This window comes from Lentzea sp. NPDC042327 (assembly GCF_040647275.1).
Taxonomy (GTDB): domain Bacteria; phylum Actinomycetota; class Actinomycetes; order Mycobacteriales; family Pseudonocardiaceae; genus Lentzea.
In genome coordinates, this window is record NZ_JBEZBX010000017.1 from 113,538 (window position 1) to 169,836 (window position 56,299).

Below are 56,299 nucleotides of genomic sequence, written 5' to 3' on the forward strand. Positions count from 1 at the left end.
GCGGCGTCTACTACTCCCTGGGCAACGGCCTGGCCGACGCCTGGAGCGGGCGGCTGGGCATCGCGCGGCCGCAGGTCGTGGTGACGAACGGGTCGAAGGACAACGTGCTGCGCCTGGTCAACAACCAGGCGCAGGTCGGGTTCTCGCAGGCAGACGCCATCGAGGACGTGCCGGGCGGGTCGAAGCTGCGGGCGCTGGCCCGGATGCACGACGACTACCTGCAGGTGATCGTGCGGGCCGACCTGCCGGTGACGCGGTTCGCCGACCTGGCCGGGCTGCGGGTGTCGATCGGCGCCAGGGAGTCGGGTGTCGAGATCATCGCGAACAGCCTGCTGAAGGCGACGAACGTGAAGCCGCAGCAGCAGCTGAACCTCGGCCTGGACGCCTCGGCGGACGCGATGCGGGAGGGCAGGCTCGACGCGTTCTTCTGGTCCGGCGGCCTGCCGACCGGGAGCATCACGCGGCTCACCAGGGACCTCCAGGTGCGGATGCTCGACCTGAAGGACGTGCTGTCGTCGTTCCGCGAGCAGTACCCCGCCTACGGCTCGGCGACGCTGCCCGCGTCCATCTACAACCTGCCGTCCGGCCCGGTCATCACGCTCGTGGTGCGCAACTTCCTGCTCGTCACCGAGTCCATGCCCGACGACGTGGCCGAGGCGCTGGTCCGGCAGTTGTTCGAGGCGCAGCCGGACCTGGTGAAGGCGCATTCGGCGGCGCGCACGATAGAGCAGCGGTCGGCGATCGAGACGTCGCCGGTGCAGCTGCACCCCGGTGCGGTCCGGTACTACCGCGACTTCAAGGTCTGAGCAGCAGCAACGCAGCTCCGCGATATCCAATATCCGATGTTCTAAATATTGGATATCGGATATCAGCTGCCCGTATATTGGATATCAGATGGCCGGTAGCTCGATCACGACCTTCAAGCCGCCGTCCTCTGGCGACTCCAGGCGGACGGTGCCGTTCACGCGTTCGACCACCAGCCGGACGATCGACAGCCCCAGACCGGAGCCGGGGACGTTCTGGTGGGCGGGGCTGCGCCAGAACCGGTCGGTCGCCCGGTCCAGCTCGTCGGGCTGCAACCCGGGGCCGTGGTCGGCCACCGACAGGCGGACGACGTCGCCTTCCTTGCGGACGTCGACGATGACGAGCGTGCCCTCCGGGGTGAACTTGAGGGCGTTGTCGAGCAGCGCGTCGAGCACCGTCTCGACACCGCGCGGCGGGGCGAGGGCCATGCCGACGGGCTGGCCGTCGAGCACGAGGTGGACCTCCTTCGCGGCCGCGGCGGCCTGCCACGCGGACAGCCGGGCGGCCACGGACCTGTCGACGTCGACCGGCACCGGGTCCACCGAGCTCGACTCGGTGCGGGCCATGGCGAGCAGCTCGTCGAGGATGCGGTTGAGCCGGTCGGTCTCGCTCAGCGCCTCGACCTGGTGCACCTCGGCCTCGGCGTCGACGTGTCCCTCCAGGTTGGACAGTCGCAGCTTCAGCGCGGTCAACGGGTTGCGCAGCTGGTGCGAGGCGTCGGCGACGAAGGCGCGTTGCGCGGCGAGCACATCGCTGACGTTCGCGGCCATCTGGTCGAACGACCGGCTGAGCTGGCGCAGCTCCGGCGGACCGCTCTCGGCCCCCACCGGCGGCACCGGGCGGCCGGCCACGACGGCGGCGAGGAGCTTGCCGGTGGCGTCGTCGAGTGCCTGCACCGGGCGCAGCGTCCAGCGGACCACGGGCAGTGCCAGCAGCACCGCGAGCGCCAGCACCAGCAGGCTCGCCGCGAGCAGCAACGCCCACCAGGCCAGGATCTCGAAGCGGGTCTTCGACGTCGGCGAGAACGTGATCACCGCCCCGCGCACCTCGCCGTCGACCAGCACCGGCTCGGCGAGCACCACCTGGGTGTCGCTCCACGGCATGAAGAACGGCGGCGCCACCGGCAACCGGCCCGCCAGCGCCTTGCCGATCAGCTCCTGCACCGCCGGGTCGCCCAGCGCGAGGTCGTTGCGCGAGGCCACCAACGGCACCGTCGGCGCGTCACGGGCGACGACCGCGACGCCGATGCCGTAGATGTCGTCGTAGCGCTGGAGCTCGGGCAGCATCAGGTGCGGCCGGTCGTCGATCAGCGGTCCCTGCGCGAGCGAGGCGAACCGGCTGGTGTCGGTCAGCCGGTCGAGGAACATCTCCTGCTGCTCCGCGGTCGCCACGCCACGGCCCAGCGGCACGCCGAGACCGACGAGCACCAGCACGATCAGGGCGAGCACCACGCCCAGCAGTCGAGACCTCACGGTGGGTCACCCAACCGCGAGGGGACGCACCCGCGAAAGACGCGGCGACCCAGATCACACCAACTCACGCGCTCACGACACCTGACCCAGCCGGTACCCGACGCCGCGCACGGTCTCGAGCAGCGCGGGCCGGCCCAGCTTGGTGCGCAACGTCGCGACGTGCACGTCCAGTGTCCTGTTCGCACCCGACCACGTCCGCCCCCACACCTCGGCGAGGATCCGCTCCCGCGTGCACACCGCCCCGCCGGCCGCCATGACGAGCGCGAGCACCTGGAACTCCTTGCGCGAAAGAGCCACGGATTCACCCGCCACGGTGACCTCGTGGCGGCCCAGGTCGACGCGGACGTCGCCGGTCTCGAACACCTCCGTCGACGACGAGCCGGGCGCGACCGGGTCGGCACCGCGGCGGCGCCGCACCGCGTGCACCCGCGCGACCAGCTCCCCCACGTCGTAGGGCTTGACCAGGTAGTCGTCGGCCCCCGCGTGCAGGCCGAGGATGCGGTCGTCGATCTCCCCGCGGGCGGACACCACGATGATCGCCACGTCCGAGGCCGCTCTGATGGCACGGCACAGCGTCACGCCGTCCATGTCGGGCAGGCCCAGGTCGAGCAGCACCACGTCGACGCCCGCGAGACGGTCGAGGGTGCCGCGGCCGGTGGCCTGCCGGTCCACGTGGAAACCCCGTCTGGTCAGGGCCGGTACCAGCGCCTCCGCGACCCGGTCGTCGTCTTCGACCAGCAGCACGCGCACTTTCGCTACCTCCCGGGCAACCGATGTCTGCCTGTGACAGAGTTGAGACCCTAAGTCTTGCTCAATGCCCTGGACTGCTGTGGTGGCGGACACCTAGGTTTCCGCCAACGCCGACGACCCCTCATGGAGGACTGGATGACTGCCGCCTCTACCCCGCCGATGATCCGTGTGGCGGGTGTGGACAAGTTCTTCGGCCCGCTGCACGTGCTCAAGAACGTGCAGCTGGAGGTGCCGAAGGGGCAGGTCGTGGTCGTGCTCGGGCCGTCGGGTTCCGGCAAGTCGACCCTGTGCAGGACCATCAACCGCCTCGAACCGATCGACTCCGGTGTCATCGAGGTGGACGGCCAGCCGCTTCCCGCGGAGGGCAAGGAACTGGCTCGCCTGCGTGCCGACGTGGGCATGGTGTTCCAGTCCTTCAACCTCTTCGCGCACAAGACCATCGTCGAGAACGTGATGCTCGCGCCGGTCAAGGTGCGCAAGACCCCGGCCGCGGAAGCCCGCAGGACCGCGATGGAACTGCTCGAGCGCGTCGGCATCGCGAACCAGGCCGACAAGTTCCCTGCTCAGCTCTCCGGTGGTCAGCAGCAGCGCGCGGCGATCGCCCGTGCGCTCGCGATGAAGCCGAAGGTGATGCTGTTCGACGAGCCGACCTCCGCTTTGGACCCCGAGATGGTCCAGGAGGTGCTCGACGTCATGACCGGCCTCGCGAAGGACGGCATGACGATGCTCGTGGTCACCCACGAGATGGGCTTCGCCCGCAAGGCCGCAGACCGGGTGATCTTCATGTCCGACGGTGAAGTCGTCGAGGATTCCACCCCGGAAGAGTTCTTCTCGGCCCCGAAGTCCAACCGCGCGAAGGACTTCCTTGGCAAGATCCTGACTCACTAGTAGTCAGCTCACTTTTCGAACGAATGGCAGGAGAAGGACGATGAGGGTTCGCGCCCTTACGGCGGTACTGCTGGCGGGTGGCCTCGCCCTGACCGCGTGTGGCAAGGAAGGCACCGGCACCGACACGGCGGCGGCACCCGCCGGCGTCTTCGAGGTGGCCAAGGACGTCAAGGTCGAGGGCTCGCCGACGTTCGACAAGATCAAGTCGCGTGGTTCGCTGGTGGTCGGCGTCAAGGAGGACCAGCCGGGCCTGGGCTTCAAGGACCCGACGACCAACAAGTACACCGGCTTCGACATCGACATGGCGAAGCTGATCGCGGCGCAGCTGGGCTTCGACCCCGCGTCGAAGGTCGAGTTCAAGACGATCCAGTCGGCCGCCCGCGAGCAGGCGATCATCAACGGGGACATCGACTACTACGTCGGCACGTACTCGATCACCGCCGCCCGCAAGGAGAAGGTGTCCTTCGCCGGCCCGTACTACATCGCGGGCCAGGACCTGCTGGTGAAGAAGGACAACTCCGCCATCACCGGTCCGGACACCATCAAGGACAAGAAGGTCTGCTCGGTCACGGGCGCGACGCCGGCCAAGAAGCTGCGCGAGGACAAGCTGGTCCAGCCCGACACCAACGTGGTCGAGCTGCAGAGCTACTCGCTGTGCGTCACGAAGCTGCTCGACGGTGAGATCGACGCGGTCAGCACCGACGACGCGATCCTCAAGGGCTACGCGGCCGCCGAGCCGGACAAGCTGAAGGTCGTCGGCAAGACGTTCTCCACGGAGAAGTACGGCATCGGCCTGCCGAAGGACGACAAGGCGCTGCGCGACAAGGTCAACGAGATCCTCGAGAAGTCGCTGTCCGACGGCAAGTGGGACGACATCTACAAGAACACGCTGGGCAAGTCGGGCTCTGAGGGCAAGCACCCGACCCTCGAGAAGTACTGACGTTCCTCTGTGGCCGGTGGACTCGCACGGCGGGTTCACCGGCCGTTCCATTGACGACGGACGACGGCAAGGAAATCGATGGGCGTCCTCACCCGCAATCTCGACCTCTTCGTGGCTCACTTCGGGGAAACGCTGCGGCTGTTCGCGTTCTCCGCGGTGATCTCACTGCTGGCCGGTGTCTTCCTGGCCATGCTGCGCGTCAGCCCCGTCCCGGTGTTCCGCGGGGTCGGCACGCTGTACGTCACGGTGGTGCGCAACACCCCGCTGACCCTGGTGTTCGTGTTCTTCGTGTTCGCGTACCCGTACCTGGAGATCATCAAGTTCGAGTTCTTCACCGCCGCTGTCGTGGCGCTGTCGATCTACACCTCGGCGTTCGTCTGCGAGGTGGTCCGGTCGGGCATCAACACGGTGCCGGTCGGCCAGGCTGAGGCGTCCAGGGCGCTGGGGCTCACGTTCACCCAGATGCTCGGCAGCATCGTGCTGCCGCAGGCCATGCGGTCGGTCGTCCCGCCGATGGTGAGCACGTTCATCGCCCTGTTGAAGAACACCACCGTCGCGGCGGGCTTCTCGGTCCGGGAGGCGGGTGCCATCCGCGACGCGCTGTCGGAGGCCGGTGAGAGCACGCTGGTCGGCATGCTGTGGGTCGCCGGCATCTTCGTCCTGCTGGTCCTGCCGCTGACGTTCCTGCAGCGGGTTCTCGAAAAGCGCTGGAGCGTGGCCCGATGACCACCGTCCTCTTCGACGTCCCCGGCCCGCGGGCCAGGGTCCGGCACCGGCTGCTCGCGGTCGTCGGCATCGCCGCGATCGTCGCGTTCCTCGGTTACGTGATCTGGCGCTTCATCGACACCGGCCAGTTCGAGGGCCGCAAGTGGAGCTGGATCGAGTACAAGCAGATCCAGATCTCGCTGGTCGAGGCACTCGGCCGCACGCTCAGCGCGTTCGCGGTCGGCGCGGCGCTCGCGCTCGTGTTCGGTGCGGTCTTCGCCGCGGCCCGGCTGTCGGACCACCGGTGGGTCAGCGCTCCCGCCGCCGTGGTCGTCGAGCTGTTCCGGGCGATCCCGCTCGTCATCATGATGTTCTTCTTCTACTACGGCCTGCCGGCGACGGGCGTGAAGCTCACCGCTTTCACGTCCGTGGTGCTAAGCCTCATGCTGTACAACGGCTCGGTGCTCGCCGAGGTGTTCCGCGCGGGCATCAACTCGCTGCCCAAGGGGCAGGCGGAGGCCGCGTACGCGCTGGGCATGCGCAAGACGCAGGTGATGGTGTTCGTGCTGCTGCCGCAGGCGTTGCGGGCGATGATGCCGACCATCATCAGCCAGCTCGTCGTGCTGCTGAAGGACACCGCGCTCGGCTTCCTCATCACGTTCGAGGAGCTGCTGTACTGGGGCCGCCAGATCGGTGGTCAGCTGCAGTTCGGCCGTCCGCTGATCCCGACGATGATCGTGGTCGCGGCCACCTACATCGGGCTGTGCCTGTTGCTGACGTGGTTCGCGAACTACCTGGAGAAGCGCAACCGCCGCAACAAGAAGGTCATCGCGCTGGAGAACGACAAGGCGGAGCTGGTGGTCATCGGGAACGACCACCAGGCTTGACGCCGGGCTGACCGGAACGGGGCGTGTCCACTTCGGACGCGCCCCGTTCGCGTCTCCGCGAGCCGGGGCTGGTCAGGCCGCGGCTCGTCGCTAGGACCGCCGGAACAGCTTGTTGCCGAGCCACACGACCGGGTCGTACTTGCGGTCGGCGACGCGTTCCTTCATCGGGATGAGCGCGTTGTCGGTGATGTGGATGTGCTCGGGGCACACCTCGCTGCAGCACTTGGTGATGTTGCAGTACCCGAGGCCGTGCTCGTCCTGCGCCTGGTCCACGCGGTCCGCGGTGTCGAGCGGGTGCATCTCCAGCTCGGCCACGCGCATCAGGAACCTCGGCCCGGAGAACGCCTCCTTGTTCTCCTCGTGGTCACGCACCACATGGCAGGTGTTCTGGCACAGGAAGCACTCGATGCACTTGCGGAACTCCTGCGAGCGCTCGACGTCCACCTGCTGCATCCGGTACTCGCCCGGTGCGAGGTCTTTCGGCGGCTGGAACGACGGGACCTCGCGGGCCTTGGTGTAGTTGAAGGACACGTCGGTCACGAGGTCGCGGATGATCGGGAACGTCCGCATCGGCGTGACCGTGATCGTCTCGGTCTCGGAGAACACCGACATGCGCGTCATGCACAGCAGCCGCGGCCTGCCGTTGATCTCCGCGGAGCACGACCCGCACTTGCCGGCCTTGCAGTTCCACCGCACCGCGAGGTCCGGTGCCTGGGTGGCCTGCAAGCGGTGGATGATGTCGAGGACGACCTCGCCCTCGTTGACCTCGACGGTGAAGTCCTCCAGCCCGCCGCCGGTGTCGTCCCCGCGCCACACCCGGAACTTCCCCTGGTAGCTCATGACAGCTCCTCGGCGGTGAGGTACTTCTCCAGCTCGGTGCGGTCGAACAGGTCGAGCAGGTCGGACCGGATCGGGATCTGCGGTTTCTCCGCGACCTCCGCCCCGTCACCGGACGCGGTGCACACCAGCAGCTTGCGCCGCCACTGCGCGTCCATCGACGGGTGGTCGTCGCGGGTGTGCCCGCCGCGGGACTCGGTCCGCAGCAGCGCGGCCTTCGCGACGCACTCCGACACCAGCAACATGTTCCTCAGGTCGAGCGCGAGGTGCCAGCCCGGGTTGAACTGCTGGTGGCCCTCGACGCTGAGCGAGCGGGCCCGTTCCTTGAGCTTCTCCAGCCGTTGCAGGGCTTCTTCCATCTCGCCCGCGCGCCGGATGATGCCGACGAGGTCGTTCATCGACTGCTGCAGCTCCATGTGCAGCGTGTACGGGTTCTCCCCGCCCTCCTGCTGGAAGGGCTTCAACGCGGTCGCACGCGCTTCGGTGACCGCCTCCTCGGCGACGGCAGGCCGTTCGCCCATCGAGCGCACGTACTCGGAGGCACCCGCACCTGCCCGCCGTCCGAAGACCAGCAGGTCCGACAACGAGTTGCCGCCCAGGCGGTTCGAGCCGTGCATGCCGCCGGAGACCTCACCGGCGGCGAAGAGCCCCGGCACGGCGGACGACCCGGTGTCCGGGTCGACCTCGACGCCGCCCATCACGTAGTGGCAGGTCGGGCCGACCTCCATGGGCTGCGCGGTGATGTCGACGTCGGCCAGCTCCTTGAACTGGTGGTGCATCGACGGCAGCCGGCGGCGGATCTCCTCGGCGGGCAACCGGGTCGACACGTCGAGGAAGACACCGCCGTGGGGTGACCCGCGCCCGGCCTTGACCTCGGAGTTGATCGCGCGCGCCACCTCGTCGCGCGGCAGCAGCTCCGGTGGGCGCCGGTTGTTCGCCTGGTCGGTGTACCAGCGGTCGGCTTCCTCCTCGTTGTCGGCGTACTTGTCCTTGAAGACGTCGGGGACGTAGTCGAACATGAACCGCTTGCCGTCGGAGTTGCGCAGCACACCGCCGTCACCGCGGACGGACTCGGTGACGAGGATGCCCTTGACCGACGGCGGCCAGACCATCCCGGTGGGGTGGAACTGGATGAACTCCATGTTGATCAGCGAGGCGCCCGCGCGCAGGGCCAGCGCGTGGCCGTCGCCGGTGTACTCCCAGGAGTTCGAGGTGACCTTGAACGACTTGCCGATGCCGCCGGTCGCGAGGATCACCGCCGGTGCCTCGAACAGCACGAACCGGCCGGACTCGCGCCAGTAGCCGAACACGCCGGCGATCCGGTCGCCGTCCTTCACGAGGTCGGTGACGGTGAACTCCTGGAAGACCCGCAGGCGTTCCTCGTAGTCGCCGGACTCCTTGAAGTCGTCCTGCTGCAACGACACGATCTTCTGCTGCAGCGTGCGGATCAGCTCCAGGCCGGTGCGGTCACCGACGTGCGCGAGGCGCGGGTACTCGTGGCCGCCGAAGTTGCGCTGCGAGATGCGGCCGTCCTTGGTGCGGTCGAACAGCGCGCCGTAGGTCTCCAGCTCCCAGACCCGTTGCGGCGCCTCCTGCGCGTGCAGCTCGGCCATGCGCCAGTTGTTGAGGAACTTGCCGCCGCGCATGGTGTCGCGGAAGTGCACCTGCCAGTTGTCGTTCTCGTTCGCGTTGCCCATGGCGGCGGCGATGCCGCCCTCGGCCATGACCGTGTGGGCCTTGCCGAACAACGACTTGCAGAGGACAGCGGTGCGCATGCCGTGCTCACGGGCCTCGATCGCGGCGCGCAGACCGGCACCACCCGCGCCGATCACGAGGACGTCGAACGAATGCCTTTCCAGCTCGGGCAAAACCACTCCTTAGTTGATGAAGCGGAGGTCGGAGATCGTTCCCGAGGCGACCAGCGCGACGTAGAGGTCGGTGAGGCAGACGAAGATCAGCGAGGCCCACGCGAGCTGCATGTGCCGGTTGTTGAGCTTCGAGATCTGCGTCCACATCCAGTACCGGACCGGGTGCTTGGAGAAGTGCTTGAGCCGGCCGCCGGCGATGTGGCGGCACGAGTGGCACGACAGCGTGTACGCGGCGAGCAGGCTGACGTTGACGAGCAGGATGATGTTGCCGAGGCCCAGGCCGGTGCCGAACGCGAGCACCGCGTCGTAGATGTTGATCAGCAGCAGGAGCGAGGCCGCGTAGAAGAAGTAGCGGTGCAGGTTCTGCGCGATCAGCGGGAACCGGGTCTCGCCGGTGTACTTCGAGTGCGGCTCGGCCACGGCGCAGGCGGGCGGTGACGCCCAGGCCGCGCGGTAGTAGGCCTTGCGGTAGTAGTAGCAGGTGATCCGGAAGCCCAGCAGGAACGGGATGATCAGCAGCGGCGGGGTCAGGAAGCCGGGCAGTGCGGGGAACCACTGGCCGAAGTGCGAGGCTGCCGGGATGCACTCCTCGGTGAGGCACGGGGAGTACATCGGTGTGAGGTAGTGGTACTGGTCGACCCAGTAGTAGTCCCCCTGGAACGTGCGGAACGCCGCGTAGATCGAGATGAGCAGCAGCCCGACGAATGTCGTCAGCGGCGGCAACCACCATCGGTCCGTGCGCAGAGTCCTGGCGGCGATCTCTGCCCTCGCCATTGCTCACCTTTCTGGGGGTCCACGCCGTTGTGGAGGAACGACAGCGGCCCCCGCGTCTAGCGGGGGCCGTGTGATCAGCTCGGATCAGGTCCGGTGCCGGTAGCCACCGAGTCCTTCGTCGTCCGCGTCCTTCCACAACGACTCGTCGTAGGGCGTGTCTGGCACGACCACGACCTCGCGTTCCACCAGAGGCGCTTCACGCTGCCTCGGGGTGCTCAGGTCGACGAGCTCGGTGGCGTCGATGTCCATGCGTTCAACGTCGTTGGCGAGCCGCTGCACGGCCGCCACATCGCCGTACCTGGCTCGCAGCGAGCTGACGCAGTGCCGCATCTGACCGATGACCCGGCGCAGTTCGACGATCTCCGTGGACGTCATGGGGACACCTCCGTTCCAAGGTCGTGCCCCGCACTCTGCCCAATCTCAAGCCATGTGACAAGCACCACACGCCAACATTCGACACTGGCCGCCTCCCACTTACTGAATCGTTTTTGTGTCGGCGACCAGCCATGACTTACTGTGTGTGGCGTCACGCCCGTCTGTGGGACGCCACCGTTGTCGTCTCGTAAGGGCCCCACCACGGCCCGTGATGACCCGGAGATCCCCATGAGCGCTGTGCATCCCGTACTGACCGAGGTGACACGCAGGATTGCCGCCCGCAGCGCGGACTCCCGCCGCGTCTACCTCGAACGAGTGACCGCGGCCGCGCAGGACGGCACGTCCCGGTCCGGCTTCGCGTGCAGCAACCTCGCGCACGGCTTCGCCGGGATCACCGGTGGCGACAAGGCCGCGCTGCGCGCGCTGCGCAAGTCGAACATCGCGATCGTGTCCTCCTACAACGACATGCTGTCGGCCCACCAGCCGTTCCAGGAGTACCCGTCCTGGATCAAGGACTCGGTCCGCGCCGCCGGCGGGGTGTCCCAGTTCGCGGGCGGTGTGCCCGCGATGTGCGACGGCATCACGCAGGGCCGTGAGGGCATGGAGCTGTCGCTGTTCAGCCGCGACGTCATCGCCATGTCCACCGGTGTCGCGCTGTCGCACGAGATGTTCGACGCCGCCGTGCTGCTCGGCGTGTGCGACAAGATCGTGCCGGGCCTGCTGATCGGCGCCCTGTCGTTCGGCCACCTGCCGTCGATCCTGGTGCCCGCGGGACCGATGGAGTCGGGCCTGTCGAACAAGGAGAAGGCCCGCGTCCGGCAGCTGTACGCGGAGGGCAAGGCGACCCGCGAGGAGCTGCTCGACGCCGAGGCCGCGTCGTACCACTCCCCCGGCACCTGCACGTTCTACGGCACCGCGAACTCGAACCAGATGGTCGTCGAGGTCATGGGCCTGCACCTGCCGGGCGCGTCGTTCGTGCCGCCGGGCACGCCGTTGCGCCGCGCGCTGACCGAGCACGCGGGCCGCCGTGCCGTCGAGATGGCCAAGGGCGAGTCGTACACGCCGATCGCGCACATCGTCGACGAGAAAGCCGTCGTCAACGGTGTGGTGGCGCTGCTGGCGACCGGTGGCTCGACGAACCACACGATGCACCTCGTGGCGGTCGCCGCGGCGGCGGGCATCGAGCTGAGCTGGGACGACTTCTCCGACCTGTCCTCGGTCGTGCCGCTGATCGCGCGGGTCTACCCGAACGGCAGCGCCGACATCAACCACTTCCAGGCCGCGGGCGGCGTGCAGTTCGTGGTGGGCACGCTGCTCGACGCGGGCCTGCTGCACGGTGACGTGAACACCGTGGCGGGCTTCGGGCTGGACCGCTACCGCCAGGAGCCGGCGCTGGTCGACGGCGAGCTGGTGTGGCTCGACGGCCCCGGTCACAGCCTCGACGAGAACGTCCTGCGCCCCGCCTCGGCCCCGTTCGCCGCCGACGGTGGCCTGCGGATGCTGTCGGGCAACCTCGGCCGTTCGGTCATCAAGGTGTCGGCGGTGGCGGAGGAGAACCACGTCGTCGAGGCCCCCGCCCGCGTGTTCACCACGCAGGAGGCGTTCCAGGAGGCGTTCAAGGCCGGCGAGCTCGACCGCGACGTGGTCGTCGTCGTCCGCCAGCAGGGCCCGCAGGCCAACGGCATGCCCGAGCTGCACAAGCTGACCCCGCCGCTGGGCGTGCTGATGGACCGCGGCTACCGGGTCGCGCTCGTGACCGACGGCCGCATGTCCGGCGCTTCGGGCAAGATCCCGGCCGCCATCCAGCTCACCCCGGAGGCCGCCATCGGTGGCCCGCTCGGCCGGGTGCGCGACGGTGACGTCGTCCGCCTCGACGCCACCGCCGGAACCCTCGAGGTCCAGGTCTCCGCCGACGAGCTCGCCGAACGCCCGCTCGTCGACTTCCCGCCGACCGGTCGCGAATGGGTCGGCACGGGCCGCGAGCTCTTCGCGGCACTGCGCCGGAGCGTCGGCCCGGCCGATCGCGGAGCCACCGTGTTCGGTCCCATCACCGCCGACCACTTCGCCCCGGTCACCCACCACTAGCCCATATATTGCCGCCTCCCCTACTCGCTGACCTGCGTCTTAGCAATGACTCGTTTGCGGTCGACGGCAAACGAGTCATTGCTAAGGCACGTCGAAGCTCGGGGCGGCGGCGTCGAGCTACCCGCTCACTAGCTCCGCCCGCTCACCGGCCGCCCAGCTCAACGAGCTTTGCAACCAGTCTTTTGCGGACGTCCGCAAACGTTTTTTGCATCCAGGGTCGGTGAACTCGGCACGACAGCGAGTTCGGCTTTGCATCCGCGAGACCGCTGCAGCAGGGTGGGCGGCACAGCACGCAGCACGCGATATATCGGTTTTCGATCAAGGAGAGCACCAGTGACCAGCGGTGACATTTCGAGGGCGACCACCGGGGCGGACCTGCTCGCGTTGTCGCCCGTCATCCCCGTCGTCGTGGTCGACGACGCCGACCACGCCGTGCCGCTCGCGCAGGCACTGCTGCGCGGGGGCGTCCGCGTCATCGAGCTCACGCTGCGCACGCCGGCCGCGCTCGCCGCGATCGAGAACGTCGCCCGCGAGGTGCCGGAGATCGTGATCGGCGCGGGCACCGTCACCGCGCCCGAGCACGCCGAGCAGGCGGCGAAGGCGGGGGCGGCGTTCCTCGTCACGCCCGGCACGACCGACCGGGTCCTCGACGCCGCCGACGCGACCGGGCTGCCGTACCTGCCCGGTGCCGCGACCGTGTCCGAGGTGATGCGGCTGGTGGAACGCGGGCTCGACGCACTGAAGTTCTTCCCGGCCGAGGCCGCGGGCGGCGTCGACTACCTGAAGTCGATCGGCGGCCCGATCCCGCACGTCCGGTTCTGCCCCACCGGCGGCATCACCCCGCAGACGGCGCCGAACTACCTGAAGCTGCCCAACGTGGGCTGCGTCGGCGGCTCCTGGCTCGCCCCCAAGGACGCCCTGCAGGCAGGCGACTGGGACCGCGTCGAGGCCCTCGCCCGCGAGGCGAGCCAGCTCGGTTAGCCCGGCGGCGCCACGAGCACGGCGTCGAAAGGCGCCGTGCTCATCGGTTCAGGACCACAGAGCGGCGACGAGCTCGGCCCGTCCCGTGATGCCGAGCTTGCGGTAGGCGCTCGACAGGTGCAGCTCGACCGTGCGGCGGGTGAGGTGCAGGGTCTCGGCGATCTGCCGGTTCGTCTGCCCCTGCGCCGCCATCCGCGCGACCCGGTTCTCCTGCCTGGTCAGGCACTGCACCTGGTCGCCGTCGTCGCGCACCTCGTCACCCGCGAGCTTGGCCAGCGGGTGCGCGCTGAGCCGGCGGGCCAGGTCGAACGCACGGCGCAGGTGCGGGCCGCGGCGTCGGTGCGGCCCTTGCGGCGCAGGTGGTGCCCAGCCAGTACAGCGACTGCGCGTGCAGCAGCCGGTGCGGTGTCCCGGCGAGCACCTGTTCGGCCTCGGCGAGGACGTCGGCGTCGTCGGTGCTGATGCCGACGCTCATCAACGCCGTCCCGACCACCCGCGGCGACCCCCACCGCTTGGCCAGGTCGAGCTCCTCGTGCGCGAGCCGTGCGGCGTCATCCCGGTTGCCCACCATCAGGTGCGCGCGCACGGCGTGGTGCCGCCACGCCATCAGCGCCGGGTTCGGCATCTCCCGCGCGGCCAGGCGGCGACCGGCTTCCAGCAGGTCCTCCAGCGCGCCCTCCGCGTGGCACGACGCGAGCTTGAGCCGGCCCCGCGCGTAGAGAACGTTGATGTGCTGCAACAGTTCCCCGTCCGCGGTGACCAACGGGGCGGCTTCGTCGAACTGTCCCATCTCGACACACACCTCGGCCAGCTTCGCGGAGGCGAGCAGGACCGCGGGGCAGTCGAGGTTGCCGGTCGAGACCGGCGGCGTCAGGAACGTGTAGGCGCGTGCGAGGTCACCGCCGTTGTGGAACGCGCAGCCGCGGGCGATCGTGCTGAGCATGCCGCGGCGCAGGTGCGGGTCGTTCGAGACCGGCGCGGTGCTGTGGGTGAGCCAGAGCTTGGCGATGTGCTCCGGGTCGTCGCCGAGCACCGGCACCAGGAACGTGAATAGGCAGGGCTCACCGAAGACGTCGACCCAGCCGCCCTCCAACGCCTCGAGCGCGTGCCCGACGGCCTCCGTGGACGAGTCACCACCGCGGGCGTTGCCGACCGCCAGCAACGCCGACCGCGCGCGCCGCAGGTCCGGGTCCTGCGGGACCTCGCCGACGAGGTCTTCGAAGTACTTGCCCGCGCAGTTCGCGATCTGCGCGTCGCGGTTCGCCGAGAGCAGGTACGTGGTGCAGACGAGGTTCCAGACCAGGTCGCGGTCCTCGGGCAGCAACCGCGCGATGACCATGATCGCGAGCGACACCGCGAAGTGGGCGTCCGAGCCCGTGCACATGCGCTGGATCAACGACAACGCGACGGTGGCAGCGAGCTGCGGGTCCTCGCACCGCATCAACGCGTCGCGCACCCGGTCGCGGCCGAGCCTGTTGTCCCCCAGGTGTTCGGCGTGCCCGAGCTCGACCTCGACCGACAGCCGGTCCTGTTCGGACAGGTGTTCTTCGAGCGCCCGTTCGAGGTGCTCGACCCCGCCAGCCTGGCCGACCCGTCCGCTTTCGAGTTGGTGACCGCCAAGGCGCAGGTGAACTCGGTGCGGGCGATCGGCCAGAACGTGGAACCACCGGACCGCGAGGTGCTGGTACTGCTCGCCCGGCATTCGCTGTGGCAGAAGCCGACCAGCCGGGAGGCCTCCGACCGGGGCAGGGACGCCCAGGTCCGCAAGGTGGCGGGTCAGCTCGCCGCCGAGCACACCCAGCTGTCCCGGGCAGTGACCGACGCCGCCGCGCAGCTCGGCGTGGCCCTGCCGGCGGAGCCGACAGCCGAGCAGAAGTCGTGGGCGAACGCCGTCTCGTCCAGCTCGGGCGATGAGCTCGACCGCATGTTCGCGAACCTGGCGCGCGCCGCGGACGGCTCGCTCATCGTCGAGGTCGCCCAAGCTCGCGCAACGACCAGGAGTGCCCCCGCCCGCACCGCCGCGCAGACCGGCCTGACGCTCCTGCTCAAGCACATGCTGCTGCTGGAGAGCACGGGCCTGGTGAAGGCGACGTCCCTGCAGATGACCGAGGCACCGGTCGCCCAGGCCAAGCAGAACATCCCGCCGCCACCCGACGATTCCTCCACGAGCATCGGCTTCCTCACCGGCATCGCCGTGTTCGTCGTCGCTGGCGCCGGAACCCTCTGGCTCGTCCGCGCCGTCGGCCACCACGGCGAGCACCGCCGCTGATATATCGGCTGAGCGCTCGCCAACCGATATATCAGCACTCCGCCCTTAGCTCTCGCTGTAGCTCTGCACCCACCGGAAGCAGCCTTTGCAATGACTCGTTTGCGGTCGTCGTCAAAAGACTGGTTGCTAGAGGCCAGGTCAGCGCGGTATGAGTTCGCCAGCTGTCGGATGACGAGGTCGTCAGCAGTGGGAGGTGTCGACGCGGTCGACGATGTGTGCCTCGGTGGGGTCGACGGCTTCCCACCTGTCGACGAGCCGGTCGATCACGGCGGCCGGCACGGGTTCCGGACGGGAGCGGTTGCGGGCGTGGATCACGTCCTTCGGTGCTTCCAGCCCGACGAGCGTGATTCGCGCGCGGTAGTCCGCCGCGAGCCTGATGCAACGGTCACGGAGCTGCCGCGAGATGTTGGTCGCGTTCCACACAAACCGCTCCCCCGCCCGCAGCAGCACCCGCGCTTCTTCGAACGCAGCCGCCGCCACGGCCCGTTGGTCGCCATCGGGAGCGATACCGAGCCGTGTGCGCACGGCGTCCAAGCTCACCACGGGCCAGCCCGGCCGATGGGTGGCAATCCAGTGGTCCTTCCCGACACCGGGCAGACCCGACAGCACGGTCACCTCGACGCGCGTGTCGTCGTAGGCGGCGTAACCGGGGTCGCGGCCGGGCGTTCGGAAGTACTGGAACCGGGCGTGGTCCGACGGGAACTCCCGCGGCCGGTCCAGGCACGCGCGTTCGCGGCAGTACTCCTCGAACAGCGCGATGTTCTCCAGCACCGACGCGGCGTCACCGCAGATCCGGCCGAGGATGTCGGCGCGGGCGAGCGTCGCCAGGTCGTCGTTGCGCGCGAGCAGGCTCACCCGGAACGCGATGTGGTCGAGATCCGGCCGTTCCAGCGCCCAGAACGGCACCTGGTGGTGGCGCACCAGGGCGGCGACGTGCTCACGCCACTCGATCGGCCGCCCCATCTCCCACAGCAGCCGGCGCGCCATCAGGTCCCCGGCCCGCGAGTGGCCGTGCGCGGTGATCCGGCCGTCCTCGACCTGCGTGCGGAACGGTTTCGCCACGTCGTGCAGCAGCACCGCCGCGAACAACCGCACCCGGTCCGCCTCCGGTCGCGCCCGCCACTCCGGCAGCTCGGCCAACGCCTCGCACGCCATTCGCGTGTGCGTCGCAACGTCTCCCTCGGCGTGATGCACCGAGTCCTGCGGAACACCTTCCAACGCGCGCACCCAGGCGAACTCGTCACGCACCGCATCCCAGTCCAGCGTCCACGATGGACCGGCTGGGCAGAGCTGCTCAAACACGGTCCACCACCCGGTTCGGCAGGACAGGCCGGTCCTGCCAATGGCTGCCCGAGTCCAGCACGGCGGTGAGGAACGTCGGGCGCACCCACTTGTACCGCTCGACCGTACGACCGTCCTCCTCCACCTTGACGTAGAGACCTTCCATGTCGTCGTCGGAATCCGTTTCCGCGACAACGACATCCGGGTCCTGTCCGGCCGAGCGCGCCGCCTCCACCAAGACGTCACGCCATCGCGCCGTGCGGCACGTCGACGGCCCGACCAACGCCTTCAGGTCCTTGAGCGCCCGCAACGGACCTTCGTGCAGCACGGGCACGGACACCACGGGCGTGCCCGCGAGCACGCGCCGGCGTTCCGGAGTGGACAGGAACTCGCCGGTCTCCCGGTCGAGCAGGTCGAACTCGCAGAAGTGGTGCGGCAGCGCGTCGTAGAACACGGTGTGCTTGGCGTACAACCATTCCCCGTACAGCACGAAACGCGAGCCGAGCCGTTCGTACAGCACCGCCTGGTGCGTCGCGGCCCACGCCTTGAGCGGCGCGAACTGCCGTTCGCGCGGCCCACCGGTCAGGTAGTGGCCGCGGGACTGGAGCCGCAGCACGCCGTCGGGCGTGAAGCTGATGCCCGCGTTGGCACCGTCGAGCTTCTCCTCGACGACGAGGTGCCGTCCCGCGATCGCACAGAACGGCACCTGGTCGAGGTCCTCGTCGCCCGGTTGCAGGCGCGAGCCCTGGAGGTGGGGCGTCCGCGGGTACTTGCGCAACATGCCCCGATTTGTAGCCCGCCGCGACAGGCGGGGGCGAACGGTTTACGCCTGGCCGACGAACGCCGCCTTGTCGGAGCCGAAGCTCGGTTCGAACACGAGCTGCATCTCGCCCGGCTGCGTGCCGGCGGTGTCGAACACCCGTTCCGCCTTCTGCCCGTTGAACTGCGCGTCGTTGCCGAGCACCAGTCCGACGAACGCGGCGATGGCGGTGACGTTGTTGAAGATGATGACCGGCGGGCCGACGACACCGGCTGTTCCGAGGAACATCGCGGTCCACGCGAGCGCACCGAACCGGGCCGGCTTCGGCGGGACGTGGACGGACTGCGTCGGGTAGGTCATCACGTGCTCTCTGGGCGGTTGCGAAGTGTGATCACCAAGTCGATTGGTCTGCTTCGCCCGTTACCCGCCACATTCCACGGCAGGCCGACCACGACACCGGCCGTGAACAGCACGAACAGCGCGAAGATCCACCTACGGACACCGCCCGATCGAGTTAACGCGGGCGCGGCACCCGACTTCCGAAGGTAGCGGCGCGGATACGATCCGTACACGCTGGCCCGGTTGGATGCCATTTCCCGAAAGGACCCTGCAATGGCACGACGACTCCTCGGAACCCTGCTCGCGGCGATCGCCGCGCTCGGCGTGACGACGGCACCCGCTCAGGCCGCTGTCGACTTCACCGGCATCGTGGCGCTCAACAACTGCTCCGGCTCACTGGTCCGGCTGCCGTCCTCGACGGCGGCGGACAAGGCGCTCGTGCTCACGAACGGGCACTGCGTCAAGCTGATGAAGGCCGGCGAGGTGATCGTCAACCAGACCGTGTCCCGCAGCTTCAGCCTGCTCGGCGGGTCCGGCTCGAAGATCGCGACCCTCACCGGCACCAAGCTCGTCTACGCGACGATGACGGGCACGGACGCCGCGCTCTACCAGCTCAACACGACCTACGGGCAGATCCAGCAGCAGTACGGCAGCCGTGCACTGGAACTGTCGGCCTCGCACCCCGTTGCCCAGACGGACATCCGTGTCGTCTCCGGCTACTGGAAGCGGATCTACTCCTGCCAGATCGACGGGTTCGTGCACCAGCTCAGGGAGGACGCCTGGACCTGGCGCGACTCCATCCGCTACACGTCCGCGTGCAACACGATCGGCGGAACCTCGGGCTCGCCGATCATCGACAACACCAGCGGCAAGGTCGTCGGCGTCAACAACACCGGCAACGAGAGCGGTGGCCGCTGCACGATGAACAACCCGTGCGAGGTGGACGTCGCCGGCCAGGTGACCGTCCGGCGCGGCATCAACTACGGCCAGCAGACGTTCGGCTTCGTCTCCTGCTTCGGTCCCGGAACGACGCTCGACCTGTCGTTGCCGGACTGCGCGGTCGCGAAGCCGTAGGCACGGCGGAAGCCGGGACGCCCCTTGCCGCGTCCCGGCTTCCTGGTCCGCGCACTACCGCGCCGCGCGGACGATCATGTCGGCGACGGCCTCCGGGTGCGACACCGCGACCGAGTGCGAGGCGTCGCGGACCTCGACGACGGCCTTGGCGTGGGCGCGCTCGGCCATCCACCGCTGCGCTGCGACCGGGATGTTCTTGTCCTTGCCCGCGTTCACGAAGTACGACGGGATCGCGTGCCACGCGGGCTCACCGGCGCCCTCCGACAGCGCGGAGTCGTTGACCGGCCGCTGCGTCGCCGCGGCCAGCGTCGCCTCACGGCGCGGGACGTCGGCGGCGAACTGCTGCCAGTACTCGTCCTGCTGGATCGCGAGGTCCTTGGTGCCGTCACCGAGGTCGATGACCTGCAACGTGTCGCCGAGCGTGCTGCCGGGGAACTTGTTCGACAGCTCCAGCGCGCTCTCGCCCTTCTCCGGCGCGAACGCGGCGACGTAGACCAGCGACTTCACGTTCTGGTTGCCCAGCGCGGCCTGCGACCCGACCATGCCGCCGTAGGAGTGGCCGGCCAGCACGACGGGACCCTCGATCGAGGCGAGGACCCTGCGAAGGTAGTTGGCGTCGTAAGTCAGGCCGCGCAGCGGGTTCGCCACCGCGATGACCGGGAATCCCTTGCGCTGCAGGCGTTCCACGACCCCGTTCCAGCTGGAGGCGTCCGCGAACGCGCCGTGCACCAGCACGATGGTCGGCTTCTTGGCGCCGGGCTTCTCGGTCTTCTCCGCGGCACCGGCACCCGACGGAATGGCGGCGGCCAGGGCCAACAGGGTCCCCAGAACGGCGAAAACCTTGCGAACTCGCATTGCTCTCTCACTCTCGTCCGGCACCGGGTGATGGTGCATCGTGCTCGATTAAGTCGTGCACGATGTAAGCTACCGGACGAGTTACCTCGTACGCGATGTAATTCAGCTCACTGGCGTTCGGCGCCGTGCTTAACCCGGTGCAGGGCCTTGCGCAGGACCTCGATCTCCTGGGCGTCCATGCCGAGCGCCTGGCTCAGCCGGGTGGTGATCTCCGCACCGATCCACCTGAGCTCACGGCCCTTGTCGGTGAGCTGGACCAGCACCGAACGCTCGTCATCGGGGTGCGTGACGCGCACCAGCAGCCCGCTCTTCTCCAGCCGTTTGATCAACGGCGACAGGGTGCTGTACTCCAGGTCGAGCTCCTGGACGAGCTCCCTGATCGGCCGCGAGTCCCGCTCCCACAGCAGCAGCATCACCAGGAACTGCGGGTAGGTGATGCCGGCCTTGTCCAGGATCGGCCGGTAGAACCCGGTGACCGCCCGCGACGTCGTGTAGAGGTCGAAGCACAGCAGTTCGGAGACCGTGGGGGTCACAGCGGGCGACGCCTCGGGAGTGGTGCTCACGTGGTTCAGGCTACTCGTGACGAACCGGACGAGCGGCAAGATCGGTCACCGGCCGTCGATCACCGGTTCGGGCCACGGGAGCACAGTCAGCTCCGGCCACTGAGCACGCCACCGCCGGGTCTTCTCCTCGTAGACACCGCGAGGAGCGAGCACCGGGTTCGGGCGGACTACGAGGGTGAACACGTCGGCCAGCCCGTGTGGCGCGTAGACCCGCCACCGGTCGCCTTCGAGCCTGATGCCCACGCAACAGGTCGTGGCGGCGAACGAGTCGATGGCCGCCTCGGTTGAAGTGTGGGGCGCGCAGGGCACCCCGAACCGATCCTCGTACCAGAGGTGCACACGAGCCTCGTTGCGGATCTCGACGTCCACCGGCAGGTCGCCGAAAACCCGCGCGCCGACCTCGATGACCTCGTTCTCGGCGGCCCAGCCGAGGTCGGAGTCGTCGAAGTAGAACAGGTCGTAGTCCTTGATGCCCTCGCCCGACGGGCGACCGGTGACGACGTTCCACACCGTCTGGACCACGCAGCCCGCCGTGAGGTACCAACCCGGCAGGCCCAGTCCCGCGGCCCGGGTCAGGACCTCGACCAGCAGCTCGTTGCGCGCGAGGACCGCACGCAACGCCATGACCTGGTCGTCCACCGGTAGCCGGGCGAGCGCGGCCCCGTGCTGCACGGGCCTACGACCAGGGCTCGTCCAGCGCCGAGGCCTCGTCCCCGGTGGCACGCAGCTCGTCGCGCACCACCCGGTACGCGAGGCCTTCCGCGTATCCCTTGCGCGCCAACGCCCCCACGAGACGGCGTATCTTCGCCGTCTCGTCCACACCGGACATGGTGCGCAGCCGTTTGCGAACCAGCTCGCGGGCCTTCTCCTCCTCGGCCTCACCGTCGACGGCGGCGACGGCCTCGGCCACCACCTCGTCGGCGACGCCCTTGCGGCGCAGCTCCATGGTGAGGGCGCGGCGGCCGAGACCGTTGTAGTTGTGCCGCGACTGCACCCACATCTCCGCGAACTGCGCGTCGTCGATCAGGCCGGCGCGGTCGAACTTGCCGAGGACGACCTCGGCCACGCCTTCGCTGATCCCCTTGCGCAGCAACGCGTCGTGCAGCTCGCGCCGGGACCGGGCACGAGCGGTGAGCAGCGCGTAGCAGATGTCGCGCGCCTTGCGCTGCTCCTCAGCCTCGTCCAACGCGGAACTCAGAACTCGACGGGAGCCGCGGGTGCCGACTCGTCGGCGTCGAGCGTGGCGCCGATGCCGAGCTTGTCCTTGATCCGCTTCTCGATCTCGTTCGCGATGTCCGGGTTCTCCAGCAGGAACTTGCGGGCGTTCTCCTTGCCCTGGCCGAGCTGGTCGCCCTCGTAGGTGTACCAGGCACCGGACTTGCGCAGGATGCCCTGGTCGACGCCCATGTCGATGAGCGAGCCCTCACGGCTGACGCCCTTGCCGTAGAGGATGTCGAACTCGGCCTGCTTGAACGGCGGCGCGACCTTGTTCTTCACGACCTTGACCCTGGTGCGGTTGCCGACGGGCTCGCCGCCGTCCTTCAGGGTCTCGATGCGGCGGACGTCCAGGCGCACGGAGGCGTAGAACTTCAGCGCCTTACCACCGGTCGTGGTCTCCGGGGAGCCGAACATCACGCCGATCTTCTCGCGCAGCTGGTTGATGAAGATCGCGGTCGTGTTGGACGCGCTGAGCGCACCGGTGATCTTGCGCAGCGCCTGGCTCATCAGGCGGGCCTGCAGACCGACGTGGTTGTCGCCCATCTCGCCCTCGATCTCGGCGCGCGGCACGAGGGCGGCGACCGAGTCGATGACCAGGATGTCGAGCGCACCGGAGCGGACCAGCATGTCCGCGATCTCCAGGGCCTGCTCACCGGTGTCGGGCTGGGAGACCAGCAGCGCGTCGGTGTCGACGCCCAGCTTCTTCGCGTACTCCGGGTCGAGCGCGTGCTCGGCGTCGATGAACGCCGCGATGCCACCGGCCTTCTGGGCGTTCGCCACGGCGTGCAGCGCCACGGTCGTCTTACCGGAGGACTCCGGACCGTAGATCTCGACGACACGACCCCTCGGCAGACCACCGATGCCGAGCGCCACGTCCAGCGCGATCGCACCGGTCGGGATCACCTCGATCGGGGCGCGGCCCTCTTCGCCGAGGCGCATCACGGAGCCCTTGCCGAACTGCTTGTCGATCTGCGCCAGGGCCAGCTCGAGCGCCTTGTCCCGGTCGGGTGCTGCGGGTGCCATCTTGGGTCCACCTTTTGTCGTCTGCCGTTGCTTCGTCATGTTGGACCTGACGCTACTGGCGGGGTCTGACAATTTTGCGAAGCCGGGGGTCGGGGCCACTGTAGCCGAACACGTGTTCGAGCACACGTGACACTCCGGCCCGCGAGGTCAGCGGCGGTTTTCGGGGATTTCGAACGCCTCGCACACGGCGACCCAGACCGCTTTCGCGTCGATCCCGGCCTCCAGCGCCTGGTCGGCGGTGCGGCCGCCGAGCGACGACAGCACGTGGTCGCGGGCGATCATCTCCCCCCTGACCTCGCCGAACTCCCCCGACATCAGCTTGCGGAACATGGTGAGGCGCACGCACAGACCCTAACGGGCGGTCCTGCGCAGCGACGCGAAGAGGCAGACGACGAGCAGCGGCAGCGCGGTGAACCCCACGATCAGCCCGAGCGCGGCGTACGACCACGCCGTCACGACGACACCGGCCACCGCGCCACCCACGGCGCCGCCGACGTTCATCATCAGATCGGACAGCCCCTGCGCCGCGGGGCGCTCGTCCACACTCACGGACTCCGTGAGCAGCGCGGACCCCGACACCAGCCCCGCTGACCAGCCGAACCCGAGCACCACCAGGCCCGCGGCGAGCTGCGGGGCGTCGTGCGAGGGCGCCATGCCCGCGATCGCGGCGGCCGCCACGACCAGCGACGCCCCGACGGCGAGCACCGGCACCCGGCCCAGCCGGTCCGCCAGCCACCCGAACAACGGGCTCGCCGCGTACATCGCGGCCACGTGCAGGCTGATCACGATGCCGACCACGCGCAACGACGACCCGGCGTGGTTCATGTGGACCGGTGTCATCGACATCAGCCCGACCATCGCCGTGTGGCACAACATCACCCCAACGAGTGCAAGCCGTGCCATCGGCCCGAGCGATCCCCAGATCCGCACCCCACCGGGCGCCCCGCCGCCGGAGCAGTGCGCCGGTTGCACCGGCCGGGTGCTCCTGACCACCACCAACGGGTCGGGGCGCAGGCCGAGCTGGATGCCCAGCACCGCGATCCCGAGCACCAGCGCGGAGAGGACGAACGGCCCGACGCCCACCGGCAGCCCGATCGCGGCCGTCACCCGACCGGCTGGATCCGCGAGGTTCGGCCCGACGATCGCGCCGATCATGGCCGCCCACACCACGCGCGACAGCTCACGCGCACGGCGTTGTGGGTGCGCGAGATCCGTTGCGGCATAACGAGCCGCGAGGTTCGCACTCGACGCACCGCCGAACAGGAGGAGTCCCACTAACAACATGGGCCACCATCCGAGGGCCACGGCGACAGCGGCGACCAACGCACCGATAGCGCCCATGCCGTAGCCGAGGGTCAACGCCGGGCGGCGCCCGCGCCGTTGTGCGAGACGGGCGCCGGGCAGGGCGAGCAGTGCGGCTCCGGCGACGGCCGCGGTCTGCGCGAGCCCGCCGACGGCGTCGGACCCGGACAGCGACGCGGCGATCAGCGTGCTGATCGCGAGGCCGATCGTCATCGCGGCCGACCCCATGATCTGGGTGCCGGTCAGGACCCGAACGACCTTGCGCTGCACGCGTTCGACCTGCGGCGCGACGGTCACCATGATCGCGATCGTGGCACGCCGGGGCACCCCGCCGACAGGGCCGTTGCGGTTACTCCCCCGGTTGGACGGACTTCTCGAAGAAGTCGGCGACCTCGTCGGGCTTGAGCTCGTCGGCGTTCTCCTCGGCGTGCTTGGTGAGGATGCCGAACATGGGGCGGCCCTTGGCCGTGAAGACCAGCACGCCGGTGCCGCTCGAGGTGGCCGCCCGGTAGGTGCCCTCCAGGCCGTTGCCGGTCCAGTCGGCCTCGACCCGGTCGGTCTGGAACGACCTCACGACGGCGTCGGCGTTGTTCTCGGCGCCGGTGACGCTGTCGGTGAGGATGTACTGGACCTCGTAGCCGTCGCGGACCGCGCAGCTCACGACCGTGCCCTTGATCTCGTCCATGCCGGTGATCTGAGCGGAGTCGGCCTTCTCGCAGCCGCCGCCGTCAGGCACGGTGCCGGCGAGCTGGCGCAGGCAGCGGGTGAAGCCCTGGCCGTCCTGGGTGACGTCGTCCTTGCACTCGTCGGCGCTGGGCAGGTCGGGGCCGGACAGCGCGAAGACGGCGCCGATGACGCCGGCGACCAGCACGACCGCGCCGCCGATGCCGAGCAGGACCTTCTTGTTGTCCTTCTTCTGCACCTGCTGGGGGACGGGGAAGTTCATCGGGTAGCTGCCGCTGACCGACGGGTTCACCGGGTAGGGGCCGGTGACCGGGTAGCTGCCGCTGGCGGAGTAGGCGCCGCTGGTGCTCGGGTTGACCGGGTGCGAACCGCTCGCGGTGGGGCTGACCGGGTACGAGCCGCTGGTGGTGGGGCCGACCGGGTGCGGAGCGCTCACGGCCGGGCTGACCGGCGTGGTCACGACCGTGGGCGGCTCGTCGTACCGGGGCTTGTCGTCCTCGGCCTTCAGGGTGATCGTCGCGCGGTCCACGGCGAGGGCACCGGACGCGACGATGGTCTCGGGGTGGTCGGGGTTGGTCGGGACGATGCCGACCTTCTCCGCGATGGTCTGCGCGACCAGCGGCATCCGGCAGGAGCCGCCGACGAGGTAGACGTGCTCGGGCGTGACGCCGGCCCTGCGGACGGTGGAGATGAGCAGCTCGGTGCTGCGGATCAGGCTGGGCCGGATCAGCGCCTCCAGCTCGCCGCGCGTGACGACGACCTTCTCGAACGGCTCCGGCATCATCACCTCGACCTGGGGCAGCTCGGAGAGGTCCTCCTTCGCGAGCCGCAGCTCCTCGCGCAGGCCGAGGCGGGCGCGGTGGTCGTCGGTGGTGACCGGGCGCAGCAGCCGCTGCCAGCCGGCCGGGTCCTTGTGCGAGACGGTGCGGCCGATGTGCTCCAGCAGCGCCTCGTCCACGTCCAGGCCACCGACGTCGCTGAGGCTGCCGTCGGCGAGGATGCGGTGCTCCGCGTCGAGCACGGAAACGTCGAACGTGTCGGCGCCGAAGTCGTAGACCGCGAGCGGGCGGCCACCGCCGAGCGAGGCCACCGCGATGGCCTCGGGGACGGGCACGAGCTCACCGGTCATGCCCGCGAGCCGTGCGGCGGACAGGAGCTTGTTGCGCCTGGTCGGGCCCCATTCGGCCGGGTGGGTCAGGCGGATCTCGTCGAGCTGCCCGCCCTGCAGCAGCGGGGTCACCGCCTCCATCACGCGCGCGTAGACGGCCGCGAGCGCGTCGTTGAGCGGGAGCTGTGTGCCGGCGAGCTTGATCGTGGGCTTGTCGATGTGGCGCTTGGGCGTGGCCTCGTAGCGCGACGGGTCCTGCCGGGACCGGCGTTCGGCCTCCCTGCCGACGAGCAGGGTGCCGTCCTCGTCGAGGTAGACCGACGAGGGCATGGTCGGCCCCCCGTCCACATCCACGACACCGTGGTCGGACAGCACCGCAACCGTGTTGGCGGTGCCCAGGTCGACGGACAGGACGCGCACCGGTCTCCCCTCACAGACGTTCGGGGGTGATCGTGCCACAGGGGGCTCCGGCGGGTGCTCGGACCTGCGCAATCAGAAATTGTCAGACCCCGGCGTCATGATGGTCTCCATGGACGTGACGAAGGCATTCTCACCGGCGACCAGGCAGTGGTTCGCCGGGGCCTTCGCGGCGCCCACCCAGGCGCAGACGGGTGCGTGGGCGGCCGCCGCGGCGGGCGAGCACGCGCTGGTCATCGCCCCGACGGGCTCGGGCAAGACGCTGGCCGCGTTCCTGTGGGCGCTGGACCGGCTGGCGTCGGCCGCGGTCCCGGAGGAGCCGCGGCGGCGGTGCCGGGTGCTGTACGTGTCGCCGCTGAAGGCGCTGGCCGTGGACGTGGAGCGGAACCTGCGGGCGCCGCTGACGGGCATCCGGCAGGCAGCGCAGCGGCTGGGGCTGGCGGAACCGTCGATCACAGTGGGCATGCGCACGGGTGACACGTCGCCCGAGGAGCGGCGGGCGTTCGGGCGGACCCCGCCGGACGTGCTGGTGACGACGCCGGAGTCGTTGTTCCTGCTGCTCACGTCCTCGGCGCGGGAGTCGCTGCGCGGGGTGGAGACGGTGATCGTCGACGAGGTGCACGCGGTGGCGGGCACCAAGCGCGGCGCGCACCTGGCGTTGTCACTCGAACGGCTGGACTCGCTGCTGGAACGGCCGGCGCAGCGGATCGGGCTGTCGGCCACGGTGCGGCCGGTCGAGGAGATCAGCACGTTCCTCGCCGGTGGGCGGCCGGTGTCGGTGGTGCAGCCGAAGACCCCGAAGACCATCCAGGTCGAGGTGGAGGTGCCGGTCGAGGACATGTCGGTGCTCGGCCAGCCGACGGGTGAGGTGTCGGGGTCGGCGGCCGGTGCCGAGCAGCGCACGTCGATCTGGCCGTCGGTCGAGGCGCGGATCCTGGAGCTGGTGCGGGCGCACCGGTCGACGATCGTGTTCGCGAACTCGCGCCGGCTCGCGGAGCGACTCACGGCGCGGCTGAACGAGCTCGACGAGGAGGCTGCCGCGGCCGCGGAGGGCACCGGGCCGGAGTCGTTCCCGGCGGAGGCGATCGGGCAGTCGGGGCTGACGGTGCAGAAGTCCGCGTCGGTGGCCCGTGCGCACCACGGGTCGATGTCGCGGGAGCAGCGCACCGCCGTGGAGGAGGACCTGAAGTCGGGGCGGCTGCCGTGCGTGGTGGCCACGTCGTCGCTGGAGCTCGGCATCGACATGGGCGCGGTCGACCTGGTGGTGCAGGTGGAGGCGCCGCCGTCGGTCGCGTCGGGGCTGCAGCGCGTCGGCCGCGCGGGTCACCAGGTGGGCGCGGTGTCGCGGGGCGTGATGTTCCCGAAGTTCCGCGGCGACCTGGTGTCGTGCGCGGTGGTGGCCGAGCGGATGCAGAGCGGTGCGATCGAGGCGGTGCGGTTCCCGCGCAACCCGTTGGACGTGCTGGCGCAGCACATCGTCGCGATGGTGGCCATGGAGGCGTGGCCGGTCGACGAGCTGACGGCGCTGGTGCGGCGGGCGGCACCGTTCGCGGGACTGCCGGACTCGGCGTTGCACGCGGTGCTGGACATGCTGTCGGGCCGGTACCCGTCGGAGGAGTTCGGCGAGCTGCGGCCGCGGATCACGTGGGACCGGGTGAACTCCGAACTGCGCGGCCGTCCTGGTTCGCAGCGGCTGGCGGTCACCTCCGGCGGCACGATCCCCGACCGCGGGCTGTTCGCGGTGATGACGCCGCCGTCGGAGAACGGTCCCGGGTCGCGGGTCGGTGAGCTCGACGAGGAGATGGTCTACGAGTCGCGGGTGGGCGACACGTTCCTGCTGGGCACGTCGTCGTGGCGGGTCGAGGACATCACGCACGACCGGGTGATCGTGGTGCCCGCTCCCGGCCAGCCGGCGCGGATGCCGTTCTGGAAGGGCGACGCGCCGGGCCGGCCGCTGGAACTGGGCCGTGCCATGGGGAAGTTCCTGCGCGAGGTGTCCACGATGGAGGACGCGGCGGCGCGTGCCCGTGCGGCCTCGGCGGGGCTGGACGAGTGGGCGACGGACAACCTGCTGGCGTACCTGGGTGAGCAGCGGGAGGCCACGCGGCACGTGCCGAACGACCGGACCGTGCTGGTGGAGCGGTTCCGCGACGAGCTGGGCGACTGGCGGCTCGTGGTGCACTCGCCGTTCGGCGCGCAGGTGAACGCGCCGTGGGCCCTCGCGATCGCGGCACGGTTGCGGGAGCTGCGCGGGGTCGAGGCGCAGACGGCGCACTCGGACGACGGCATCGTCCTGCGGCTGCCCGACGCGCTGGACGCCGACGGGCAGGAGGTCACCGCGAGCGCGGAGGACGTGCTGCTGGACCCGGACGAGGTCGAGCAGATCGTGGTCGCCGAGGTCGGTGGCTCGGCGTTGTTCGCGGCCCGGTTCCGCGAATGCGCGGCCCGGTCGCTGTTGCTGCCCCGTCGCGACCCGCGCCGGCGCACGCCGTTGTGGCAGCAGCGGCAGCGTTCGGCGCAGCTGTTGTCGGTGGCCTCGAAGTACGAGCGTTTTCCCGTTGTGCTGGAAGCGATGCGCGAGTGCCTGCAGGACGTCTACGACGTGCCGGGCCTGCGTGAGCTGATGTCGGACGTGCGCGCGCGGCGGGTGCGCGTGGTCGAGGTGGAGACGCCGTCGCCGTCGCCGTTCGCCCGCAGCCTGCTCTTCGGGTACGTCGGCATGTTCCTCTACGAGCTCGACGCGCCGCTCGCCGAACGCCGCGCGGCCGCGTTGTCGCTCGACTCGACGCTGCTGGCCGAGCTGCTGGGCTCCGAGGCGATCCGCGAGCTGCTCGACCCCGAGGTGGTCGCAGAGGTCGAGCAGAGCCTGCAGCGCCTGTCCGCGGACCGCCGTCCCCGGCACGCGGAGGACACTGCGGACCTGTTGCGGTTCCTGGGAGACCTCTCCGACGCGGAGGCGGCGGAGCGCGGTGTGCCGCGGGAGTGGCTGGACGAGCTGGTGGCGGAGCGCCGTGCGATCCGCGTCCGCATCGCCGGTGAGGAACGCACGATCGCCATCGAGGACGCGGGCCGGGTGCGCGACGCGTTGGGCGTGGCACTGCCCGTCGGCGTCCCGGAGGCCTTCACCGAACCGGTCGCCGATCCGCTCGGCGACCTGCTGAACCGCTACGCCCGCACCCACGGCCCGTTCGCCGCCACCGAGCCCGCGGCCCGTTTCGGCCTGGGTGTGGCCGTCGTGACGGGTGTGCTGGAACGCATGGCCGCCACCGGCCGCCTGGTCCGCGGTGAGCTGCGCCCCGGCGGCACCCACACCGAGTACTGCGACGCCGACGTGCTGCGCCGCCTGCGCCGCGGCTCCCTCGCCCGCCTGCGCTCCGAGGTCGAACCGGTCGAACCCGCAGCGCTCGGCCGTTTCCTGCCCGCGTGGCACGGTCTCGGCCGCCGCCTGCGCTCCGCCCCGACCGCCGACGACGTGTTCTCCGTCGTCGAACAGCTCGCCGGCGCCCCATTGCCCGCGAGTGCGCTGGAGTCGTTGCTGCTGCCGTCGCGCCTGCCCGGCTACTACCCGGCCCTGCTCGACGAGCTGACCGCGTCCGGCGAGGTCACCTGGACCGGGTGCGGTTCCCTGTCCGGTGGCGACGGCTGGATCGCGCTGGCCCCCACCGACGTGGCCGACCTGCTGCTGCCCGACCTGGTGCCGGAGTCGATCCCCGAGTCCCCGCTGCACACCGCGGTGCTGGAGTCCCTGTCCGGCGGCGCGCTCTTCTTCCGCCAGGTCGTCGACCGCACCTCGCTGTCCGTGCAGTGCACCGACGCCGAGGTCGTCGGCACCCTCTGGGACCTGGTCTGGGCGGGCCTGGCCACGAACGACACCCTGGCCCCGCTGCGCGCCCTGGTCTCCGGCGGCGGCGCCGCCCACAAGTCCCGCCGCGCCACCCCGCGCGGCCGCTACGCCCGCCTGCGCGCCGCCCGCCCCGACCTGCCCTCCCGCACCGGCCCGCCATCAGCGGCCGGCCGCTGGTCCCTCGCCGTCGCCCCGGCCGCCGACCCGACCCGCCGCGCCGCCGCCCGCGCCGAGTCGTTCCTCGAACGCCACGGCGTCCTCACCCGCGGCGCCCTCGACACCGAACGCGTGACCGGCGGCTTCAGCTCCGTCTACCGCGTCCTGCGCGCCATGGAGGAGTCCGGTCAGGTCATCCGCGGCTACGTCGTGGAAGGCCTGGGCGCCGCCCAGTTCGCCGCCCGCGGCGCCGTCGACCGCCTCCGCACCCTCTCCCGCTCCCCGGGCCAACCCGCACAGGCGGACCAGCCCGCCGTGGTCCTGGCCGCAGCCGACCCGGCCCAGCCCTACGGCGCCGCCCTCACCTGGCCCACCCCACTCGGCGAAGGCAAACACCGCCCCGCCCGCAAAGCCGGTGCCCTGGCCGTCCTGGTCGACGGCACCCCGGCCCTCTACGTGGAACGCGGCGGCAAGTCCCTGCTCTCCTTCACCGACGACGACCAAACCCTCCGCACCGCCGCAACCGCCCTGAGCCGCGCAGTCCGCGACGGCTGGCTGGGCCAACTGGCCGTCCAACGCGCCGACGGCGAATCCGCCCTCACCTCCCACCTGGCCACCGTCCTGCAAGAGGCTGGCTTCCGCGCCACCCCGAAGGGCCTCCGCCTCCGCGCCTGACCTCACCCCAGAGCCGGATTGGCGTAGGCAGCATGGGTGGCGCGCGGCTGTGGCCGGGCGCGAGTTGGCCGGGGCGCGGATTGGCCCGGCCGCGGCGTGGCGAGGGTCCAGGTTGGCGGGACGCGGGTTGGCAGGGGTGCGGGTTGGCAGGGGCGCAGGCCGGCCGGGCGCAGGTCGTCCGGAGTGCGGCGTGACAGAAAGGTGCGGGTTAGCGGAGCGCGGCGCGAGCAGGCACGCACGGCTTGGCGCGGCACCACTTGGCCGAGTGCGATTGGTCAGGTGCAGCCAGCAAACTTCCGCTGGTGCCCGATCACCCGGTCCGGCTCAACAAGCCTGCTGATGCCGACCCGAGCAGCGTTGGCTGACTCGATGGGCGCGCTTCACCCAGCACGATCTCCAATCCAAGTGCGACACCCGATCCTGCGCTACCGCCGAGCCCAGCCCGCCGAGCCGAGCACTCCCGACTCACCACGTCGCAGATGCCACCCACTCATCGACGACAGTCCACAGTCGACAACCCGCGCTGACATCTCACCCGCCCTGCAACTCCACCCATCTCACTCGGCACTGGCCGTGCTGACCCGGCTTCCGTCAGCTGGCTCGAACCGTGTCTGCTCGTCGACCTTCCTCTTCACCTCAAATCCGAACCCTGGCCGCACCCCCGCGTTCCTCCGCATTGCGGGCGGGCGAACTGACGGATCAGGACATCGTTCGGCGGGTGCATGTGGAAGAAGACGACAGACAGGGCGGATCAGGACAAGGTTCACCCGTTGGAGTGACAGGCAACGAGCATCAGGCCGGGAAGAGGGAGCTGTAGGCGTTGAGTGCGGGTTGGCCGCCGAGGTGGGCGTAGAGGACGGTGGAGTTGCGGTCGATCTCGCCTGAGTTCACGAGGTGGATGAGGCCGGCCAGGGACTTACCCTCGTAGACGGGGTCGGTGATCATGCCTTCGAGCTGGGCGCCGAGGCGCATGGCGTCGAGGGTGGTGTCGTCGGCCAGGCCGTAGACGCCGGCGTGGAAGCGGTCGTCGAGGAGGATGTCCTCTTCGGACACCGTGGTGTTGCGGAGCTTGGCGGTGTTGTGGGCGATGCGGGTGATCTGGGCGAGGGTTTCCGCGGGCTTCGCGGAGGCGTCGATGCCCAGGACGCGGCGGTTGGGGTCGCCTGCGAAGCCGGCGACCATGCCGGCCTGGGTGCTGCCGGTGACCGAGCAGACGATGATGGTGTCGAAGAAGACGCCGAGCTGGGCTTCTTGTTCGCGGACCTCGTCGGCCCAGGTTGCGAAGCCCATGCCGCCCAAGGGGTGGTCGGAGGCGCCTGCCGGGATCGGGTAGGGGGTGCCGCCGGCGGCGCGGACGTCGTTGATGGCCTGTTCCCAGGCGGGTTTGACGCCGATGCCGAAGTCGGCGTTCACGAGGCGGACGTCGGCGCCCATCATGCGGCTCAGCAGGATGTTGCCCACGCGGTCGTGGCCGGTGTCGGTCCAGTCGACCCAGCTTTCCTGCACCAGCACGGCTTTGAGGCCGGCGCGGGCGGCTGCGGCGGCCACCTGGCGGGTGTGGTTGGACTGGATGCCGCCGATGGAGACGAGGGTGTCGCAGCCGGTGGCGAGGGCGTCGGCGACGAGGTACTCGAGTTTGCGGGTCTTGTTGCCGCCGTAGGCGAGGCCGGAGTTGCAGTCCTCGCGCTTGGCCCAGATCGCGGCGCCGCCGAGGTGGGCGGTCAGGCGGTCGAGGCGGTGGACCGGGGACGGGCCGAAGAGCAGCGGGAACCTGTTCACAGCTCCTCCAGGAGGGTGCCCCAGTTCTCGTCCACGAGAAGAGCGGCCTGCTTGTCGTCGCGTCGTTCGCAGGCCTCGATGATCTGCTGGTGCTGGGTCACCGAGTGGCGGGCGTGGGGGGACGAGAAGCGGTTGTGCTCGGCGCGGCGGACGAGTGGGGTGAAGCGGTCGATGGTGGCGGTGATCGCGAAGTTGTCGCAGCGGTGGACGGCGACGGCGTGGAACTCGTCGTCGGCGGCGAGGGCGGCTACGGCGTCGTTGGCGTCGAGGGCCTTCTTGAACGCCTTGTTGGCGGTGTGCATGGCGGTGAAGTCGTCGTCGGTCATCCGGGGGACGGCGAGGCCGGCGGCGAGGGCGTGCATCGTCTGGACGACGACGAGGGCGTCGCGCACGGGTTCTGCTTCCAGTGCGGTGACGCGGGTGTAGGCGTGTGGTTTGGTCTCGACGAGGCCTTCGTCGGTGAGGGTCGCCAGGGCTTCGCGCACCGGGGTGCGGGAGAGGCCGAGTTTCTGGGCCAGCTCGACGTCCTTGATGGCGGTGCCCGGTTCGAGGTCGCCGCGCACGATCGCCGACCTGATCTCTGCCGCAGCTCGCTCTTTCAGCGACCCATATCCAATATATTGCATATTGGTGAGAGTAGGGTGGGTCACAGGCAAACGCAACCGGCCGCAGCACGAGGTGTGCTGCGGCCGGGAAGTGGGACGACGTAGAGCTAGGTGACCGGCAGAATCCGGCCGAGCACGGCGAACGGGCGCGGGTCGCCGGTGAACTGGTAGTGCCGCAGCACGTCCTGGAACCCGACGCGGCGGTACAGCTTCCACGCCTTGCTCGGGCCTTCGGGGGTGGACAGCAGCACGCGCGAGGAGGAAACGCCGTCCAGCAGCCTGCGCAGCAGCTCCTCGCCGAGGCCACGACCCTGGGCGCGCGGCAGCACGTGCAGCTCGGTGAGCTCGAAGTAGTCCTGGAGCCACTCGTCGACGACCGAGGGCGACGAGACGGCCATGAGGCCGCGCCGCACCTGTTCGTGCCACCACTGCCCGGTGGCGCCGCGGTAGCCGTAGCCGATGCCGACGAGCTCGTCCTGCTCCCCCACCGCGACCACGCAGCGCCAGTCCTCGCGCATCATGTGCGCGAGCCACATCGGGGCGCGCTGCTCGACGGTGCCGGGCGGGTAGTTCATCGCGGTCACGTACAGCTCGAGCGCCTCGCTCAGTCGCACGTTCAGCTCGGCGGCGCTCATCTCGACGATGCGCTCCAGGCGTGGCGACGCGGTCATTGCGCGACCACCGCCACGCGGCCGCCGGTCAGCTCGACCAGCTCCGCGAACGTCGTGGGGTACACGGCACGGGGGTGCCCGGCGGCGGCCCAGACCTCCTCGTAGCCCGACAGCGACTCGTCGACCAGCGTCTCGATCGGCGCCGGGTGCCCGACCGGGGAGACGCCGCCGATCACCTGGCCCGTGTGCTCGCGCACGAAGTCGGGGTCGGCGCGCTTGACCGCGTCCGCGCCCACCAGCCCGGCCACCAGCGCGGTGTCCGCGCGGTGCGCGCCGGAGGTCAGCACCAGCAGCGGGGTCGCGACGCCGTCGCGGACGGCGGCGAACAGCAGGCTGTTCGCGATCGCGCCCACCGGTACCCCCACCGCCTCGGCTGCGGCGGCCGCCGTGCGCACCGCGTCGGACAGCACGACGATGCGCGCCGCGGCGGCGGGCGGCAGAGCGGCGGCGACTTTGCGGATCCCGGGGTGCTCCGCAGGGTTTTCGACAGCACTCACCACACCATCAGACCACGAGCGGGCGCTGAGCGGTGGGCCGGGTTGAGGAATCCATCGGCCGGGAGCTACGCTGGAGAGGGCTCGAACATGTGTTCGAGTCGCACAATGCCTCGGAGGTGGGGTGGGGGAAGCACCCCACCTCCGAGAGCCGCCGGCTTCCCCTCGGCGGAGACGTCGTTCACCGACGCCACGAGGAGGCCGAGATGTCAGCACCAGCCTTCCCGATCCCCTTGCCCCCCGCTTCAGCGCTCGCGTTGCTGCAGCAGGCACGCGACTCGCTCGCCGAGGCGGAACGCACCCCCGACCCACCGGAGCGGTTCGCCGCCGCCTACCTGGCCGCTCTGCGCGCCGCGGCGGCGGTGCTCGCGTTGCGCGGACGCCCGCACCGCGGGCGTTCCAGGCCTACGAGCGCGTGGGTGTTGCTTGCCGCGATAGCACCGGAGATGCGGGAGTGGGCGGCGTTCTTCGCGGAGTGGTCCTCGACGCGCGCCGCTGTGCTCGCGGGGATCACACGCCACGTCAACGCGCGCACGGCCGACGACTTGGTGAGGCAGACCGAGCAGTTCGTCGGTCTGGTGGGTCACGTGATGAACGAGGGCAGGCGGTGAACGCACTGGAAGTGTTGCGGCGTGAGGCTGATCTGCTCGTCATGTCCGCGCTCGGCCAGCCCACGCACAAGGGCGTGCCCGCCTGTCCCGGCCTGAACCTGGGCGAGACCGTGCGGCACGTCGGCAGCGGCTACCACTGGACGTCGGAGTACCTGCGCGTCGGGGAGGAGCCGCGGCAGTGGCAGCGCCACCCCGCGGACGGGCAGGACCTGCTGGACTTCACGCGTTCGGGCGCCGAGGCCGTGATCGCGGAGCTCGCCGCGCACGACGAGGACGAGCCGTGCGCGACGTGGTGGCCCGAACAGCGGAACTACGGTTTCTGGCGGCGCCGGCTCGCGCACGAGACCACGGTGCACCGCATGGACGTGCAGGGCGCCGCGGGCATGGCGGCCGGTCCGGTCGGCGACGAGGTCGCGCTCGACGGCGTCGACGAGGTGCTCACGTTGTGGCTGGGGCACAAGCTCGACACCCTCGGTGTGCGGGGGTCGCGTGACGAGCTGGTCGCCGTGCGCGTCGAGGACCACGTGTGGCTCACCCGGTGCGGGCCGCAGGGCGCTTCGGCGTGGCGGGTCGAACCGGAGGAGGCCGACCACGCCGACGCACTGGTGACGGCGAGCCCGATGACGATGTACCGCTGGCTGTGGGGTCGCCTGCCCGACCGGATGATCGAGGTCTACGGCGACCACGACGCCATCGCGCAGCTGTGGGCGCTACTGCGGCTCGCGACCAAGTGACACCGAGGCGGTCTCCCCGCCCGCTGCCGAGATCAGCCGGTAGCGGGCGCGGCGGCCGTCGAAGTCCAGCAGTGCCACGGAGTTCCCGAAGTGCGGGCCGGTGGTCTTGCGCCACCGCACGACGTCCTCCGGCACACCGGCGAACGTGGCGAGCCGGCGGAACACCCGTCCGGCGCCGCGTGACCACGACAGCCGGAACGCCGGGCGCAACGCCTTGGGCGCCTCGTTGTGCACCGGCGAGCACACGAGCTGCGTCACCGTTGCCTTGGCGGGCACGGGGAAGTCGGCTTCGGCGACGTAGCTGTGGTGGACGTCGCCGGACAGCACGTTCACGGTGGCGCAGCCGTTGTCGGCCGCGTTGCGGATCATCCGGGTCAGCCGGTCGAACGACTCGCGGAACGCGGGCCAGTGCTCCAGGTCGAGCACCTGGCGGACCTGCTCGGCGGCTTTGCCCTGCCAGCCGGGTTTGCGCGCGCCGACCTCGTTGATGGACTGGAAGTGGCTGAGGGCGTGCGGCATCAGCCACGGCAGCGACGAGCCGATCAGCAGGTGGTCGTAGTCGCCCTCGGAGTTGCGTTCGAGCCATTCGAACTCCGCGTCGCTGACCATCTGCCTGCGGTCGTCCTCCAGGATGCGACCGCAGCGCGTGTCGATCATCAGCAGCCGGATGCGGTCGAAGTCGCGCCGGTAGCTCCACCGCGTGGACTTGCGGCCCTCGTTCTCCTTGTCGGCCTGCTCGGCGAACTCCTCCAGCATCGGCTGCACGTCGGTGCCCTGTGCCTTCACCTTGGCGTACAAGGGATCGCGGGCGAGCTCGTCCGGGGCGAGGTTGCCGATGTGCTGGTACACCCAGTACGAGGACAGCGCGCCGCGGATGCGGTCGCGCCACCACGGCTTGTCCTGCATCCGCTGCTTCCAGGCGGAGGAGGTGTTCCAGTCGTCGCGCACGTCGTGGTCGTCGAAGATCATCGACGTCGGCACGACCGACAGCAGCCAGCGGATCTCCGGGTCGCCCCAGGTCTCGTGGTAGAGCCGGGCGTACTCGGAGAAGTGCACGACCTCGCCGTCGGGTTCCTCCGAACCGCGGCGGTGCTCGCGCAGCCACTGCTTGGTGCCCTCGGTCGGTTCGTCGGCGTAGACCTGGTCTCCCAGCAGGAGCAACGCCTGCGGCCACTCCTCCTCCGGCTGGCGCATCAGCCGTTGCGCGAAGGCGTCGAGGGCGTCGGGGCCCAGCGGCTGGTCGGGGGCGGCGCGGCAGGAACCGAACGCGATGCGGCGCACCCGGCCGGTGCGGATGACCGGTTTCGGGAAGTCGCTGCCCGGCTCCGGCCAGACCAGCTCGCGGTCGAGCCGGACGTCGTACTCGGTGCGGGGCCCCAGGTTCTCGATGCGCACCAGGGCGTAGTGCTGGCGGCCCACCTGGAACGTCCTCGCCGTGTGGCCGGCGATGGTCACCTCACACGCCGCGTCCGTCTCGACCCACACCGTGGCCGAGGTCGAGTCGACGTACCTGAGGAGCGGTCCGAGCACCAGCTTCGTCACCCGCGAGACAGTACCCTCGTATGAGTGGAAATCACGTTCGACGCCGCAGATCCCTCCGCGCTGGCGGCGTTCTGGTCCGAGCTCGCGGGCGACGAGGTCGAGCTGACGTTCGTGTGGAGCGACGCGCCGAAGATCGAGAAGAACCGGGTGCACCTCGACCTGGCGTCGACCTCGCCGCAGAACCAGGCGGACATCGTGGCGCGGGCGGTGGAACTGGGTGCCGAGCACGCCGACGTCGGACAGCGCGATGTGCCGTGGGTGGTGCTGAGAGACCCGCAGGGCAACGAGTTCTGCGTGCTCGAACCTCGTCCCGAGTACACCGGTGCGATCGCGGCGGTGGTCGTCGACGCGCACGACCCGCTCGCGGCGGCGCGGGCGACCGGGCACCCGGTGGTGCGCAGCGGGGACGGGTTCGCCTCGGTGCGGCCGGAGGCCGGCGGGCCGTGGCTGGAGTTCGTGCGCACCGATGACGCCGACCCGTTCACCAACCGCGTCCGCGTGCGGTGGGCCGCCGCCGTGTCCTGACCGGTGTGGCGTTGCACACCACCGATGTGCGATATCCGGTATATCAGTGAGCTGGGCGCAGCCGGTGCTCACGCCGGTATACCGGATATCGCACATCGCACATCGCTTGCTGAACGCGGCTACAGCGCGGCGAGGCGTTCGCGGAGGGTGTCGAGGCCCATCGAGCCCATCTCCAGCGACTGCTGGTGGAACTGCTTGAGGTCGAAGTCCGCGCCCTTGCGGGCACGGGCGTCCTCGCGGGCGGCGAGCCAGAGGCGTTCGCCGATCTTGTACGCCGGGGCCTGGCCGGGCCAGCCGAGGTAGCGGTCGATCTCGTCGTGGACGTGCGCGGCCTCGGTCAGCGTCCTGGTGAGCATGAACTCCAGGCCCAGCTCGGGCGTCCAGCGCTCACCGGGGTGGAACCCGGTCCCCTGCGGGATCTCCAGCTCCAGGTGCATGCCGATGTCGATGATGACGCGGGCGGCGCGGAACAGGTGCGCGTCGAGCATGCCGAGCAGGTCGCCGTCGTCGTCGAGGTAGCCGAGCTCGCGCATGAGGCGTTCCGAGTACAGCGCCCAGCCCTCGCCGTGACCCGACACCCAGCACATGAGGCGCTGGAAGTCGTTCAAGCTCTCCGACTGGTACACCGCCGTCGCGCACTGGAGGTGGTGCCCCGGCACGCCCTCGTGGTAGACCGTCGAGGTCTCCCGCCACGTCGGGAACACCGTCTTGCCCTCGGCGACCGACCACCACATGCGGCCGGGCCGGGAGAAGTCCGCGGTCGGCGGCGTGTAGTAGGCGCCGACGCCACCGCCGGGCGGGGCGATCTTGCACTCGAGGTTCATCAGCGCGTCCGGCAGGTCGAAGTGCACGTCGCGCAGGTCGAGCAGGGCCTTGTCGGACAGCTCCTGCATCCACGCCCGCAGGCCGTCCTGGCCGTGCACCTGGTAGCGGGGGTGCTCGTCGAGGTACGCCGCCGTCTCCGCGAGCGAGGCGCCGGGCTTGAGCCGTGCCGCGACCTCCTTCATCTCCGCCTCGATGGAGAGGAACTCCTCCCAGCCCCACGCGTAGGCCTCGGCCAGGTCGAGCTTCGAGCCGGTGAAGTAGCGGGAGCCGAGGCGGTAGCGCTCCTCGCCGACGGCGTCCTTCTCGGGTGCGAGCGGTGCCAGCGACGTGCGCAGGAACGAGGCGAAGTCGGCGTAAGCGGCGGACGCGGCCGCGGCGCCGGAGTCGAGGTCGGCGCGCACCGAGCCGGGGACGTCCGCCTTGGCGACGAAGGAGCCGAAGAACGTGCCGGCCCACGTGTCGCACTGGTCGGCCACCTTGGTCACCTGGCGCAGCGCGGACACGTTCCCGCGGGCCGCGGCGGCCGACAGCGAGGCCCGCAGACCGGACAGGGAGGCAGGTACCGCCGCGAGACGCCGCCCGATCGTGGCCCATTGCCCGGGCGTGTCGGTCGGCATCTGGTCGAAGATGTCGCGCACCGACTGGATGGGGCTCGCGATCACGTTCAGCGAGGATTCGGTGAGGCCGGCGGCGTACAGCTCGCGTTCGAGGCCGACCCGTTCCTGGAACACGGCTTTCGCCGCCGCTTCGGAAGCATCCGCGGGGTCGGCGGCCGTGATGTCGGCGAGTGCGCGGGCGGCGACCTCGTCGCGTGCCGCGTGCCCTTCCGGGGAGAAGTCCGTCAGCTGGTCGTCGGAACCGGCGAAGCCCAGGCTGGTGGCCGTGATGGGGTCGAGCGCCACGTGGTCGGTGACGAACTTGTTGCTGATGTCGTGCACGGATGCCATGGCCGCAGACGCTACCTCGCGGTGATCGACGCCAAAAGGTAGTTAGTCAAGCTCACGACCAAAGGAGGGACTGCGTCGTCCCGGCCGTCCTGGCAGGATGTCCGCCGTGCGTAGATCCTCGGCACTGCTCGTGCCGGTCTTCCTGCTGCTCACCCTGTTCTCGTTGAGCGGTTGCGTTCGCGTGTACGCGGCGATGGCCGTGTCCGACGACGACCGCGTCTCGGGTGAGATCGTCGCGGCCACCCCGCCCACGCAGGACAACGACCCCGGTCCCCAGCTCAAGGTGCCGCCGGAGCTCGCGAGCCGCGTCACCACCAAGCCGTACCGGGTGGAGTCGTACGCGGGCACGCAGCTGTTCTTCAACGGGTTGTCGTTCGAGGAGATGCGCACGCTCTCCACCGCCACCAGCTCGTCGAACAGCCGCTACAGCCTGAACTTCCGGCGCTCCGGCGACCTGGTCACGCTGTCGGGCTCGGTCGACCTGACCCAGGTGCCGGTGGAACGCGCGGACATCCAGGTCAAGGTCAGCTTCCCCGGCCGGGTCGTGAACACCAACGGCCGGGAGGAGGAGAACAACACGATCGCGTGGTCTCCGAAACCCGGTCAGGCGTCGATGCTGCAGGCCACCGTGCAGTACGCGGGCGAGAACTCCAGCTCGTTCCTCGGCTGGGTGTTGCTCGTCGCGGGTCTCACCGGCGGTGCGGCGCTGATCGTCGTCGTGCTCGCGCTCCTCGCGCACAAGCGCAACGTGACGGTCTAGGCGCGCGTCACCAGGCCCAGGCGGCCCAGGACCTCGCGCGTCGCCTTGGCCCGGTTCATCGTGTAGAAGTGCAGCGCCGGCACGCCCTCGTCGAGCAGGCGCCGGCACATCTCGGTGGCGATGTCGATGCCGGTCGCGCGGAACCCGGCCGGGTCGTCGGCGTAGCGGTCCAGCCGGCGTGCCAGCTCCACCGGCAGGTCGGCGCCGGACAGCTCCACGATCTTCGTGAGCGCGCGCGGCGACAGGATCGGCATGATCCCCGGCAGCAACGTCGCCGTGCAGCCCGTCGCCGCCACGCTGTCGCGCATCCGCAGGAACGGCTCCGGTTCGTGGAACAGCTGCGCCACCGCGTAGTCCGCGCCGGCGTTCAGCTTGCGCACCAGGAACTTCACGTCGGTCGCGAGGTCACCGGAGCGCGGGTGCCCGTACGGGAACGCCGCCACGCCCACGCAGAAGTCGCCGAGCTCGCGCACGAGCCGCACGAGCTCCTCCGCGTAGGTCAGGCCCTGCGGGTGCGCGACCCACTCGCCCATCGGGTCGCCAGGGGGGTCGCCGCGCAGCGCCAGCACGTTGCGCACGCCGACCGCCGCGTACCAGCCGATGACGTTGCGCAGCTCGGCCACCGAGTGGTCGACGGCGGTGAGGTGGGCGACCGGCAGCAGCGTCGTCTCCTGGGCGACGCGGGCGGTGGCGCGGATCGTGCGGTCGCGGCTCGAACCGCCGGCGCCGTAGGTGATCGAGACGAACGCCGGGTCGAACGCCTCCAGCTCGCGCACGGCGGTCCACAGGACGCGCTCGTCGTCCGCGTTCCTCGGCGGGAGGAACTCGACCGAGAACTTGGGGGACTGCCCCTGCAGCCGCTCCACCACCGACGTCATGGTCCCCACCCTAATGGGTCGTCCGCCTGGTGGGACGGTGGCTCACGATGTGGACGGGGTCGCCCCGACGTGCGGGTGGCACCCGACACAGCGGACCATGGAGGGGTGTCCCACCACCCCGTCGACGTCGCACTGCCCGCGCACGTCGAAGAAGCGCTGACCACGTACCTGGCCTCCCGGCGCGCGTCGGGCGAGGCGATGGACCCGAGCTTCGCGAGCGCGGTGGACGCGCTGTCCGGGTTCGTGCTGGGCGGCGGCAAGCGCATCCGCCCGACCTACGCGTGGTGGGGGTGGCGCGCGGCGGGGGGCGACCCCGACGGCGAGCTCGCCGGTGAGGTGCTCACCGCGGTCAGCTCGCTGGAGCTGATCCAGGCGTGCGCGTTGATCCACGACGACCTGATGGACGCCTCCTCGGTGCGCCGGGGCAAGCCGACCGTGCACATCGCGTTCGGCGAGCGGCACCGCGAGCAGGGCTGGCTCGGTTCGCCGGAGCGGTTCGGCATGTCGGCGGCGGTGCTCATCGGTGACATCGCACTGGCCTGGGCCGACGACATGCTCTTCGCCGCCGGGCTGCCGTCGGACGTGCTGCGCCGGCTGAGCGAGCCGTGGCGGGACATGCGCACCGAGATGCTCGCCGGCCAGTACCTCGACGTCCTCACGCAGGCGCGGGGCGACTCGTCGGCGGACGCGGCGGTGCGGATCGACCGGCTCAAGACCGCCGCCTACACCGTCGAACGGCCGCTGCACATGGGCGCGGCGATGGCCGGCGGCTCACCGGAGCTGGTCGACGGGCTGCGGGCGTTCGGCGCCGACATCGGCGTCGCGTTCCAGCTGCGCGACGACCTGCTCGGCGTGTTCGGCGACCCCGGGGTGACCGGCAAACCCGCGGGCGACGACCTCGCCGAGGGCAAGCGCACCCTGCTCGTGGCGCTGGGCATGCAGTTCGGTGCCGATGTGTTGGACATCGCGCTCGGCAAGCCGGACCTCGATCTCGCCACCGTCGAGGAGGTCCGCCGCCAGCTCGTCGAGGTCGGCGCCGTCGACGCCGTCGAGGAACGCATCGAGGACCTCACCAAGAGCGCCCTCGCCGCGCTCGACGACGCCCCCGTCGCGGAACCGGCCGCCGCGAAGCTCGCCGAGCTCGCGATCAGCTCGACGAAGCGGACCTTCTGAGGACGACCGCCGCTCGTCGGCCGTGTGCGCTGATTAACTCCTCGTGACCAGTGGGGGCCGTTGCTTGCTGACGCTTCCGCGCCTTGTGCAACGATGTTCGGGCGATGGCTGCAACCCCGTCCCTTCCCCGCACGAGCTCCGAGGTGTCTCCACAGGAGCCTCTTGAAGCTGTGCTCGAGAAGAACCCCTACGCCATCCCCATCCGCACGACCATGCTCGGCCTGCTGGGCGTCGCGCTGATCGCGCTGGGCGGAATGGGCGCGGGCGCGATCCTGCAACGGGACCCGCTGCTCACGAGGGTCGGGCTGAGCTGGCTGCGCTACGGCCACGGCCACGACCTGGCCAACATGGTGCTCTACATCGGCCTGGGCCTCGTCATCTGGGCGTGGGTCCGCCTGGGCCGCCTCGTGCGGTGGGGCGAGATCGGCGACTTCGCGGTGCTGGTCGCGGTGACGGTGTGGACGTTGCCGTTGCTGTTCGCACCGCCGCTGTTCAGCAAGGACATCTACAGCTACCTCGCGCAGGGCCAGCTCGCGCTGACCGGCTACGACCCGTACGAGGTCGGGCCCGCGGTGCTGCAGAGCACCCTGAGCGACAACGTCAGCTGGGTCTGGCAGCACACGCCGGCACCGTACGGGCCGCTGTTCATCCTGGTCGCGAAGGCGATCGTGTGGGCGACCGACGCGAGCGTGATCCTCGGCGTCGTCGCGATGCGCTTCGCACTGGCCGGCGGGCTGGTGCTGCTGTGCTGGGCGCTGCCCGGCATCGCGCGGCACCTGGGCGGGAAGTCGGCGATCGCGCTGTGGCTGGTGGCGGCCAACCCGCTGCTGCTGATCCACCTGGTCGGCGGCGCGCACAACGACCTGCTGATGATCGGGCTGATGGCCGCCGGTGTGCTGCTGGTGCTCGACCGCAGGCACGTGCTGGGTTTCGTGCTGCTCGGCCTCGCGTTCTCGGTGAAGGCGACGGCGGTCGTGGTCGTGCCGTTCCTGGTGTGGATCTGGGCGGCGCGGCTGGAGGGCGACAAGCGCGCCCGGTTCCGCAAGGCGCTGCTGCCCGGTGTGGCGGCGTTCGCCGGGGCGTTCCTCGCGTGCACGCTCGTCGCGGGGGTGGGCCTCGGCTGGATCCCGGCGCTGCGCAGCTCGTCGATGATCATCAACTGGCTGTCGGTCCCGAGCGCGGTCGGCGACTTCGTGCGGATGGTCGTCAACTGGTTCGTCTACGTCGATGGCGGCATCTTCCTCGGCGTCGCACGGGCCCTCGGGTCGATCGTGCTCGTCTGGATCGCGTACACGCAGTGGTGGGCGTCGCGCGACGGCGAGGTCCGCAACGCCATCCGCCGCGGCGCGGTGACGATGCTGGCGGTCGCGCTGCTGTCCCCCGCCACGCTGCCGTGGTACTTCAGCTGGCCGCTGGCGCTGGCCGCCGGGTTCGCGTGGACCACGGGCGCGCTGGTGGCGGTGTCGCTGGCCTCGGTGTTCCTGCTGCTGGTGACGTTCCCCAACGGCGACACCGCGCTGTACTCGTGGGGCTACCTGTTCTTCGCGTTGCTGGTGTCTGCGCTCGCGGCGAGGTCGCTGGTGAAGCCGGACCCGTTCGGCCTGTCCACCCGCTACGAATGAGCGCCGGCACAGCAGGCCGGGTGGTGCTCGCCCGAGCGTCCACCGGATGAGGCCGGCGTTACCCGGCGGCGTTCGGCGTCGCGGGCTGGCACGTCGGGTCAGGGGTTCCGGACGCCTCTGGTCTGCGGAGACGCCCGGAACCGCCACATCGGGTGATCTAGAAGCCCATCGCCTGGGCGCGTCGCTTCACCTCACGCCCACGGTCTCCGCGCAATGCTTCGATCGGAGTGCCGGGGAGGCTGTCGTCCTCCGCGAACAGCCAGCGCAGGATCTCGTTCGTCGAGAAGCCCTGGTCGCGCAGCACCGTGATGGTGCCGGGCAGCCCCTTCACCACCCCCGCGGCGGCGAGGAAGGCTTCGGGAACGACGAGGACGCCGTCGCGCCGCTCGGCGAGCAGCTGCCCGTCGCGCAGCATTTGGTGGACCCGGGTGACCGGAAGTCCCAATCGGTCGGCCACCTCCGGGAGGGGAAGAACCTCCAGGTCGGCAGCCAGTACATCCGCAGCGGCAGGAATCGCACTCACGGGGGTCACGATGCCATAACTCAACTGTGAACGCCCTTCCGCCAACCGGGTCATCCTGAGCTTTACCATCTCGCACTGTGGAGAGGTCGGTTTCGAACGTGATGGGTGGACTGCTGGAGCAGCGCTACCGGGTGGACTCCGTGCTCGCGCGCGGTGGCATGTCCACTGTCTATCGAGGTCGCGACACCCGCCTTGACCGCGAGGTCGCCGTGAAGGTGATGGATCCGCGCCTGACCGCGGACCCCGCTTTCGTCGCGCGCTTCGAACGCGAGGCGCGTGCGTCGGCGCAGCTGCACCACCCGGCCGTGGTGTCGGTGCACGACCAGGGCGTCGACGGTGACCAGGTGTACCTGGTCATGGAGCTGATCGACGGCGGCAACCTCCGCGACCTGCTCAACCAGCGCGGCAAGCTCCCTCCCGCCACGGCGCTCAGCGTGCTGGGCCCGGTGCTGTCCGCGCTGGGTGCGGCCCACCGCGCCGGCCTGGTGCACCGCGACGTGAAGCCGGAGAACGTGCTGATCGGGTCGGCCGGCCAGGTGAAGGTCGCCGACTTCGGGCTGGCGCGGGCGATCGGTGAGAACGGCATCACCAGCGACAGCGAGATCCTCGGCACCGTCGCCTACCTTTCACCCGAACAGGTGGAGACGGGTTCGGCGGACGCGCGCAGTGACGTGTACTCGGCCGGGATCGTGCTCTACGAGATGCTGGCCGGGCAGGCGCCCTACCGCGGCGAGACCCCCATCTCCGTCGCTTACCGGCACGTGACCTCGGACGTCCCGTCGATCCCCGAGATCCCACTGGCCCTGGACACGCTCGTGCGCAAGGCGACGCGGCGCGACCCTGCGCTGCGGCCGGCGAACGCGGACGCGTTCCTCGCCGAGCTCGAACGCGTGGGCGCGGAGCTGGGCCTGACGCCGCAGCCGGTGCCCGTTCCCGGTACGGCGCCCGAGAACGACAGGACCGTCGTGATGCGCCCCGTCCCGGTGGCCGTCGGTGTGACGCCGGTGGCCGTGGCCGAGGCGACGACGCCGGTGCGCAAGCCGGCGATGACGACGGTCAACACCGGCCCTCCTCCGGCCGCGACGGCCACCCGCACGATGCAGCGGCCCGAACCGCCCCGCCGGCGCCCCCCTGAGCGCAAGAAGAAGGTCGACGCGGCCGAGGAGGAGCGCAAGCGCAAGAAGCGGCTGATGACCATCTGGGGGTCCGTTGCCGCGGTGCTGGTGCTGATCGCCGGGCTGTTCTCCTGGTACCTCAGCGCGGGCCGCTGGACGACCGTGCCGGAGGTGTCGGGTCAGTCGGAGACGAACGCGACCCGGTTGCTGTCGAGCGCCGACCTCACGCCGCTGGTCGTGCGGGAGCCGTCGAACACGGTGCCGCTGGGTCAGGTCATCCGCACCGAGCCGGGCAACGGCACCGAGATGCGCAAGAGCGAGTCGGTGAAGCTCATCGTGTCGCGGGGCAAGCCGGTCGTGCCGTTCGTGACCGTCGGCGTCGAGGTGGAGGTCGCGACCAAGGAGGTCGAGGCGGTCGGTCTGACGGCGACCAAGGACCCGGCGAAGGACGCGTTCCACGAGACCGTGCCGATCGGCAAGGTCGTGGCGCTCGACCCGCGGCCCGGTACGGCGCTGGAGATCGGCAAGCCGGTCACGCTGGTGCTGAGCAAGGGCCCGGCGCCGCGGGTGACCGTGCCGGACCTGAAGGGCAAGAAGAGGGACGAGGCGTTCGCCGAGCTGCAGCGCCTGGGCCTCGAACCGGTGGAGGCGGGCCAGAACGGCGGCAACCCCGACGACCTGCGGGTCACCCGGACCGATCCCGCGGCCAACACGGTGCTGGAGGTCGGGTCGAGCAAGCGCGTCACGGTGTTCTTCGAGGACACCAGCGAGGTCGAGGTGCCGGACGTGACCCGCAAGAAGGTCCGCGAGGCCAAGGAGGAGCTCGAACGCCTCGGCTTCAAGGTCAAGGTCGAGTTCAACAAGAGCGGCAACGCGACCGTCGTGAACCAGGACCCGCAGCCGCGCAGCAAGGTGCGCCGCGGTACCGAGATCACGATCATCGGTCTCTGACCGTGAGAACACGGAGGGCCCCGCGTTCTCGACGCGGGGCCCTCCGTTCTTCAGCCGGTCTTCAGGAAACCTACGAGCGCAGCATCTCCGCGACGAGGAACGCCAGCTCCAGTGACTGCTGGGTGTTCAGGCGCGGGTCGCAGGCCGTCTCGTAGCGGCCGGCCAGGTCGGCGTCGGAGATCTCCTGGGCGCCGCCCAGGCACTCGGTGACGTCCTCGCCGGTCAGCTCGATGTGGATGCCGCCGGGGTGGGTGCCCAGGCGCCGGTGCACCTCGAAGAAGCCCTGCACCTCGTCGACGATGCGGTCGAAGTGGCGGGTCTTGTAGCCGGTGCTCGACTCGTGGGTGTTGCCGTGCATCGGGTCGCACTGCCAGATGACCTTGTGGCCGCTGGCCTCGACCTTCTCCACGATCGCCGGGAGCACGTCGCGGACCTTCTGGTTGCCCATGCGCGAGATGAGCGTCAGGCGGCCCGGTTCGCCCCGCGGGTCGAGGCGCTCGACGTACTCCACGGCCATCTCCGGCGACGTCGACGGGCCGATCTTCAGGCCGATCGGGTTGGCCAGCAGCTCCGCGAACGCGATGTGCGCGCCGTCGAGCTGGCGGGTGCGCTCGCCGATCCACACGAAGTGCGACGACAGGTCGTACAGCCTGGGCTGCTCACCGGTGGTGTCCAGGCGCAGCAGGGCGCGCTCGTAGTCGAGCAGCAGCGCCTCGTGCGAGGCGAAGATCTCGGTGCCGTGCAGCGACTGGTCGGTGACCCCGCACGCCGACATGAACCGCAGGCCGCGGTCGATCTCACCGGCCAGCGCCTCGTAGCGCTCACCGGCGGGCGAGGTGCGCACGAAGTCGCGGTTCCAGTCGTGCACGCGGTGCAGGTCGGCCAGACCCGCGCCGGTCAGCGCCCGCAGCAGGTTCATCGCGGCACCGGCGTTGGCGTACGCGCGGATCATGCGACCGGGGTCCGGGACACGGGCCTCGGGCGTGGCCACCAGGGAGTTGATGATGTCGCCGCGGTAGGACGGCAGGCCGAGGGCGTCGATGTTCGACGAACGCGGCTTGGCGTACTGGCCGGCGATGCGGCCGACCTTCACCACCGGCAGGCTCGCGCCGTAGGTCAGGACCACGGCCATCTGCAGCAGGGTCCGGATGTTCGCGCGGATGTGCGGCTCGGTGTTGTCCGCGAACGTCTCCGCGCAGTCACCACCCTGCAGCAGAAACGCCTGACCGTTCGCGACCTGCGCCAGTTGCGTGTGCAGCCGGTCGATCTCGGCGGGCACGGTGATCGGCGGCACGCTCTCGAGCACCGTCCGCACACGACGCACCTGTTCGGCGTCGGGCCACTCCGGCTGCTGGGCGGCCGGGCGCGACAGGGCGTCGTCCAGGCGCTTGCGCATCTCGGGAGGCAGCGGCGGAAGCTCGGGAAGCGTGTCGATGGGCACGTCCACGGTCCAGTTCACGCTGCTCAGCTTAGTTGTTCCACACTGAGAGACCGGGTCGGCCCTGTCAGCCGCCCGCCGAAGATCACGACCGCGGCCACGACCGGTTGACGAGCGGCTTTGCCCGGTCGTCTGTCAGTTGTCAACGATCGGCAGCGGCAGCTGGCCTCTGCCCTGTTGAGACGTCACATTGCATGATTGCCACATGAATGCCACCCGATTGGATGACCGCACCGCGGCCCGGCTGCTGGCCATCGCGATCGACAACGTCCAGCGCGACCACCCCGTGCACTGGACCCACGTGATCGACAACGACGACCGGCTGGTGCCGCAACGGGTGCTGCACCCGGTGTTCGCCGGGTCGTTCGACTGGCACTCCTGCGTGCACCAGACGTGGCTCGCGGTGCGGCTGCTGCGGTTGCGGCCGGAGCTGGAGGGCGCGGACCTGGCGCGGGACGTGCTGGACAAGCTGATCACGCAGGACAACTGCGCCGTGGAGGCCGCGTTCTTCGCCTCACCGGCGGGCCGGTACTGGGAGCGGCCCTACGGGTGGGCGTGGTTGCTGCTGCTCGACGCGGAGCTGCGGTCGTCCGGGCTGCCGTGGTCGGTGGCGCCGATCGCGGACGTGCTGCGCGACCGGTGGCTGGAGTGGGTCTCGGCGGCCCGGTTGCCGATCCGGACGGGGACGCACAGCAACACGGCGTTCGCGACCGGGCTGGTGTTCGACGCGGCTCAGGCGAACGGCGACACCGAGCTGGTCACCGCGTGCGCCGAGGCGGCGTTGCGCTGGCACGGCGACGAGAAGGCGTACGGCGGGTTCGAACCGGACGCCGCCGACTTCCTGTCCCCCGCGCTGACGACGGCCGACCTGATGCGGCGCGCGCTGGGCACCGGCGAGTTCGCCGCCTGGCTCGACGCCTACCTGCCGGAGCTGGACGCGGAACGGTGGCGGTCGCTGCGTGAGCCGTTCCCGGTCGACGACCCCAGTGACCCGTACGGCTCGCACCTGGCCGGGCTCGCGTTGTCGCGCGCCTGGAACTGGGAGGCGATCGCCGATGCGGTGCCGGCCGGGCACCGGTACGCGGACCTGGCGCGCACGGCCTCCGCCGCACACCGCGAAGCCGGGTGGACCTACGTGTTCGGCGGCCACGGCTACATGGCTGACCACTGGCTCGGCACCTTCGCCGCCTACCTCGACGTCAAAGCCTTCTGACCAGCACAAATCGCCACTCATGCAAAAGACGTTTGCGGTCGTCCGCAAACGTCTTTTGCACAACTGATATATCGGTTGCCCGTGAGCTACCGGGTCAGGCGCCGAAGAAGACCTCGGCCTCTTCGTAGCGCTCGGCCGGGACGGTCTTGAGCTCGGCCGTGGCCTCGGAGAGCTTCACGCGCACGATCTCGGTGCCGCGCAGCGCGACCATGGTGCCGAAGTCACCGGCGGCGACGGCGTCGACGGCGTGCAGGCCGAAGCGGGTCGCGAGCACGCGGTCGTAGGCGGTCGGCGTGCCACCGCGCTGGATGTGGCCGAGGACGGCCGCGCGGGACTCCTTGCCGGTGCGGTCCGCGATCTCCTCCGCGAGCCACTGGCCGACACCGCCGAGGCGGACGTGGCCGAACGCGTCGCGCTCACCGGAGTGCAGCACCTCGGCGCCGCCCTCGGGGATCGCACCCTCGGCGACGACGATGATCGGCGCGAACTCGCTCTCGAAGCGGCGCTCGACGTGCTCGACGACCTTGTCGACGCTGAACGGGCGCTCCGGGACGAGGATGACGTTCGCGCCACCGGCGAGACCGGAGTGCAGCGCGATCCAGCCCGCGTGCCGGCCCATGACCTCGACGACGAGCGCACGGTGGTGCGACTCGGCCGTGGTGCGCAGGCGGTCGATGGCCTCGGTCGCGATGTGGACGGCCGTGTCGAAGCCGAACGTGTAGTCCGTGGCGCCGAGGTCGTTGTCGATCGTCTTCGGCACGCCGACGACGCCGATGCCGTCGTCGGTCAGGCGCTTGGCGACACCGAGGGTGTCCTCGCCGCCGATCGCGATGATGGCGTCGACGTTGTTCGCCGCGATGGTCTCGCGGATGCGGTCGACACCGCCCTCGACCTTGTAGGGGTTCGTGCGCGACGAGCCCAGGATCGTGCCACCGCGGGTCAGGATCTCCTCGACGTCCGCGAGGTCGATCGACTTGGTGAGGTTCTCGATCGGGCCCTGCCACCCGTTGCGGAACCCGACGATCTCCCAGCCGTGTGCCTTGATGCCCTTGCGGACCACGGCCCGGATCACGGCGTTCAGACCGGGGCAGTCACCACCGCCAGTGAGCACACCGATGCGCATCTGCTTCCCCATCTCTCGTGTTCTGTGTCACGCAGACTTTCACGAGCTGTATCGGTGCAGCAATGCGGGTCTCACTTACCGGACCGGAAAACCGGTTTTCTGCCGGTGTTCCTCGATCACCTTCCAGCGCGCGAGGTTGTGCCGCGCGTCGGCCAGGGCGTCGTGGGCGTCGGCGGGAGGGGCGGGCAGCTTGGGGCGGCCGACGTCGTCCCAGCGTTGCCGCAAGTCGCGGGTGAACCGGGGCAGGGCGCGCGGCAACGCCGGCATGGCGCCCCACAGCTGCGCCAGCGCCACGTGGTCGTAGGCGGCGAACCACGCCCACAGCTCGACGTCGTCGCGCGCGGCGTTGCGGGCGCCGAGGAAGTCGAGCAGGTCCTCGCGGATGCGGGCGCGGCTGCGCCACGCCTTGTCCGCGGGTGAGGGCAGCTGGTTGAGGACGTTCTGCCGCACCCACGGACCCGCGCGCTCGGGGTCGAACTCGGTGGACACGGCGTAGAACTCGCGGCCTTCCTCGTCGACCACACCGATCGACACCAGGTCGATCGTCACCCCGTCCTCGATGAACTCACAGTCGTAGAAGAACCGCACCGCGACACCCTAGGGTGCCGCTCAGCTCGCCTTCTTCTCGGGCACCCGGTCGGCCTTCCCGCCCTGCTCGGACGCGTTGCCGGGCAGCTCCTTGGCCTTGGCCGCGTAGACGTCGACGTACTCCTGGCCGGAGAGCTCCATGAGCGCGTACATGATCTCGTCGGTGATCGACCGCAGCACGAACCGGTCGCCGGACAGGCCCTCGTAGCGCGAGAAGTCGAGCGGCTTGCCGATCTTGATGCGGATCGGGTGCGGCTTCCACATCCTCGAGCCGATGGGGTTGGCCTTGTCCGTGCCGAACATCGCCACGGGGATGACCGGCGCACCGGACTCCAGCGCGATCCACGCGACCCCGACCTTGCCCTTGTAGAGGCGGGCGTCGGGCGAACGGGTGCCCTCGGGGTAGATGCCGAGCAGCTTGCCCTCGCGCACGATCCGCACACCGGTGTCGAGGGCGCCCTGCGCGGCGGAGGCGCTGGACCGGTCGATCGGCACCTGGCCGACGCCGGAGAAGAACCACTTCTGCAGCTTGCCCTTGATCCCCGTGCCGGTGAAGTACTCGATCTTCGCGGGGAAGGTGACCCGCCGCGACAGCATCAGCGGCAGGAAGAACGAGTCGGAGACGGCGAGGTGGTTGCTCGCCAGGATGGCGCCACCCTCCTTGGGGATGTTCTCGGCGCCCTCGATGATCTTCGGCTGGAAGAACAGCCGCAGAACCGGTCCCAGGAGGACGTGCTTCATCAACCAGTACAGCACTTTGGGAAGCGCCTCCCTAGACCCCGCGAACCTTGATCCCGGCAACCAGCCTACGGAGCCGACCGCTGCTCACACAACGAGTCCCGCGGTTGTGCGTCACGGGCGTGACTGAGCCGACTGCCGTAACCCGCAACACATCCGCTCCGTGCAACGATGAGGGGTCAGAGGGTTGCGGCACATGGAGAGGCTCTGGATGAACGCCCGGCGCGACTCGACCGACGGCCCCGAGAACGTCGACGAGCTCTTTGCCGAGATCGTCGCGGGTCTCGAGCGGGACGGGGTCGGCAAGGACTGGCTCGACCTCGACGAGGCGGGCACGGAGGACGTGAGGACGCGGACCGAGGACCGGGACGACCCGGCCGAGGACGTGCTCTCCGAACCGGAGGACGACGACCGCGACCGGTCCGAAGCCGACGAGCACTACGTGCCGCCGGAGCCGCCGCCGTTCCCGGTGCTGCGCGCCTCGACGATCGTGGCGCTGCTGATCCTGGTGCTGGGCATCGTGCTGCTGGTGGCCCCCGGGCTCTTCGGGTTGCACGCGAGCCTGGGCACGCCGCTGTCGCTCGTGGCCCTGTGCGCGGGCATCGGCCTGCTGATCCTGCGCATGCGCAACACCCCGCCGCCGGACTCGGGCTGGGACGACGGCGCCCAGGTGTGACGCCTCACGGCCGGGTCGGTAACGGCGTGATAACGGCCACTCACACCTTCAGATAACGTTTCGGCCGTGCTTATGGTGCCGGCATGGACCAGATGCAGCACCTGATGATGGCCCGCGCCCTGGCGACCCTGAGCAAGAAGGACGCCGACCGCGCCAAGCGCCGCCGGCCGCGCATCCTGCGCGTGCTCGGCCGCTGACGCCCAGACCACCGCTTCTCCGAGCTGACGCAGGGGTCCCCCGCGAAGGGGGACCCCTTGCTTTCATTCTCCTCGCGAAGACCGACAGTCCCGCGGCCCTCGACAGGCAGAACCGGGCATTTCGGACCGAGTGTTCGCGGCGGGCGAACAGACCCCGACACGCTCGCCGCGACACTCTTCTCGCGATATATCAGCTGGCCTCAGCTAGCCCCACAGCTCTCAGCTACCGCCGCAACCAGTAACCAGACGCCGCCGAGCCCAAGCTGACCTGCTGCTTTGCAACGAGTCTTTTGACGACGTCCGCAAAAGAATCGTTGCAAAGGTGAGGCGAGTGACGGTCAGTCGTAGGACGACGAGCAGTGCGGGTGGAGGGCGCTCGGCTTGTGGACGGCGTCACGGCCGCTCTTGGCGCTGCGGACGCGGTACTGCGGTTCGTCCTCGGACGCCTTCACCTTCCGGCCGGCGGCCTGCTTCTCGGTGGTGATCTCCTCCTCCACCTCGCCGTGGGTGCGGCTGCCGTGGCTCGACCACTCGACCTCGTCGCCGGGCTTGTACGGGTGCTCGCTCATCGTCCGACCCTTCGTCGCGTTGCGTCGTTCGGCGTAACCACGGGTACCCGGCCGCCAGGGATCGACACGGAGGAGAGGACACGCACGTGGGTGACGAGGAGCAGACGCGCAAGGAGTTCGGCGAGGCCGTGAACATGACCGCGAGCCAGCTGGAGAAGTGGCTCGGCACCGCCGAGTCGAAGGAGGTCGGTGACAAGAGCGGCGGCGAGTCGACCGGGCACGCGTCCGGTCGCCGCATCGTCGCGCTGTTGCAGGCGAAGAAGGCCGATCTGACCGATGACGACTACGGGCACATGCGCAAGGTGGTCGGCTACGTGCACCGCCACCTCGCCCAGCGGCCCGACCAGCCCACCAGCGAGATCGAGAGCAGCCGGTGGCGCTACTCGCTCATGAACTGGGGCCACGACCCCCTGAAGAGCTGACTCAGGGGCTGCGGTGGTTGCGGGCCATCGACGACACCGTCTCGCGGGCCAGGGTCGCCGCACCGACGATGCCGGCGTCGTCGCCGAGCTGCGCGGTGCGGATCCTGGCCAGCGGGCGGTGACCGGCGCCGGTCACGACGGCGGCGTAGCGCTCGCGGGCGTCGTCGAGGAACAGCGGCGCCGACTCCGACACCCCTCCCCCGATGACGATCACCTCGGGGTCGTAGACGTCGGCGACCAGCGCCAGGCCCTCGCCGAGCCAGCGCGCCAGGTCGGCCATCGCGCGTTGCGCCAACGGGTCACCGTCGCGTGCGGCACCGGCGACTCGACGACCCGTCACGGCGCGTGAGTCGCCTGCGGCCTCACGGCCGAGCACGGTCGAGATGCCGGGGTGCTTGGCCAGCAGCTCCACGGCGGTCGCACTCAACGCCGTCCCGCTGCAGTAGCGCTCCCAGCAGCCGTTCTTGCCGCACGGGCACGGACGGCCGTCGGGCACCACGCGCAGATGACCCAGCTCGGGTGCAACGCCGTACGCGCCGCGGAACACCTCGCCGTCCAGCAGCAGGGCCGCGCCGATACCGGTCCCGATGGCCACCAGAACAGCGGTCTTGGCGCCGCGAGCGGCACCGAAGCGGTGTTCGGCCAGCGCGGCGGCGTTCGCGTCGTGTTCCAGCACGACGGGCAGGCCGAGGCGGTCGCTCATGCGGTCGGCGACGTTCATCTGCCGCCACGCCAGGTGCGGCGCGAACCGCACCGTGCGGCGGTCCGAGGCGATGAACCCGGCGACGGCGAGGCCGACGGCGTCCACCGCGTGCCGGGCCGCGACCTCTTCCACGGCGGCGACGAGCGCGTCTTCAAGTGCACGTTCGCCAGCGGGTGTCGGTGCGCGCGAGGTGTCGAGCACGGACCCACGCGCGTCCACGACACCAGCGCGCACACTGGTGCCCCCGATATCGACTCCGACGGTGAGCACTAGTCGGTCTTCCTGACGACCTTGATGTGCTGAACGCGCTGCCCGGCGTCAGCGGGTTCGGCCGGTTCGGCCGGTGCGGGCGTGCCCGGTTCGCGCAGAGCGGCCCGCAGCACCGCCACCAGCCCGGCGGCGTGCTCCGCAGCCTTCGCGGCGAGCTCGGAACGGTCGCCGCGCAGCAGTGCGACGCCGTTGCACACCGGGCACCAGCCGCACGTCTCCGGCGCGTGCGCGCCATCGCCCGCTTCGGCCACGCGCTGCAGCCACGGCTGCATGCGCTCGGCGGCGGTGTCGATGAGCAGCCGCAGCTCCTCGGCGAGCTTGCCGTTGTTCTCGGTCATGAAAAACTCCTGATCAGCGCCACGGGGTCAACGCCACAGCGCCGGGTCCGGCCGGAACCCCACCGTCACGCCGGCCGAGTCCATCTCCGCACCGGTCACGATGCAGCGCCTCAGCAACGAGGGCAGCGCCACGAGCCGACGCCGGCCATCGACGGTCAGCGCCAGGTCGTCGCCCACGCGCGCAAGGTCCAGTTCCGTGTCATCGGCCAGCGGCAACGCGATCCGCAGCGAGTATCGGGCGTCGAGCCCGCGTCCGCTGCCCGACACCTCCAGCAGCGACTCCGACACCGCGGCACCGGGCAACGGGTCCTCGTCGCCGTACAGCTGCGCCGCGACCTCCAGCAACGCCGTCACGCCCACGGGTTCGGACGCGCGGTGGTCGACCGTGCGGATCTCGCCGATGCCGGTCAGCTCGGCGAGCACCGCGTCCTGCTCGTGCCGCCGGGTCCGCAGCCACGTGGCGGCCGCGCCGCGCGCCGGTCCCGGTGACGGCACCAGCCGGTTCGCGATCACGCTGTCGACCCGGATCCCCTGCAGCGCCAACGCGGTCAGCGTCCGCCGGGTCTCCGCGGCGACCACGCGTTCGGGCGTGAGCACCAGCCGCACCGAGCACGAGGACGGGTCCGCGAGCATCGACCGCAGCGCGTCCAGCCGCTCCGCCAGCCGGCTCAGCGCGTCCGCCGTCGCGTCCCACTTCTCGACGGTGCCGGTACCCGCGACACCGGCCAGCAGGCCGCGCACCACGCGCCGGTGCGTCGGGAAGAGCCTCTCCAGGTAGCCGGCGAACGCCTCGGGCAGCGACAGCAGCCGCAGCGTCTCCGCCGTCGGACCGCAGTCGACGACCACGACCTCCCACGGCCCGGCCGCGGCGAGCCTGCGCACCTCCGCCAGCGCGAGGAGCTCCTCCACGCCCGGCAGGACGGTCAGCTCCTCGGCGTCGAGCTCGTCGACCCCGGCGCCGGCCAGCACGGTGCGCAGGTGCCCGCGCAGATCACCCCAGGCGTCGTCGACGAGTCCGCGGGGGTCGATCTGGCAGGCGAACAGGCCGTCTGCACCGTCCACTTCGGACGGGGCGGCACCCAGGCGCACGTCGAGCGCGTCGCCCAGGGAGTGCGCGGGATCGGTCGACACCACGAGCGCCTTGCGGCCGTGCGCCGCGAGCGTCGCCGCCGTCGCGGCGGCCAGGGTGGTCTTGCCGACCCCGCCCTTGCCGGTGAAGAGCAGGACCCGGCTCAAGCCGCCTTCTCCGCGCGCTTCTTGAGCTCCTTGAGCGCGGTGTCGAGGATCAGCTTCTCGGCCTTGCGGCGGAACAGCCCGATCATCGGGATCACCAGC

General features: G+C 70.3%; 56 protein-coding genes (2 of these 56 only partly in view). 20 read left to right on the plus strand and 36 right to left on the minus strand.

Annotated elements, in window-relative coordinates:
• On the plus strand, positions 1–806 hold the 3' portion of the coding sequence (locus tag AB0A63_RS33860) for a TAXI family TRAP transporter solute-binding subunit (RefSeq protein WP_360398478.1). 112 nt of this gene lie to the left of the window's left edge; the window shows 806 of its 918 coding nt (coding positions 113–918); the start codon falls outside the window, past its left edge; its stop codon occupies positions 804–806.
• Between the two features lie 84 nt (positions 807–890).
• Here AB0A63_RS33860 and AB0A63_RS33865 read toward each other — a convergent pair whose 3' ends face one another.
• Together AB0A63_RS33865 and AB0A63_RS33870 are read right to left on the minus strand one after the other, a co-directional pair.
• Positions 891–2,276: a HAMP domain-containing sensor histidine kinase gene (locus tag AB0A63_RS33865; protein ID WP_360398480.1), complete on the minus strand. Its 1,386-nt coding sequence runs from the start codon at positions 2,274–2,276 to the stop codon at positions 891–893.
• A gap of 72 nt (positions 2,277–2,348) precedes the next feature.
• Positions 2,349–3,026, minus strand: coding sequence for a response regulator transcription factor (locus AB0A63_RS33870; protein ID WP_065913426.1), 678 nt, complete (start codon positions 3,024–3,026; stop codon positions 2,349–2,351).
• A 159-nt stretch (positions 3,027–3,185) separates the two neighbouring features.
• Between AB0A63_RS33870 and AB0A63_RS33875 the strand changes: the two genes are divergently transcribed.
• The 4 genes from AB0A63_RS33875 (at position 3,186) to AB0A63_RS33890 (ending at position 6,446) form a co-directional block, all read left to right on the plus strand.
• Complete coding sequence (locus tag AB0A63_RS33875) at positions 3,186–3,914, plus strand: amino acid ABC transporter ATP-binding protein (protein ID WP_360398608.1); 729 nt, start codon at positions 3,186–3,188, stop codon at positions 3,912–3,914.
• A gap of 40 nt (positions 3,915–3,954) precedes the next feature.
• Entirely contained in the window at positions 3,955–4,854 is a 900-nt protein-coding gene (locus AB0A63_RS33880) for a glutamate ABC transporter substrate-binding protein (protein ID WP_360398482.1), read from the plus strand.
• 78 nt (positions 4,855–4,932) lie between these two features.
• Complete coding sequence (locus AB0A63_RS33885) at positions 4,933–5,580, plus strand: amino acid ABC transporter permease (RefSeq protein WP_360398484.1); 648 nt, start codon at positions 4,933–4,935, stop codon at positions 5,578–5,580.
• The gene (locus tag AB0A63_RS33890) at positions 5,577–6,446 is read left to right on the plus strand and encodes an amino acid ABC transporter permease (protein ID WP_360398486.1); all 870 of its coding nucleotides are present in this window, start codon (positions 5,577–5,579) and stop codon (positions 6,444–6,446) included. Before AB0A63_RS33885 ends, AB0A63_RS33890 begins: the two co-directional genes overlap by 4 nt.
• A gap of 90 nt (positions 6,447–6,536) precedes the next feature.
• Here the strand turns inward: AB0A63_RS33890 and AB0A63_RS33895 are convergent, their stop codons facing one another.
• The 4 genes from AB0A63_RS33895 to AB0A63_RS33910 all read right to left on the minus strand — a co-directional run bounded on the left by AB0A63_RS33895 (position 6,537) and on the right by AB0A63_RS33910 (position 10,300).
• Positions 6,537–7,286 (minus strand): succinate dehydrogenase/fumarate reductase iron-sulfur subunit, encoded by a 750-nt coding sequence (locus AB0A63_RS33895; RefSeq protein WP_360398488.1) that lies wholly within the window; start codon positions 7,284–7,286, stop codon positions 6,537–6,539.
• On the minus strand, positions 7,283–9,151 hold the full coding sequence (locus AB0A63_RS33900; RefSeq protein WP_360398490.1) for a fumarate reductase/succinate dehydrogenase flavoprotein subunit: 1,869 nt from the start codon (positions 9,149–9,151) through the stop codon (positions 7,283–7,285). The genes AB0A63_RS33895 and AB0A63_RS33900 overlap by 4 nt, the downstream gene beginning before the upstream one ends.
• Before the next feature lie 9 nt (positions 9,152–9,160).
• Positions 9,161–9,925, minus strand: a complete 765-nt coding sequence (locus AB0A63_RS33905; RefSeq protein ID WP_360398492.1) for a hypothetical protein — start codon at positions 9,923–9,925, stop codon at positions 9,161–9,163.
• Between the two features lie 84 nt (positions 9,926–10,009).
• Entirely contained in the window at positions 10,010–10,300 is a 291-nt protein-coding gene (locus AB0A63_RS33910) for a hypothetical protein (protein ID WP_360398494.1), read from the minus strand.
• A gap of 228 nt (positions 10,301–10,528) precedes the next feature.
• Between AB0A63_RS33910 and edd the strand changes: the two genes are divergently transcribed.
• Positions 10,529–12,385 carry a phosphogluconate dehydratase gene (gene edd / locus AB0A63_RS33915; RefSeq protein ID WP_360398496.1) on the plus strand — a complete coding sequence of 619 codons (1,857 nt, stop codon included), beginning with the start codon at positions 10,529–10,531 and terminating at the stop codon, positions 12,383–12,385.
• 333 nt (positions 12,386–12,718) lie between these two features.
• On the plus strand, positions 12,719–13,366 hold the full coding sequence (gene eda / locus AB0A63_RS33920; protein ID WP_360398498.1) for a bifunctional 4-hydroxy-2-oxoglutarate aldolase/2-dehydro-3-deoxy-phosphogluconate aldolase: 648 nt from the start codon (positions 12,719–12,721) through the stop codon (positions 13,364–13,366).
• 48 nt (positions 13,367–13,414) lie between these two features.
• Here the strand turns inward: eda and AB0A63_RS33925 are convergent, their stop codons facing one another.
• Positions 13,415–13,618: a helix-turn-helix transcriptional regulator gene (locus AB0A63_RS33925; protein WP_360398500.1), complete on the minus strand. Its 204-nt coding sequence runs from the start codon at positions 13,616–13,618 to the stop codon at positions 13,415–13,417.
• A 4-nt stretch (positions 13,619–13,622) separates the two neighbouring features.
• Positions 13,623–14,822, minus strand: a complete 1,200-nt coding sequence (locus AB0A63_RS33930; protein WP_360398502.1) for a hypothetical protein — start codon at positions 14,820–14,822, stop codon at positions 13,623–13,625.
• Positions 14,823–14,861: 39 nt separating this feature from the next.
• Here AB0A63_RS33930 and AB0A63_RS33935 point away from each other — a divergent pair, with 39 nt between their 5' ends.
• Complete coding sequence (locus AB0A63_RS33935; RefSeq protein WP_360398504.1) at positions 14,862–15,635, plus strand: DUF4142 domain-containing protein; 774 nt, start codon at positions 14,862–14,864, stop codon at positions 15,633–15,635.
• A 180-nt stretch (positions 15,636–15,815) separates the two neighbouring features.
• On the opposite strand, the gene AB0A63_RS33940 is transcribed toward AB0A63_RS33935, so the two are convergent.
• The 3 genes from AB0A63_RS33940 to AB0A63_RS33950 are packed head-to-tail and all read right to left on the minus strand — an operon-like array spanning position 15,816 to position 18,036.
• Positions 15,816–16,883: an AAA family ATPase gene (locus AB0A63_RS33940; protein ID WP_360398506.1), complete on the minus strand. Its 1,068-nt coding sequence runs from the start codon at positions 16,881–16,883 to the stop codon at positions 15,816–15,818.
• A 46-nt stretch (positions 16,884–16,929) separates the two neighbouring features.
• Positions 16,930–17,697 carry an RNA ligase family protein gene (locus AB0A63_RS33945; protein WP_360398508.1) on the minus strand — a complete coding sequence of 256 codons (768 nt, stop codon included), beginning with the start codon at positions 17,695–17,697 and terminating at the stop codon, positions 16,930–16,932.
• A 42-nt stretch (positions 17,698–17,739) separates the two neighbouring features.
• Positions 17,740–18,036: a hypothetical protein gene (locus tag AB0A63_RS33950; protein WP_360398510.1), complete on the minus strand. Its 297-nt coding sequence runs from the start codon at positions 18,034–18,036 to the stop codon at positions 17,740–17,742.
• 252 nt (positions 18,037–18,288) lie between these two features.
• Here AB0A63_RS33950 and AB0A63_RS33955 point away from each other — a divergent pair, with 252 nt between their 5' ends.
• Entirely contained in the window at positions 18,289–19,089 is an 801-nt protein-coding gene (locus AB0A63_RS33955) for a serine protease (RefSeq protein ID WP_360398512.1), read from the plus strand.
• A 54-nt stretch (positions 19,090–19,143) separates the two neighbouring features.
• Here the strand turns inward: AB0A63_RS33955 and AB0A63_RS33960 are convergent, their stop codons facing one another.
• The 8 genes from AB0A63_RS33960 to AB0A63_RS33995 form a co-directional block, all read right to left on the minus strand.
• A complete protein-coding gene (locus AB0A63_RS33960; protein ID WP_360398514.1) occupies positions 19,144–19,944 on the minus strand; it encodes an alpha/beta hydrolase in 801 nt (266 codons plus the stop codon).
• A 107-nt stretch (positions 19,945–20,051) separates the two neighbouring features.
• A complete protein-coding gene (locus tag AB0A63_RS33965) occupies positions 20,052–20,507 on the minus strand; it encodes a MarR family transcriptional regulator (RefSeq protein WP_360398516.1) in 456 nt (151 codons plus the stop codon).
• A gap of 45 nt (positions 20,508–20,552) precedes the next feature.
• Positions 20,553–21,179, minus strand: coding sequence for a nucleotidyltransferase family protein (locus AB0A63_RS33970; RefSeq protein ID WP_360398518.1), 627 nt, complete (start codon positions 21,177–21,179; stop codon positions 20,553–20,555).
• Positions 21,180–21,183: 4 nt separating this feature from the next.
• Positions 21,184–21,693, minus strand: a complete 510-nt coding sequence (locus AB0A63_RS33975; RefSeq protein WP_360398520.1) for a regulatory protein RecX — start codon at positions 21,691–21,693, stop codon at positions 21,184–21,186.
• An 8-nt stretch (positions 21,694–21,701) separates the two neighbouring features.
• Positions 21,702–22,748, minus strand: coding sequence for a recombinase RecA (gene recA, locus AB0A63_RS33980; RefSeq protein ID WP_360398522.1), 1,047 nt, complete (start codon positions 22,746–22,748; stop codon positions 21,702–21,704).
• Positions 22,749–22,895: 147 nt separating this feature from the next.
• Positions 22,896–23,090: a DUF3046 domain-containing protein gene (locus AB0A63_RS33985; protein ID WP_360398524.1), complete on the minus strand. Its 195-nt coding sequence runs from the start codon at positions 23,088–23,090 to the stop codon at positions 22,896–22,898.
• 9 nt (positions 23,091–23,099) lie between these two features.
• On the minus strand, positions 23,100–24,350 hold the full coding sequence (locus tag AB0A63_RS33990) for an MFS transporter (protein WP_360398526.1): 1,251 nt from the start codon (positions 24,348–24,350) through the stop codon (positions 23,100–23,102).
• Positions 24,351–24,399: 49 nt separating this feature from the next.
• Entirely contained in the window at positions 24,400–26,262 is a 1,863-nt protein-coding gene (locus AB0A63_RS33995) for an Hsp70 family protein (RefSeq protein WP_360398528.1), read from the minus strand.
• Between the two features lie 109 nt (positions 26,263–26,371).
• Here AB0A63_RS33995 and AB0A63_RS34000 point away from each other — a divergent pair, with 109 nt between their 5' ends.
• Complete coding sequence (locus tag AB0A63_RS34000) at positions 26,372–30,934, plus strand: ATP-dependent helicase (RefSeq protein WP_360398530.1); 4,563 nt, start codon at positions 26,372–26,374, stop codon at positions 30,932–30,934.
• 792 nt (positions 30,935–31,726) lie between these two features.
• Here the strand turns inward: AB0A63_RS34000 and AB0A63_RS34005 are convergent.
• From AB0A63_RS34005 to AB0A63_RS34020, 4 genes are all read right to left on the minus strand, one after another.
• A complete protein-coding gene (locus AB0A63_RS34005) occupies positions 31,727–32,713 on the minus strand; it encodes a 1-aminocyclopropane-1-carboxylate deaminase (protein ID WP_360398532.1) in 987 nt (328 codons plus the stop codon).
• Positions 32,710–33,339, minus strand: coding sequence for a GntR family transcriptional regulator (locus AB0A63_RS34010; protein WP_360398534.1), 630 nt, complete (start codon positions 33,337–33,339; stop codon positions 32,710–32,712). Before AB0A63_RS34010 ends, AB0A63_RS34005 begins: the two co-directional genes overlap by 4 nt.
• A gap of 86 nt (positions 33,340–33,425) precedes the next feature.
• Positions 33,426–33,989 (minus strand): GNAT family N-acetyltransferase, encoded by a 564-nt coding sequence (locus AB0A63_RS34015; RefSeq protein ID WP_360398536.1) that lies wholly within the window; start codon positions 33,987–33,989, stop codon positions 33,426–33,428.
• Positions 33,986–34,486 (minus strand): YbaK/EbsC family protein, encoded by a 501-nt coding sequence (locus AB0A63_RS34020; RefSeq protein WP_360398538.1) that lies wholly within the window; start codon positions 34,484–34,486, stop codon positions 33,986–33,988. The genes AB0A63_RS34015 and AB0A63_RS34020 overlap by 4 nt, the downstream gene beginning before the upstream one ends.
• A gap of 203 nt (positions 34,487–34,689) precedes the next feature.
• Between AB0A63_RS34020 and AB0A63_RS34025 the strand changes: the two genes are divergently transcribed.
• Together AB0A63_RS34025 and AB0A63_RS34030 are read left to right on the plus strand one after the other, a co-directional pair.
• A complete protein-coding gene (locus AB0A63_RS34025; protein ID WP_360398540.1) occupies positions 34,690–35,094 on the plus strand; it encodes an SAV_6107 family HEPN domain-containing protein in 405 nt (134 codons plus the stop codon).
• Complete coding sequence (locus tag AB0A63_RS34030) at positions 35,091–35,828, plus strand: maleylpyruvate isomerase N-terminal domain-containing protein (RefSeq protein WP_360398542.1); 738 nt, start codon at positions 35,091–35,093, stop codon at positions 35,826–35,828. The genes AB0A63_RS34025 and AB0A63_RS34030 overlap by 4 nt, the downstream gene beginning before the upstream one ends.
• On the opposite strand, the gene AB0A63_RS34035 is transcribed toward AB0A63_RS34030, so the two are convergent.
• Positions 35,805–37,370 (minus strand): alkaline phosphatase D family protein, encoded by a 1,566-nt coding sequence (locus AB0A63_RS34035; protein ID WP_360398544.1) that lies wholly within the window; start codon positions 37,368–37,370, stop codon positions 35,805–35,807. The genes AB0A63_RS34030 and AB0A63_RS34035 overlap by 24 nt on opposite strands.
• Positions 37,371–37,394: 24 nt before the next feature.
• Here AB0A63_RS34035 and AB0A63_RS34040 point away from each other — a divergent pair, with 24 nt between their 5' ends.
• Positions 37,395–37,895: a VOC family protein gene (locus AB0A63_RS34040; protein WP_360398546.1), complete on the plus strand. Its 501-nt coding sequence runs from the start codon at positions 37,395–37,397 to the stop codon at positions 37,893–37,895.
• Positions 37,896–38,014: 119 nt separating this feature from the next.
• On the opposite strand, the gene AB0A63_RS34045 is transcribed toward AB0A63_RS34040, so the two are convergent.
• On the minus strand, positions 38,015–39,667 hold the full coding sequence (locus AB0A63_RS34045) for a DUF885 domain-containing protein (protein WP_360398548.1): 1,653 nt from the start codon (positions 39,665–39,667) through the stop codon (positions 38,015–38,017).
• Positions 39,668–39,773: 106 nt separating this feature from the next.
• Here AB0A63_RS34045 and AB0A63_RS34050 point away from each other — a divergent pair, with 106 nt between their 5' ends.
• Positions 39,774–40,427, plus strand: coding sequence for a DUF3153 domain-containing protein (locus AB0A63_RS34050; RefSeq protein ID WP_360398550.1), 654 nt, complete (start codon positions 39,774–39,776; stop codon positions 40,425–40,427).
• On the opposite strand, the gene metF is transcribed toward AB0A63_RS34050, so the two are convergent.
• A complete protein-coding gene (metF, locus tag AB0A63_RS34055; protein WP_360398552.1) occupies positions 40,424–41,305 on the minus strand; it encodes a methylenetetrahydrofolate reductase [NAD(P)H] in 882 nt (293 codons plus the stop codon). The two genes, AB0A63_RS34050 and metF, sit on opposite strands and share 4 nt — an antisense overlap.
• A gap of 156 nt (positions 41,306–41,461) precedes the next feature.
• On the opposite strand from metF, the gene AB0A63_RS34060 reads away from it, so the two are divergent.
• Positions 41,462–42,478: a polyprenyl synthetase family protein gene (locus tag AB0A63_RS34060; RefSeq protein ID WP_360398610.1), complete on the plus strand. Its 1,017-nt coding sequence runs from the start codon at positions 41,462–41,464 to the stop codon at positions 42,476–42,478.
• A gap of 170 nt (positions 42,479–42,648) precedes the next feature.
• A complete protein-coding gene (mptB, locus tag AB0A63_RS34065) occupies positions 42,649–44,100 on the plus strand; it encodes a polyprenol phosphomannose-dependent alpha 1,6 mannosyltransferase MptB (protein ID WP_360398554.1) in 1,452 nt (483 codons plus the stop codon).
• A 157-nt stretch (positions 44,101–44,257) separates the two neighbouring features.
• On the opposite strand, the gene AB0A63_RS34070 is transcribed toward mptB, so the two are convergent.
• Positions 44,258–44,623: an Rv2175c family DNA-binding protein gene (locus tag AB0A63_RS34070; RefSeq protein ID WP_360398556.1), complete on the minus strand. Its 366-nt coding sequence runs from the start codon at positions 44,621–44,623 to the stop codon at positions 44,258–44,260.
• Between the two features lie 77 nt (positions 44,624–44,700).
• Between AB0A63_RS34070 and pknB the strand changes: the two genes are divergently transcribed.
• Entirely contained in the window at positions 44,701–46,689 is a 1,989-nt protein-coding gene (pknB, locus tag AB0A63_RS34075) for a Stk1 family PASTA domain-containing Ser/Thr kinase (protein WP_360398558.1), read from the plus strand.
• A gap of 70 nt (positions 46,690–46,759) precedes the next feature.
• Here the strand turns inward: pknB and AB0A63_RS34080 are convergent, their stop codons facing one another.
• Positions 46,760–48,148: a class II 3-deoxy-7-phosphoheptulonate synthase gene (locus AB0A63_RS34080; RefSeq protein WP_360398560.1), complete on the minus strand. Its 1,389-nt coding sequence runs from the start codon at positions 48,146–48,148 to the stop codon at positions 46,760–46,762.
• Positions 48,149–48,332: 184 nt separating this feature from the next.
• On the opposite strand from AB0A63_RS34080, the gene AB0A63_RS34085 reads away from it, so the two are divergent.
• Positions 48,333–49,340: a DUF2891 domain-containing protein gene (locus AB0A63_RS34085; RefSeq protein WP_360398562.1), complete on the plus strand. Its 1,008-nt coding sequence runs from the start codon at positions 48,333–48,335 to the stop codon at positions 49,338–49,340.
• Between the two features lie 94 nt (positions 49,341–49,434).
• Here AB0A63_RS34085 and AB0A63_RS34090 read toward each other — a convergent pair whose 3' ends face one another.
• From AB0A63_RS34090 to AB0A63_RS34100, 3 genes are all read right to left on the minus strand, one after another.
• Complete coding sequence (locus AB0A63_RS34090) at positions 49,435–50,463, minus strand: 6-phosphofructokinase (protein ID WP_360398612.1); 1,029 nt, start codon at positions 50,461–50,463, stop codon at positions 49,435–49,437.
• 75 nt (positions 50,464–50,538) lie between these two features.
• On the minus strand, positions 50,539–51,051 hold the full coding sequence (locus tag AB0A63_RS34095) for a polyadenylate-specific 3'-exoribonuclease AS (protein WP_360398564.1): 513 nt from the start codon (positions 51,049–51,051) through the stop codon (positions 50,539–50,541).
• 21 nt (positions 51,052–51,072) lie between these two features.
• Positions 51,073–51,807 (minus strand): lysophospholipid acyltransferase family protein, encoded by a 735-nt coding sequence (locus tag AB0A63_RS34100; RefSeq protein WP_360398566.1) that lies wholly within the window; start codon positions 51,805–51,807, stop codon positions 51,073–51,075.
• 178 nt (positions 51,808–51,985) lie between these two features.
• Between AB0A63_RS34100 and AB0A63_RS34105 the strand changes: the two genes are divergently transcribed.
• Positions 51,986–52,465: a hypothetical protein gene (locus AB0A63_RS34105; RefSeq protein ID WP_360398568.1), complete on the plus strand. Its 480-nt coding sequence runs from the start codon at positions 51,986–51,988 to the stop codon at positions 52,463–52,465.
• A gap of 535 nt (positions 52,466–53,000) precedes the next feature.
• Here AB0A63_RS34105 and AB0A63_RS34110 read toward each other — a convergent pair.
• Positions 53,001–53,231: a DUF2945 domain-containing protein gene (locus AB0A63_RS34110; RefSeq protein ID WP_360398570.1), complete on the minus strand. Its 231-nt coding sequence runs from the start codon at positions 53,229–53,231 to the stop codon at positions 53,001–53,003.
• 86 nt (positions 53,232–53,317) lie between these two features.
• Here AB0A63_RS34110 and AB0A63_RS34115 point away from each other — a divergent pair, with 86 nt between their 5' ends.
• Positions 53,318–53,653 carry a DUF3140 domain-containing protein gene (locus AB0A63_RS34115; RefSeq protein WP_360398572.1) on the plus strand — a complete coding sequence of 112 codons (336 nt, stop codon included), beginning with the start codon at positions 53,318–53,320 and terminating at the stop codon, positions 53,651–53,653.
• 1 nt (position 53,654) lies between these two features.
• Here AB0A63_RS34115 and AB0A63_RS34120 read toward each other — a convergent pair whose 3' ends face one another.
• The 4 genes in view from AB0A63_RS34120 to AB0A63_RS34135 are tightly spaced (at most 27 nt apart) and all read right to left on the minus strand, a layout consistent with a single transcriptional unit that may run on beyond the window.
• Positions 53,655–54,626, minus strand: coding sequence for an ROK family glucokinase (locus tag AB0A63_RS34120; RefSeq protein ID WP_360398574.1), 972 nt, complete (start codon positions 54,624–54,626; stop codon positions 53,655–53,657).
• A complete protein-coding gene (locus AB0A63_RS34125) occupies positions 54,626–54,964 on the minus strand; it encodes a hypothetical protein (RefSeq protein WP_360398576.1) in 339 nt (112 codons plus the stop codon). The genes AB0A63_RS34120 and AB0A63_RS34125 overlap by 1 nt, the downstream gene beginning before the upstream one ends.
• Positions 54,965–54,991: 27 nt before the next feature.
• Entirely contained in the window at positions 54,992–56,200 is a 1,209-nt protein-coding gene (locus AB0A63_RS34130) for an ArsA family ATPase (protein ID WP_360398578.1), read from the minus strand.
• On the minus strand, positions 56,197–56,299 hold the final stretch of the coding sequence (locus tag AB0A63_RS34135) for an SRPBCC family protein (RefSeq protein WP_360398580.1). It continues 338 nt past the right edge of the window; only the last 103 of its 441 coding nucleotides appear in the window; its start codon lies off the right edge, out of view; its stop codon occupies positions 56,197–56,199. Before AB0A63_RS34135 ends, AB0A63_RS34130 begins: the two co-directional genes overlap by 4 nt.

What these genes read in the sequence shown, in the direction of transcription:
- AB0A63_RS33875 (WP_360398608.1), top strand. Translation starts at nt 3,186, where the DNA reads ATGATCCGTGTGGCGGGTGTGGACAAGTTCTTCGGCCCGCTGCACGTG.
- AB0A63_RS33880 (WP_360398482.1), top strand. Translation starts at nt 3,955, where the DNA reads ATGAGGGTTCGCGCCCTTACGGCGGTACTGCTGGCGGGTGGCCTCGCC.
- AB0A63_RS33885 (WP_360398484.1), top strand. Translation starts at nt 4,933, where the DNA reads ATGGGCGTCCTCACCCGCAATCTCGACCTCTTCGTGGCTCACTTCGGG.
- AB0A63_RS33890 (WP_360398486.1), top strand. Translation starts at nt 5,577, where the DNA reads ATGACCACCGTCCTCTTCGACGTCCCCGGCCCGCGGGCCAGGGTCCGG.
- AB0A63_RS33895 (WP_360398488.1), bottom strand. Translation starts at nt 7,286, where the DNA reads ATGAGCTACCAGGGGAAGTTCCGGGTGTGGCGCGGGGACGACACCGGC.
- AB0A63_RS33905 (WP_360398492.1), bottom strand. Translation starts at nt 9,925, where the DNA reads ATGGCGAGGGCAGAGATCGCCGCCAGGACTCTGCGCACGGACCGATGG.
- AB0A63_RS33910 (WP_360398494.1), bottom strand. Translation starts at nt 10,300, where the DNA reads ATGACGTCCACGGAGATCGTCGAACTGCGCCGGGTCATCGGTCAGATG.
- edd (WP_360398496.1), top strand. Translation starts at nt 10,529, where the DNA reads ATGAGCGCTGTGCATCCCGTACTGACCGAGGTGACACGCAGGATTGCC.
- AB0A63_RS33945 (WP_360398508.1), bottom strand. Translation starts at nt 17,697, where the DNA reads ATGTTGCGCAAGTACCCGCGGACGCCCCACCTCCAGGGCTCGCGCCTG.
- AB0A63_RS33950 (WP_360398510.1), bottom strand. Translation starts at nt 18,036, where the DNA reads ATGACCTACCCGACGCAGTCCGTCCACGTCCCGCCGAAGCCGGCCCGG.
- AB0A63_RS33955 (WP_360398512.1), top strand. Translation starts at nt 18,289, where the DNA reads ATGGCACGACGACTCCTCGGAACCCTGCTCGCGGCGATCGCCGCGCTC.
- AB0A63_RS33960 (WP_360398514.1), bottom strand. Translation starts at nt 19,944, where the DNA reads ATGCGAGTTCGCAAGGTTTTCGCCGTTCTGGGGACCCTGTTGGCCCTG.
- recA (WP_360398522.1), bottom strand. Translation starts at nt 22,748, where the DNA reads ATGGCACCCGCAGCACCCGACCGGGACAAGGCGCTCGAGCTGGCCCTG.
- AB0A63_RS33990 (WP_360398526.1), bottom strand. Translation starts at nt 24,350, where the DNA reads ATGGTGACCGTCGCGCCGCAGGTCGAACGCGTGCAGCGCAAGGTCGTT.
- AB0A63_RS34000 (WP_360398530.1), top strand. Translation starts at nt 26,372, where the DNA reads ATGGACGTGACGAAGGCATTCTCACCGGCGACCAGGCAGTGGTTCGCC.
- AB0A63_RS34010 (WP_360398534.1), bottom strand. Translation starts at nt 33,339, where the DNA reads ATGCAATATATTGGATATGGGTCGCTGAAAGAGCGAGCTGCGGCAGAG.
- AB0A63_RS34015 (WP_360398536.1), bottom strand. Translation starts at nt 33,989, where the DNA reads ATGACCGCGTCGCCACGCCTGGAGCGCATCGTCGAGATGAGCGCCGCC.
- AB0A63_RS34025 (WP_360398540.1), top strand. Translation starts at nt 34,690, where the DNA reads ATGTCAGCACCAGCCTTCCCGATCCCCTTGCCCCCCGCTTCAGCGCTC.
- AB0A63_RS34045 (WP_360398548.1), bottom strand. Translation starts at nt 39,667, where the DNA reads ATGGCATCCGTGCACGACATCAGCAACAAGTTCGTCACCGACCACGTG.
- metF (WP_360398552.1), bottom strand. Translation starts at nt 41,305, where the DNA reads ATGACGTCGGTGGTGGAGCGGCTGCAGGGGCAGTCCCCCAAGTTCTCG.
- AB0A63_RS34085 (WP_360398562.1), top strand. Translation starts at nt 48,333, where the DNA reads ATGAATGCCACCCGATTGGATGACCGCACCGCGGCCCGGCTGCTGGCC.
- AB0A63_RS34090 (WP_360398612.1), bottom strand. Translation starts at nt 50,463, where the DNA reads ATGCGCATCGGTGTGCTCACTGGCGGTGGTGACTGCCCCGGTCTGAAC.
- AB0A63_RS34105 (WP_360398568.1), top strand. Translation starts at nt 51,986, where the DNA reads ATGGAGAGGCTCTGGATGAACGCCCGGCGCGACTCGACCGACGGCCCC.
- AB0A63_RS34110 (WP_360398570.1), bottom strand. Translation starts at nt 53,231, where the DNA reads ATGAGCGAGCACCCGTACAAGCCCGGCGACGAGGTCGAGTGGTCGAGC.
- AB0A63_RS34125 (WP_360398576.1), bottom strand. Translation starts at nt 54,964, where the DNA reads ATGACCGAGAACAACGGCAAGCTCGCCGAGGAGCTGCGGCTGCTCATC.